A 57,671-nucleotide genomic window follows, 5' to 3' on the forward strand; every position below is an offset into this window, starting at 1 on the left:
AGGTAACAATACCTACAAGCCAGAGGCTCTTTTCTGTTCTTGACACACCTGAGAAGATGGCAACTGCCGACGTGGATGAAATTCAGGAACTCATAAAGGACGTCGGGTTCTATAAGGTCAAGTCACAGCGCCTGATCAACATCTCCCGCATGCTTCTGGATGAATACGACGGGATCGTTCCGGATGACATCAACGAGCTTGTAAAGCTTCCGGGAGTTGGCAGGAAAACAGCCAATTGTGTCCTGAACTATGCTTTTGACAGAGATGTCATTGCCGTGGACACTCATGTACATCGCATATCCAACAGGATGGGACTTGTAGAGACTGAGACTCCTGAGGAAACGGAGATCGAACTTGAAAAAGTGGTCCCAAAGGATATGTGGAAAGAGATCAACGGCCTGATGGTACTATTTGGGAAGACCATCTGTAAGCCGGTATCACCGAAGTGTGATAAGTGTGTTATGAATGATATCTGTCCGAAGCTGATCTGAAGATCAGATATTGAAAAGAGATGTTTCTGCAATGCGATTGCAAAACGAAGAAAAAAGAAAGTAAAGGAACACGGCCGTTAAAGCCGCTTTCCGGAATTAATCGTTGCTAAGCTCGCCGCTGAAGTACTTGTCGTATGAGTACATATCGAAGTGACCGTGTCCGCTGAGACAGAACAGGATGGTCTTTTCTTTGCCGGTCTGCTTGCACTTGAGTGCCTCATCGATAGCGCATTTGATAGCGTGGGTGGACTCCGGTGCAGGTGGGATACCTTCACTGCGGGCGAACATGACACCTGCTTCGAATACTTCTACCTGGTGATATGTTGTTGCATCCATAAGCCCGTCAGCAACAAGCTGGCTGATGATAGGAGAACATCCATGATATCTCAGGCCGCCTGCATGAATGGCAGGTGGAATGAAATCATAACCAAGTGAGTACATCTTAATGAGTGGTGTGAGCTTTGCCATGTCACCGTAGTCGTACTCGAACTTACCGTCATTGAGTGTTGGACATGCGGATGGTTCCACAGCGATGATACGTGGATCATGGGTGCCTTCGATCTTGTCCTTCATGTATGGAAGGGCAATACCTCCAAGGTTACTTCCGCCACCACAGCATCCGATGACAACGTCAGGATAATCCTCTACCTTGTCAAGCTGCTTCTGTGCCTCAATACCGATCACGGTCTGGTGAAGCAGGACGTGGTTAAGCACACTGCCAAGTGCATATTTGGTGTTATCGTTCATCACGGCATCCTCTACAGCTTCACCAATAGCAATACCAAGGCTGCCTGATGTGTCCGGATATTTCTCAAGGATCTGCCTTCCAAACGCTGTGTCAGGGCTTGGGGAAGGAACTACATTTGCTCCCCAGAGATTGATCAGGGACTTCCTGTATGGTTTCTGCTCGAAGCTGGAGCGGACCATGTAGACTTTACATTCAACGTCAAAATAATTACAGCTAAGTGAAAGTGCACTTCCCCACTGACCAGCTCCGGTCTCGGTGGAAATTCTCTCAGTGCCTTCCTTAACATTATAATAGACCTGCGCAACTGAAGTGTTCGGCTTATGGCTGCCTGCAGGGCTTACACCTTCATATTTATAGTAGATCTTTGCAGGAGTGTCGAGAAGCTTCTCAAGCCTGTGTGCACGGTATAAAGGAGCAGGTCTCCAGAGCTTGTAGATCTCAAGGACTTCCTCAGGAATATCAATATACCTATCACTGCTCATTTCCTGTTTGATAAGCTCCATAGGGAAAAGAGGTGCAAGGTCCTCTGGGTTCAATGGTTCTTTTGTTTCAGGGTTTAGTGGAGGAGCCAGTGGAGTGGGCATATCCGGGAGGATATTATACCATTTTTTTGGCATCTCGTTTTCATCAAGTAAGATCTTAGTCTGTTCCATAAATATTCCTCACATATAAAATGAACAAATCAGTACTATGATGTAGACAAAACTATATTATAAATTTGTTGTGTCCTACATTGTTCATATATTTTCGAGAAATAGAACTTTATCCGGACAAAAATTTGATGAAAATTTACAGATGTATCTAAATTGGATCAAAAAACCTGATCTCCAAAAGTATAGTTCGATTATGGTTTGCAACCCAGTGAGATACGCTCTTCCGGAGAAAGCGACAGATAGAAATCAATTATCTGAAAATCGTTGAATTCCCTTTCATGTAATGAGTCAAAGAACCTGTCGAGTGTGGAAATTGTCCTCTTTTCCATCGGTTTCGCTGAAGCGAGCTCTTCCGCCTCTTTTGCAAGCCCGATCTTGCTCAGGCTATTTGTAATGCGCTCGATGGCCTCTTTGTCATGCTTGATGAATTCCTGCCTGATCCTGTCAAGGTCACTACTTCCTGGAGAAATAGCAAAGTCTGAACTGGATTTACTAAATTCCATCTCCCTGCAGTCCCTTGCAGTTATATCAGAATAAAGATTGTTATATCTGCGCGTCAGATCATTATGCTTTTCAAGATACCAGGCCCAGAACCCATTGTTAGTACTACAATCGGTCATCTCTTTATAGGTCTCTAACTGCCTGGATTTCGCATTTTCAACAAGCCATTCTTTGCGCCATTTGTTGAACTCCTCTTTCGAACTGGAATTCAATCTGGCAACATGATGTCCTGTAAGACTGTTCGAATCAATCATTCAATACCACCTATGTAACCACCTGCCTGAAACCTGTTACAAAGTCCTTGGTAGGCAAGTGCAATCAAACTTGAATGATACCAACCTAACCGTCGTACAACGGTTTGTTTCATCCCTCTCTTGCAGCCATATCTGTGATATGGCCCACCATTAAAATATTGCCAGTCTGATATTTAACTTTATCTCCAGTAAAGACTATAGTTATGATAATGATGATGCCGACTGAAACCCTTTTCCCGGAAAGGCCTACATAAAAAGGATAATGAGTTGCATGATAGCGTTTTAATACATATCAAAATATAAATAACATCAAAACCTATGACCAATAATCCAGCATTATATGACAGGGGAATATCATGGCATCAAATACCGAACCTACATTTAGCGAAGAGGAATTGCTTGAGAAGCTTGTTTCAGGAGAGATCCCTCTAAGGAAGATCGATGCATACACGGACAAAGACACCGCCATCAGGTTGAGGAAATCTGCAATTGAGAAGCTGGAAGGTGTCGAGTTCGAACACATCCACAATTACACTATTGATGCCGAGTCAGCTACAAAACGCAACATAGAGAACATGATCGGTGCCATACAGATACCCCTCGGTATCGCAGGCGGCATCAAAATAAATGGGGAATATGCCAACGATGAGTTCATTCTCCCCCTTGCAACCACAGAAGGTGCCCTTGTTGCCAGCACGAACCGCGGATGTTCTGCAATCACAGCATCCGGAGGAGCAAACGTAAGGATATTCCAGGACCAGATGACCCGTGCACCTGTTTTTAAGATGGATAACGTTGCTCACGCAAGAAAGTTCGTTGACTGGATAAGGAAGCCTGAAACCTTCGAAGAGATGAAGGAAAAAGCAGGTGAGACCACACGCTTCGGCGAGCTCATCAGCGTTGAACCATACGTCACTGGAAACACCGTTTTCTTAAGGTTCGCCTACGACACAAAGGACGCAATGGGAATGAACATGGTCACCATTGCAACCGATGCGATACTCAATCTGATCTCCGATGAGTTCGGAGCTTATCCTATATCCCTTTCCGGGAACATGTGCACAGACAAGAAACCTGCAGCCATCAATAACATCCTCGGCAGGGGAAAGACCGTTGCAGCTGACGTGACCATTCCAAAGGAAATTGTCGAAAAGAAGCTGAAGACAACCCCTGAGATGATGGAGGAGGTTAACTACAGGAAGAACCTGCTCGGCTCAGCAAGAGCAGGAGCCCTTGGATTCAATGCACATGCAGCCAACATCGTTGCAGCATTGTACCTTGCATGCGGACAGGATGCAGCCCATGTGGTGGAAGGCAGTACCGCCATCACCACAATGGAAGTGACCGAGTACGGCGACCTCTATTGTGCAGTTACAATGCCATCAGTACAGGTAGGTACTGTGGGCGGAGGAACAAGTATCGGCACCCAGAGAGATTGCCTTAACCTGCTGGGAGTTGCAGGGGCCGGCGAGGTTCCGGGCGAGAACTCAAAGAAACTGGCAGAAATAGTTGCAGCAGCAGTCCTCGCAGGTGAGATCTCACTGATAGGTGCACAGGCTGCCGGTCATCTGGCAAGAGCTCATGCCGAGCTCGGCAGATAATCGTTTTTAAATATTAAAAAGAGTTTTGATCTTAACTTAAGATCAAACTTTATTTTAATTTAATCTGAATTCAACTTCTCTGCGAGAGATAAATGCTCTCAATACGCTCAAGGGTCTCGGCTTCTTCAGGGGACTTGTCGTCCCTGACATTCACAAGCCTTGGGAACCTTAGTGCATATCCGGATTCGTAATTGGTACTTTTCTGGATCTCCTCGAAAGCAACCTCGAAAACAACCTCGGGTTTTAGTTCGATCTCTCTTCCTGATTCCACAACGATCAGGTCGGACAGAAGGTCAGTAAGTTCTGCAAGCTGCTCATCTGAAAAACCGGTGGCTACCTTTCCAATAGGAAGGAAATCGCCGGCATCCGGGTCAAAGCATGCCAGAGCATAAGAGCCGATAAGGTTTGCACGCCTGCCATAACCCCATTCCGCACCGACTACAACAAGGTCGAGGGTCTCCATGATAGGCTTCTTCTTCAACCAGTTCTTGCCCCTTTTTCCAGGAGAATATGGTGCATCGGGATTCTTGATCATTACACCTTCATGCCCTGCAGCCAGTGCTGCGGAGTAGATCTCATTCACTTTTTCCGGATCTTTGGTAAGCACCTGTTCATCGACCCTGATACCATTGGTATTTTCCACACAATCTACCAAGGCATCTCTCCTGTCGGTAAGTGGCATGTCTATCAGGATCTCATCGTTAAGATAGAGAAGATCAAAAAGATTCAGTGTCAGCGGGATCTCACGGACCGTGGTCTCCACATCATACTTTCTCCTGAAACGCTTAAGGATGTCCTGGAAAGCCCTCGGGTTACCGTGCTCGTCCACAGCAACTGCCTCACCTTCGAGAATTGCAGTATCTGCTTTTACATGATCTTTCACGGCCTGGACTATATCAGGCAGTGAGCCTGTCACGTTCTCAAGGCGTCTTGAGAAGATGTTGATGTTGTCCCCGTCCTTATGTATCTGGACCCTGGCACCATCGAACTTCCATTCAACCGCCACAACACCAAGATCACTGATAGCAGTTTCAATTGTCGGAGTGACCTGAGCCAGCATCATCTTGATAGGACGGTTCAGTTCCATGCCAAGTTGTGAAACAGCTTCCACACCTCCCTCTTTTGCAGCAACTGCCACAAGGCCGAGATCGTTGGTAAGCATGAAACCGCGTTCTACATCCCCGGCAGGGACACCGAAAGCTTTGGCGATAGCATCCCTTACGATACCTTCACCAACACCGATACGAAGGTCCTCTATTGCCAGCCTTGCAAGATAACGGGCCTCCTCAGGAGTTGCTGAATTGAAAAGATACTGCAGGTTCTTGATCTTGGTCGTCTGTGAACCTTTACCGGTCGTCCCTGAGATGTTGTTGAACCTCTCAAATACTTCCATGATGGAAAGAGACGGAGTCTCATCCATAAAAGCAGAGAATGTAGCCTGGTTACGAGTTTCCTTTTTCAGTGCTGCAATAGCAGTTTCACCGATGTCACCGGTGTTCCTTACAAGGGTCTCGATCTCCTTGAGCGGAAGACCTGATGACCTGGAAAGAGCTGTGTAGAGAAGACTTGGACCGACTCCCAGTTGTTCAGTGCTCCATGCAGGGAAAACATCACCCATGACGAAATGTGCAACAATCGGAAGTTCTTCAGTAGATACTGAGTGGAACATCTTTGAGACGATGTCCGTCATATCCAGTGAACCTGAAGTATGTTCTATTCTCTTGCACACATCAGCGAATTCTTTGAAATCGGTCATGCAGATAACTTCCTTTAGATCTTCTCTAATAGCACCACTGAGAGAGGCTTATTCCCTGTAGATGGATACTACATCACTCAATATCGCACTTGCAGTCTCAATTGAACCGGCACCTCTTCCGGTAACGGTTACCGTGCCTGCAAGATCGGTGTGCACTGATGCAACGTTAAGTGTCCCGCCAACTGCCAGAGGATGGGAAGCAGGCACAAGACGTGGGGATACCCGGAGACGGTCCTTCTTTACCTCTCCTATCAGTTTGATAACATAACCATCGTCGTATGCAAGAGCAAGTGATTCCGGTGTGATCTTGGTAATACCGGTCACCTCAACATCCTGGAAAGTGGCATTCTGCCCGAAGATAGAATTTGCAAGGATCACAAGCTTGCATGCAGCATCGATACCTTCCACATCGTAGGTAGGATCTGTCTCCGCAATACCCAGCTCCTTGGATTCAGCAAGCATTTGCTCGTATGAAGCTTTCTCCTCCATCATACGCGTAAGGATGTAATTGCAGGTTCCGTTCAGGATACCCTCTATGCTCTTGATCTCGTTACCTGCAAGTGTGCTTTTAATAAGATTGATGATAGGCATTGCACCGCCAACGGTAGCTTCGAACCTGAACTTGCAATCGGATCCTTCGGCAGCCTGCATGAGTTCCTGGTATTTTAGTGTAAGAGGACCCTTGTTCGAGGTTACGACATCCCTGCCGTTCTCAAAAGCAGCAAGCATATTGACAAGCCCTGTTCCGCCGGTCTCGATGTCGGTAGGTGTTGTCTCGATAACAACGTCGTGTTCAACGTTCCTGATGACGTATTCGCCTGTGAGATCTTCAACGGCCACTGTGCCGGACTCACGTTTTCTTTCAATAGCAGCTTTCAGGTCAATTCCTTCGGTGTTGACCTCAGATCCCCTTGAATCTGATATTGCCACTACATCAATGTCAATTCCAAGAGACTTGAGCTCATCGTCCTTTTTCAGCAAGACCTCTGCAACGCCCTGACCTACTGAACCAAATCCAATAATGGATGCGCGTACTTTTCTCATTGAAACATCACCTTTATGCAAAATCGGCCTCTATGGGCTCTACTACCAGCAGGTCCTTCTTCTGTGCCACTTCCCTTAACACGGACATTGCCTCATGAAGTTCTTTCCTTCCAACAGCATCTATCTTCAGTGAAGCAGATGATTGCGTGTCAATGTGAGGCATGGAAAGACAGATGTCCACTACTTCTGCAAAGCCGGTCTTGTCAATAGTATCGATCGTATCCTGTATGTCAGTATGAACAATATGACCTATCAGGATGACCGCACCATGTTCCATAAAGCGTTTTTCATCTACCCTGGCAACACCGATACCATTCTCTTCAAGACGTGAAATAATAAGATCGAGGTTCTCAGGTTCCACCTCGAACACTACCTGTACCGGAATGGTACTTCTTGGAGTTCGTTCTTCATGGTGGTGTACGATGGACTTAAGGTTCCCTTTCAGCTCTGAGATCGGATTCAGAGCCAGAAGCAACTGTCCGGGAGCATCTTTCAGTTCGATATCCATTGAAACTCTCATGCCTTTCCTCTTAGTTATTCTTCATATAAATGTATTGATAGAAAGGCCCATAGATTAAGAAAAATAAAGAGAACTGTTCAAGGGAACAGGCTAAGATACAACATCACAATTATCGATGCTCATCGGGAATTAGAATGACATTTCCCCTACCCTTCTTGAACTTCTCCACAAGTCCCCGGTTCTCAAGATCTGAAACTATCAGGCTGACCTTTGCTTCGGAATAGCTGAGTTTCGAACGGAGGTCCTTCTGAGTGATCCTTCCACCACCGGACCTGATAATATCAAGTACTTCCTGCAGGTCTGAAGGCAAAGGGGCCTGCTCCTCCACTTCAACATCTTCAGTAGCTACTGACTCTTTACTGACCTCAGGATCTTCAGGTGATGCCGCCTCCGACCTATCTTCTACAACAGAAGCTATTTGCATCCCTTCATCGACATCTTTCTTCCTTTTCTTCCCAGAGAACAGATAGAAACCGGACCCTGCTACTATAAGGATAACAAGACCCGCGATATAGATCAAAGTACGATCATCGGATTCACCTTCAATTGCTTCTGCGTCTTCTTCCAGTGAAGCGCTGATATTCAAAAGATCAAGGTCCTCTGAAAGATCGCTGTCATATGAGGGAAGAAGGATCAGGTCTATAATATAGTCACCATCATCGGCGATGGTTATGGTTTCCTGAGTGGAAGCCGTAAGCGTGTTGTTCTCGTAATAAGTTGCGGTGATCAGGTATTCTCCCGGAGCAAGGTTCATGGAATACACACCATATTTCGCCACGATAGACTGTGGCGGTGTGGAGTTCACTTCGATGATCACATTCTCCATCAACTGGAAGGTATCCCACTCATAGATAGCACCGTGGATGGTAGCTGTTTCTTCAGCACTTACCGGAACTGCTGAAAAGAGGCATGTTAAGACGCATATACTGAGAACAAATAGACTCCTGATCTTCACAGTGCAATATTATGAGAGATAACTATAATAGTTTATTGTTACTCCCAAAGCCATTTTTCAGATCTTTTTGACCAGTGATACCAGATTACCTGATGCAAGTCACATATTTTCGGCAAGCATGACAGAGGAAAATACAGCTAATTACAGAAAAATCGGATATTAAAGTTTTAATTTAAAATAAAAAGATTTTCAAAACTTCTTTTTTACAAATATGCGACCATCAAGTTTTAATGAAATTATAATGCCTGTAAACACCCTCATTATTCACGAATGTGAGAGGATGAGTGATCAAGTTCTAAAGTAAGTATATATTCAAATATCCCGAATATTGCTTTGTAAGTTTATTCCATGACTAATGGAGGAATCTGAAATGAAAAGAGGAACGATGAAATGTTTTGCAATTATCGCTGCTGTACTGATGGTGGTCAGTCTTCTGCCCATCAGTGCACTTGCAGCAAATGGGGATGGGTTTGAGACTGCTCCGGGACAATTGAAGAAAAATCTTACCGATGATGACTTCGATCCTGCACAGGACAGGGACAGGTTAAGAACAAATTTCCAGGAAGCTAAGAATGACTATAATAAAATGACATCTGAATTCCAGAATGTCAAGGCTAAGCAGGCAAGAGGTCAGCTTACTTCTGAGGAAATGATCAATGAATCCAAAGATTATCTCAATGGGACCATTGATTACATGATCATACGCCTTGACAATATCAAGGAAGAGCAGCAGAATGACGATGTGAATGCAACCATTAACGATTACATCGCAGAGCTCGAAGAGATTAGGGGAGATGTTGAAGACGCTGAAACAAGAAAAGACCTCTCAAATGCACTGAAAGATATCAGGAAGGTCTGGAAGGATGCAATAAAGGATATAAGGGGATTCACTGCACTGAGAGTAGGAGAACATCTCGATGATCACATTGCCAACGCCAATCGCATAGCTGAACGCCTGCAGAACGAAATAAATGAAATGGAGCAGAACGGACAGGATGTTGAAGAACTTCAGGAAATGCTTGATGAGTATAACGAACTGATCGCTGAAGCTGAATCACTCCGGGAAGAGGGAAAGATCGAGGATGCTATCGATAAGACCAGGGAAGCTAACGAAAAGATCAGAGAACTCCTTCAGGAAATGAAGCAAAACAGGAAAGGATTTGTCCACATGGAAGGCGAGGGACCTCTCAATGCAGAGGGTGACGGAACCATCGTCCTTTCCGGACAGCTTAATGTTACCATCAACGCAACAGATGCAATGCTTGTGATCAAGGATCTTGAAGGGGATGCATACATCAATGTCACCGGAGAATATGACCTGGTGAATGAAGAAAGAGCAGACGAAGGAGATCATGCACTTGTATACCATGACTTCACCGGCGATGCTATCATTAACGGAACCAGGCTCACCATCATGGTACGCGGAGAAGATATGACAGTCTTCGCAGAAGGCTCTGGAAGTGCTTCACTCTCAGGAGAGGGAAAATACAGGATTGGCGAAGGTAACGAAGCATTTGTAACCGAGTTTGCAGGAGATGCTACAGAAGCTGAAGAAGTTGATGATGAAGAAGACGTTGACGATGAAGAGGAAGATGAACAAGAGATCGAGATCGAAGTAAAGATCTTTGAAAATAACGCATCTGCCATAGTGGAAATCGATGATACAGTGGATGAATTTGATCTCAACATGACTGATGAAGAAGAGATCATTTCAGAGATTGAGAACAGAACCTCATTAACAAATGAGCAGATCACTGGTAACATCGAGTTTGATTATGAGGACGAAGAGGAGTCTGAAGCTTCTGGAACTGAAAGTGAGGGAACAGAAACAGAAACTTCAGGCCACAATGGAGATGAGAATGGAAATCAGGAGGACTAATAGTGGCCAGCTTTAAGCACATTGGAATTATCGCAATCCTCCTGATCGGACTCGCTTTCTCCGGTTGTGTGGGTGACCAGCCTGCAGATGATGAGGTTGATGCCGAAGCACCAACAGCAGATGAGATTCTTGCAGAAGAAGGAGTCGGGCTGACAGATTCAGAGATCGAGGACCTTGAAAGCGACCTTGACGAACTGGAAGCCACACTTTCAGAGCTTGATGAGGACGAAAATCTAACCATCGAAGAGGTCTGAACTGTTCGCAGTTCATTCTTCTTTTTCTTTTTCTACTTCTTACTTTTTTCTTGTTCCTTTTTTGTCTTGTGATATTTTGAAATGGCAGAATTAAGCTGGAATTATAATCCTTTCTTTAAATAAGATGGCACAATGTTTATATAGAACTACAATGCAATGGATTACAGGGTATGTGTGGATATATTGAAATGGTAGTTGATCCAATCAACTAAATGAAATCCACCCCAAAATGAGGTAGAAAATGAAGAATATGTTTAAGACCACATTATTGCTGGCATCCCTGACCGGACTTCTGGTCATCGTGGGCCGTCTTGTTGGAGGCCCTACCGGAATGCTCATAGCATTTGCTTTTGCTATTGTCCTGAACTTCGGGAGCTACTGGTACAGTGACAAGATCGTCCTGAGGATGTACCATGCAAAAGAGGTCACAGAATCTGAAAGTCCGAAACTGTACGAGATCGTACGCAAACTTGCAATGCGTGCAGACCTCCCAATGCCTAAGGTCTACATTGTTGAAACGTCCATGCCAAACGCATTTGCAACAGGAAGAGACCCTAAACATGCAGCAGTTGCAGCCACGACCGGCATCCTTAACCTTCTGACACCGGAAGAGATCGAGGGTGTTCTGGCACACGAGCTTGCACACGTAAAGAACCGTGACACGCTTATCAGTGCAGTTGCAGCGACCATTGCAGGTGTTATCACAATGATAGCAACCTGGGCAAGATGGGCTGCGATCTTTGGAGGTATCGGTGGCAGGGACGATAACGGAGGAAGCAATATCGTAGGATTCATTGCACTTGCAATTGTAGCACCTCTCGCTGCGACCATAATCCAGCTTGCAATTTCCCGTTCACGTGAATTCGCAGCCGATGCGGAAGGAGCACGTATCTCACAGAAACCATGGGCACTTGCCAGCGCACTTTCCAAACTGGAATCCGGCGCACAGCACTATCAGCCACGCAGGAACGATGTACAGCCAAATGAGAACACGGCACATATGTTCATCGTCAACCCTCTGAGAGGCAGTTCACTGATGAAACTTTTCAGGACACACCCGTCCACAGAAGAAAGGATACGCAGATTGAACTCAATGTGAGCAAGATCATAATAGATAAATTAGAAACTGAAAAGATCTGCCTGGCCCGGATCGGTCAGGTGGATTACTCTTATTCCACTGCCCTCAAGTTCATTTGAAAGCTTGTAGCGGTGGCATCCTTTAGGATTTTTCTCAGCACACATCAACACGATGCCGGAGTTGTTGCTATTTACTTCTTTTATCTTGTCGATCAGTTTTGTGAAATACCCACGAAACTTATCTGTACGCATATAATCAGTATAGCTCTCTTCCCTCAAACCGCCAAGACCGGGACAATGGGAATAGATAATATTGTACTTAGGCAGCATTAACTCAAGGTTCTCTTTATTGAACTCCTCACGTACCGAATGCGGATAGCTGCGAACATCAATAAGGCAGGAAAGGTTATACTGCTGCAAAATCCCGATAAATTCATCCAGGGACCTGTTACCATAGCCAATGGTGTAGCACCGGTTATCTTCATCCATCGGGATGACTGAATGGATGTGAAGTTTATTATCTTTTCTGTGATATATACCAGCAAAGAATCGCTGGTAAAAAGATAGGGGAACTATGTTTGCCCTACTTTTGATCTCCCGATTATTTTTAAATAGATAGCTATATTACATGATAATGCTTATTTCAGTACATTATAGTCATAATAGGGAGAATTTGTCATGACGCAGGATGCGGCAATTGGAAGGATCATAAAAGCTCAGACCATCAGTGATGCATGGTACCGCGGACTCAATGTAATATGGAATCACGGTAAGGTCATTACGGATGAAAGAGGAAGCCAGATACGAGAGTTCATGAACCTGATGGTCGTGATAGATGACCCGTACAGGAATGAGATCCCTGCTGATATCGCCTGGAACCAGGAAAGGCTGGAAGAATATGCAAAACAGCTTATCACAGGTGAAAATGCACAGGATTTCGAATACACATACGGACAAAGGCTTCGAAACTGGGATGATAAGACAGACCAGATCGCCTATGTCATTGAAAAGCTGAAAAACAACACAACGACCAGAAGGGCTACGGCCGTCACATGGATCCCTGACGTGGATACCAAAGTTGATGAAGTACCCTGTATGATAATCGATGATTTCAAGATCAGGGATGGAAAGGTCCACCTTACAACTGTTTTCCGCAGCCATGATTTTGCAGGAGCATATCCTGCCAATCTCTATGGCCTTTCAAAACTTCTGGAATACGTTGCAGACAATGTGGGACTCTCAGCCGGAACCATCACCACTGTCAGCATCTCCGCACACATATATGACCATGACTGGGACAAGATCGAGAAAATTGTAAAAGGGGTGCAGTAAATGAAAGTAACAGTCGGAAAATCAGGTGTACACGGGGAAGTGTTCGCACCACCCTCAAAGAGCTATACACACAGGGCCATCACCATAGCCGGCCTTTCAAAAGATTCAACTATCCACAGGCCACTCCTGTCTGCAGATACACAGTCCACCATCCGCGCCTGTGAGATGTTCGGCGCATACATCGAAAAGGAAGGAGAAGATCTTTTGATCAGCGGTGTGGAAGGTGCTCCGGAAGTTCCGGAAGATGTCATCGACGTCGCTAATTCAGGAACAACTCTCAGGTTCATGACCGCCATCTCTGCACTTACAGAAGGAACCACCGTGCTTACCGGCGATAATTCAATAAGGTCAAGGCCAAACGACCCGCTCCTCAGGGTCCTTAACGACCTTGGTGTTGAAGCCTATTCCACACGTAACAACGGCTGTGCACCGATCGTTGTCAACGGAGGGCTTAAAGGTGCCATCGTCAAGATCGACGGGTCCATCAGTTCACAGTTCATATCCGCATTGCTTCTTGCATGCCCGCTCACAAAGAACAGCACTACCCTTTCCATTAAAGGTGAGCTGAAATCCAAACCATATATCGATGTCACACTGGATGTCATTGAAAAAGCAGGTGTTGAGATCCTCGTTGAGGACAATAACAACCCCAAGTTCATTATTCCCGGAAACCAGAGTTACAAACTTGAAGAATACACAGTCCCCGGGGACTTTTCATCAGCATCCTACCTTCTTGCAGCCGCTGCAATGACAAATTCAAGCGTGACCGTCAAGAATCTCTTCCCTTCAATGCAGGGCGATATTGCGATCATAAACATACTTAAGGAGATGGGAGCAAACATTTTCTGGGATATGGAAGCAGGAACTGCAACTGTAAATGGAGGAGAGCTTCACGGAATCACCATGGATGCAGGAGCCACACCCGACCTTGTTCCGACAGTTGCAGTCCTTGGGGCCATGGCAAAAGGTGAGACCACCATAAACAATGCTGAGCATGTACGCTATAAAGAAACAGACAGGCTTCATGCAATGGCAGTGGAACTTGAGAAGATGGGAATCTTCTGCAAAGAAGAAAAGGACAGCCTAACCATAAGGGGAGGAGAATTCAAGGGTGCGGAAGTACACGGCTGGCACGATCACAGGATCGTAATGGCCCTGACACTTGCCGGAATGGTTGCAGGAGATACAATCATCGATACCGCAGAATCCATTTTCATCTCATATCCTAACTTCTTCGACGCAATGCGTTCAATAGGCGCTGACGTTGTCCTTAGTGAACAATGAAAAAACCATTGTTCATTTTATTTTTCTTCCTTTTTGAGCTGTTCTCATGATCTATGATGTCGTTGTTGTCGGAGCCGGACCCACGGGATCCACAGCTGCACGCTATGCTGCCAGTTATGGTGCGAAAGTTCTCATGATAGAGGAACACGCCTCCATAGGGACACCTGTAGAATGCACCGGCCTCTTAAGCACACGTGCTGTGGCAGAATGTGACATTGCCCCTGATGATGAGTTCGTGCTAAACAGCGTACGTGGTGCTTTTGTGCACTCGCCGAACGGAACATGTCTTCCCATAGATGGCAGGAAGACAAAGGCGTATGTCGTTTCCAGGAAGATCTTTGACCGCAGGCTGGTTTCAATGGCAGTGAACGAAGGTGCGGAACTGCTGCTTAAGGGACAAGTTACAGGACTGGAAGAGAAGGAAGGATTACAGGTCCTTTCAGTGATGCATATGGGAAAGCCGGTCACGATCAGGGCAAGGGTCGTCATCGGAGCTGATGGTGTTAAGAGCACAGTCGCCAGATTCGCAGGCCTCGGAAAGGTCAAAAGGGTCCTTTCAGGAATTCAGATAGAAGCTCCTTACAGGTCTGAGAACGATGATTTTGTAGAACTGTTCGTAGGTTCGAGAGCACCGGGATTCTTTGCATGGACCGTACCTGTGAATGAAAATATATCAAGGATCGGCCTTGCTGTTGAACAGGGTAATGAGCAGAATGCGATTAATTACCTCAGAGATATCATCTCTTCAACTCCTCACGTTTGCGACAGGCACTCCGGGAGTATGCTGGACCTTGTTGTTGGAGGGATCCCCATCGGTCCCCTTGAACGCACTTACACAAAAGGAGTACTCATTGCAGGAGATGCTGCAGGTCAGGTGAAGCCGACTTCAGGTGGTGGCATCTATACCGGGGCCGCCTGTGCGAAGATCGCAGGAGAGGTTGCAGCAAAGGCTGCACTTGACGAGGATGTTTCAGCACAGAGGCTCAGTTTTTATGAAAAACGCTGGAAAGGCGAGCTTGGCCGGGAACTTGGTATCGGTATGAAGATCCATGATTTCGTAGGTGGCCTGAGCGATGATGAACTGGACGAAATGATAACAGCAATGAACAATCCTGCAATACTTGATATGATCACAAAATACGGGGATATGGACCACCCCTCGATATTGATCAAAAAATTGCTGAACCCGATGAACTCAAGGCACCTGATCGGGGTCTTCAGGGCTTTTGCAAAAGCAGTCCTGTGACAACGACTATTTCAATTCCCATCGGTAACCGGAATGGATGACAGAAAAAAGTAGGTATGATATCAGTAGATACTGACACCTTTTACACTTGGGAGCTTCAGGATATCACTGACAAGCTCACCGGGGATCTTTGAGTCAGTAATAATAGTCAGCTTTGCCTTGTTGCTGAAATGCGGATCATCAGAAACGGCCTGTCTGATGCTTATTCCATGGTCTGAGATCACCTGTGAGACGTTGGAAAGAATACCAACATCTGCGGCATCCTCAGGAGTGATTATAATAACGCCAAGACCCAGTGACGGAGCAACATCACGAAGGAATGGTATTGACCTTACGTTCTGGAAGATGTTCTTCAGAAGATCATCTGCAAGAATTGTATCGGTGGTAGCATCGACCACTCTGCGGTCCACACCTGCTTCTTTTGCAAGTTGTGTATGAGGGATCTCAATTGAACCGGATGTTACCTTTCCTTCATCGTTCACCTGAAAGCCACGTTCAAAAAGGATCTTTATGACCTTTTGCTGTGCAGGGTGCTTCTCGAACTTTTTGAGTACTGTGCTCCACATGATAATCAACTTGTTTCCCAAATTATAAAGAATTAAGTTCTAACTCATAGAAAAAAGGACTTAATAAATGTTCCGTTGATGAAGTCAAACAACTTACCTTCAGGTACTATGTTTTTAAAAATAAAAATAGATATGGAGAAAATTCCCCATGATCCAGTAATCGGTTATCTTAAGCCGATATCAGTGTTTGTAGCTTGAAATTACTTCATCCACCATATCATGAGTGTTCTCATGTACCTGAAGGCTCATTTTTCCTTCAAGAGCCTCAATGGCCTTTGTCAGCTCCTCAACAGATTCATCTATTGACATAGGGGTTTGTGAATGAGCCCCTCCGAAACAATTCATGATCTTGAAGAACTTAAAAATGTCAGGAGCATCCAGATTGTTCTCTTTTACAAGTATGGGATCCGAAAAGATATCTCTGGTTGTACCTTCTGCCACAATGGACCTGTTCAGGACGTAAACCCTGTCTGCAAGCTCAGAGAGAGCATTGATATCATGCATTGCAATAATAGTGGTGATTCCATGGTTCCTGTTCAGGTCATTGATCACCCTGATCAGGTCTGCCCTGCTCTTAGGATCGAGGTTTGCTGTAGGCTCATCCAGGACGAGGACCCTTGGTTCCATGGAAAGAACTGCTGCAAGAGCAGCTTTTTTCTTCTGTCCAAAGCTCATGTGATGAGGTACCTTTTCCTCGAATCCCTCAAGACCGACAGTTGCAAGTGCTTTTTTGACCCTTCTGTCAACCTCTTCTTCATCAAGGCCCATGTTCAGGGGACCGAATGCAACGTCGTCGTAAACTGTGGACATGAACAACTGGTCATCAGGTTCGGCAAAGACAACTCCGACTTCCCTGATCCTGTCCTCGGTTTTCATTTTTCCGATATTTTGCCCGAATATCTTCACGCAGTCCTGGTCGGAGCGAATGACACCATTAAGATGAAGGAAAAGAGTGGTCTTACCGGCACCATTCGGACCCATTATGACGATCTTCTCGCCCTGTTCGATCTCAATATTCACATTATCAAGTGCTTTCGTGCCATCCGGATAGGAATAATTGAGATCTGTGATACATATAGCTTTTTTCATGATAACGACATCCCATATAGCTTAAATATGATAATTACACCCACAAAAACAAATACGATACCGTAATCTGCTGTCTGCATTTTAAACTTAACAATTGTCCGGGATTCTCCGGTATAACCTTTTGAGGACATGGAATGATAGACCCGTTCAGCCCTTTCATAGCTCCTCACAAGGATCATTCCAACAATATTACCTATTATGGAAAGAGAATGCCTGTTTGCTTTTAGTTTAAACCCTTTGGCTGCCATCGATGTCCACATGTTGCGGAATTCATCAATGAACACAAAAATGAACCTGTAAGAGAACATCAATGTCTGGACAAAATGGGAAGGAACCTTTAGTGAATGGAGGGATTTCATCGTAGTGTCCATTTTTGTTGTTCCGAGCATGGTAAGTGCAAGCATAATAGAAGTTGATGCCCTGACAAATACCAGACCTCCATAGTATAGCCCTTCATAGGTCATGCTTATGCCGTGATATGAGTACATAACATCGCCGGCTACTGTAAAAGGCATTACTACCAGGAATGGCAGCACAAAGAAAAGACCTGGCTTCATTCGATGAAACATGAACCTCAGGGGTATCTTTGACATGAGCAAAATGCAGAACGAAAACAGCAGGCTTGCAAATGCGATCCTGATGTCTTCTACAAAAACAAAAGAAAAAATAAGAAGAGTGAAAGTGATTATCTTTGCCCTTGGATCGAATCGATGAATAATGGAATCAAGTTCCGCATATTTATCGATCTCAGGGTATTTCATCTTCGATACTCCGCTTATTAGTTATTTTCTTTCTTTGCAGTGTAGACCATTGCTATACCTGCAATTCCCAGGAGATATCCAAAACCGGTGAAGATCCTCATGAAAAGCGGAAGCTCAGCTGTTTCGTTGCTACCACCAATTGCATTTATCGTAGTTTCTCCCATATGACCGAACTGATCTACTGTCACATGATATTGTTCAACACCTTCGACAGGTGCAAAACTTAAGAAACCATCTTCATCGGTCTCACCTTCATAAAGGACTTCATCGGTCTCTGCATTGAGTACCTGGTACTCTGCCAGGCCCATTGGTGCATCCCCGTCATAGAAAGCTTTGACAACGATCTCGTCTGCGTTAAACTGCTCTACATAACACCTGTGTGCGGATGCAGCAGGTGTGAGTGACATACATAGGACCAATAATATTCCTATAGTGATTATTTTGCTGGATCTCATTTTTTGTCCTCCCTCTTAAGTGGAAGAAGTTCCGGTTTTACCTTTGCAAGGTATGATACTACTGATGCTGTTACTAGTGCTTCGATCACCATGATGACCATGTGTGGGATAACCACAAGCTTTGCCATCATTTCAAATTGCTGTCCTGTTGTGATAAGAGTAAGAGCCAGGAAGACCGTGGTAAGGAGAATTGCAAGACCTCCGCAGATCCCACCGATGGCAGGTTTTGAGATCCCCATTCCAGACCCTTTCCGGAATACTGCATAACAGATCAAAGCAGGTGCACCCACGTTGAAGCTGTTTACTCCTATTGTGGTTATACCCCCATGCTGGAACAACAATGCCTGAAGTACCAGGCCGATGAACATTGCAGGATATGCAAGTGCACCAAGTACAACGCCCAGCAGGCCGTTCAGGATAAGATGAACACTTGTAGGAGGTACATTAATGTGAATCAGTGAAGCAACAAAAAAGGCTGCTGTAAACACAGATAGTTTTGGGATCTGTTCTGCAATGCTACCCTCTTTTTGAGCCCACCTGAAAGCAAGAGCGATGAAAATTATAGAAGATATCCAGCCAAAAGCAATGACAGCTGGAGAAAGCACACCGTCTGAAATATGCATTATATATCTCTCCTTAAAAATAAGTAAAAGGGATGTTAATCCCTTTTAGGTTCGTTATTTATTTCCTTCTGAAAAGGCAGATTGCACCAAGGATGCCTGCAATTGCAATTGGGAATCCAAATCCTGGTACGCTGTTGCCTTCAGCTTCTGTAGAAACTGCGGAAGGTTCTGCTGCTACTGGTTCAGGTGCTGCTTCCGGATAAAGGGCAGCTTCAAGTTTCTCTCCCTTCTTCTGGAGCTGTTTTGCTTCATACTCTACCTTGTGAACAGCGTCGTGTGTTGCAGTTGCATGTGTAAGGTATGGCTCCTCAAGATCAAGGATTGCGTGAACAGCTTCATCGTGGCTCATAAGCTCATCTATGATACCCTGTGCGTGGTCATTGATCTCAGTGATCTTTGCCTTGACGGCAGCTTCATTTGCAGCTGGTTCTGCAGCGAGTGGCTTGAGCTCATCAATGTCCTCAAGGATTGCGGTTGCAGCCTGTTCTACATCATGGGATGAAAGGTGTACTTCCTCACCATAGTCTCTCCACTGCTGGTCAAGTGCTTCATCGTCAGCAATGTACTCGGTCTCATCGTGGATGGAGTGGGAAAGTTCAAGCATCTCGTTTGCAAGCTCTTCCATAGCGGTTACGTATACTCCTGCATCACCTTCAAGTACTACAGCTTCTGCAAGACCAAGGTCTTCTTCTACTTCTGCAGCGTGGGTCTTGATGTGATCTGCAATTGCACCTACTTCGGTTACAGACTCTTTGATATCTGCTGCATACTGCTGGTGTGACTCCGGTGCATCGGAAAGCATCTTCTGAAGGTCTGCCTCCTTGCTGTCAACGAGTTCAAGTGCTTCATCTGCGTGCTCGTTGATCTCTTCAAGAGCGATCTTTATCTCTGCTTCATTTGCTTCAGGGTCAGCTGAGAGTGCTTCAAGTTCCTCTGCATGTTCCTTGATAGCAGCCCCGATATGTTCGATATCATGGGAAGAAAGATGGATAGATTCTCCTGCAGCCCTGATGTCATCATCCAGACTCTCATCATCTGCAATTAACATGGTCTGGTCGTGAATTGTTGCGGACATCTCCACAAGTTCTTCTGCGTGTTCAATAACCTCATCGATAGCCATATGCTCATCCCCGTGTGCAGATGCAGGGAATACGCTTGCTACCATAAGGACAAGTGCTATTATTGCAATTCCAAATATTTTATTAAAACTCATAGATCTCACTTCTTTTGTAACCTAAACATTCTGATTTTTCAAACACCATAACAAAAGGTTATGTTTTTTAGTACAGGCTGTAAAAATAAACATGCATATATAGTTTATCTTTTGATGATAATTATATATATATTAGGTAACAATTGTAAATCAAAGCCCCCTCATATCTAATTTAATAAATGAAATCACAACAAATAATCGATAACGTCGTAAACTTCAAAAAATAAATTTAAATAAAAAATAACATCAGTATATAAACAAGCAATCATTAACAGTGTAAACTTTTAAAAAATAAACGAAGTGATGCGGCACAACCAAACGGCTTGAAAAAGAAAGACATTTTAAGGATAAAGTCATACAAGGCTTAAATCAATCAGAAAGACAGATCAGATAATGATGTTTTTTACAGACAGGCTCCTACCCTAAAAACGGACTGTTCTTAAACCGTTTTGTCAATGAAATATAAAGGACCTGCAAATGGCTTTTACCATAAAGTCTCACGATCAATTACATTCAAGGAGGTATTTTATGAATATATACAGAACTTATGATGATCTCCCAAAGATCAAGCTTCCAAAGGGACAGGAAGTAAGCATAAGTGACAGTACCATTCGCGATGGGGCACAGATGCCCGGTATTGTCTTAAAGGCCGAGCACAAGCTCAGGATCTATGAATTTTTACATAAGATAGGAATTGAAAAACTGGAGACATTCGCCTACAATGAGCGTGATAGGAACGCCATAAAGATGATGTTCGACAGGGGCTATGAATCACCGGAGATCACCGGCTGGGCAAGAGCTGTCCCCAGTGATATCGATCTTATCCTTGATATTGAGGATATCAAAGAGACAGGTGTTTTGATGTCGGTCTCCGACGCACACATGCTGGACAAGATGGGATTGCCCAACAGGGAAGCTGCAGAAGAGAAGTACCTGAACGCACTACAGTATGCAGTTGACCATGGTCTTCGCACCCGTGCACATATTGAAGATATGACAAGGGCTGACAATACCTATTTCGTTTATCCGCTTATAGAGAAAATCCTGGAGATCGATCCGAACTGTACCATCCGTCTTTGTGACACCATCGGTTACGGAGTCCCGTTCACAGGTGTTGAGGAGCCATTCGGAATACCCGAGATGGTAAGGCACCTGAAAGAAGACCTTAAGGCAAAGAATATTGAAACACATTGCCACGATGACTTCGGACTGGCTGTAGCCAACTCCATTGCAGGCTACTGGCACGGTGCTAACTGGTCAAATGTAACTTTCCTGGGAATCGGTGAAAGGGCTGGAAATGCTGAAATGGAGAAATTGCTTCTGTTCCTTGGACGACGTATCGAAGGTTTTGATAAATACAACCTCGAATGCCTCGCAGAGTTTGCACAGTTCATGCAGAAGGAGATCGGAATCAGGATCCCGAGGAACAAGTCCGTTGTAGGAAGCAACGTCTTTGCTCACGAATCAGGTATCCACACCGCTGGCGTGATCAAGAACCCATTCACATACGAGCCATATCCACCTGAGGTCGTAGGTGGGAACAGGGTATTCCTCATAGGCGATTCATCAGGTATCGAAGTACTGCGTTTCAAGGTACAGGATACCCTCAAGGAACTCATGGGAGTCCAGCTTACCGTAGAAAAGGATGACAAGCGCCTGAGGTCCATCCAGAAGGATATACACAAACTTTACGACAAGGAAAAGCGTGTATCCTGCATATCCGATGAAGAGATACAGGCTTATGTCGAGAAATACTTCCTTTTCGAGCCTATTGTTGAGAAGAACATGGCAAGAAAAGTAAACGGCATCGAGTAAAACTTGTCCGCCACTAGCGGATAAGTTCACTTCTTTTTTTGATTCAATAACTTTAAAGTAGAAACTCAGGATTCGTCCGGGTTATCCGAGTTAACAATAACATCTTCGCCCAGGATCTGCCTTTTCGTTTCAAGCTTTGAGTCCTCGAACTTTTCCAGCATTGCTGGCTTCTTGCCACCGACCCATTTGTCCATGACCGCACAGGTCACAAGATCCCCTGTGACATTCACAGATGTACGGCTCATATCAAGTATCCTGTCCACACCTATAATCAGTGCGATACCTGCGGTCGGTATACCCACACTGCCCAGTATCATGGCAAGTATGACAATACCAACTCCCGGCGTCGAAGGAGTACCGATCGATGCTCCCACAACAGTGACCATGACCAGCAGTAGAGCGCCAAATCCAAGTTCCACCCCAAACACCTGCGCGAGGAAAACTGCTGCTATGCTCTGGTAAAGGGCTGTACCGTTCATGTTTATTGTGGCACCCAGAGGGATGACGAACTGGGAGATTGAAGGTCTGACACCCAGCTTTTCCTCTGCGGTCTTGATGGACAACGGCATGACAACTGCAGAACTGGATGTAGAGAATGCAAGTAAAAGGACGTCCCTTACAGATCTCAGGAAATCAATGGGGCCTTTCCTTGAAATTATGAAGATTATCAGCAGATAAACGCCAAGCAATAACAGAAGCCCCAGAAGTACGGTCCCCACATAGACCAGCATCCCCACCAGCGCATCGAGACCGAGGTTCAGCGTGAACTTGCTGATGAGACCAAAGACCGCGAGCGGTGCAAGCAGCATGCTCCACCTGACAACCGTCATGGTCACTTCCTGGAGCGAACCCAGCAGGTCAAGCAGGGGTTTGGATTGTGCAGGAGCCATCGAAACCAGGGCAAGGCCGATGATGATAGAGAAGACCACCACCTGAAGCATCTGTCCGGTAACAAGTGATCCCAGCGGATTGGTTGGCAGTATATTTGTGACCAGCCCCGGAACATCTGCAATACCGGGAGTCGTGACGGTACCCTCGGTCACCTCCGGAATATCCGAGCCCATGGTCCCCTGGACCAGTTCGCTACTGATGTAATTGCCCGGACTGATGAGCAGAGCGAGGCTCAGGCCGATCAGTATGGCAAGTGCAGTGGTTGCAAGGAAGTATCCCACCGTACGCAACCCGACCATTTTCAGCTGCTCCATGTCCTCTCCCGAGGCAATACCCCTGATAATAGATGCAAAGACAAGGGGAACAACTATCATCTGCAATAGTGCCAGGAAAATGTATCCCGGCAATGCCAGCCATTCGCCTATAGTATAGGATATATCCGGACTTACGAAACCTGTCGAAGGTCCAAGTATAAGACCGACAATGATACCAAGGAACATTCCGATGAGTATCTTGAGCCACAGCCTGCCTTTGATCAGTGACTGAAGCTGGGAGCTAAGGTACTTCAATGAGCGAGGATGAATCAGGGAAAGTGGTTCAGGAATACGGTATCTGTTTGGCATGGTCAGGAATTGAATTACGTGGTCGGTGGTTTGAAATGCTGATTAAATTTACAAGCGGCAACCTGTCTTTTCACAGGTCCCTATGATAATAGTCGTCCTGTACGATTTAAAGTCTTTGAACGAAACTTGTATTGGATTTTCTTCAAAGGAATTCGAGGGTTCGTATAAGCTTAAACTTTTAAGTTGAAAATCCAAAGATTTAGTTACATCTCCTTTTTGTAGATATATTAAAGAGAGATTGTTAAGTAAAGATGAAACACCATTATCATAGTCTAACTTATAAGACAAATCTAACAGTTCAGTAAATTTACTTTCAGCACTATCAAGATCATGTTTTATGACATATATTTTACCAAGTATGGTTCCAATAAAAATCCACACTTCGGGAGGCAATGTTTCTCGCTTGTACATTTGCAAGAGATCAAACAAAGGAGTTACATACCCTTGTCTAAGCAGCAACTCACTTGTGTGTATTGTGATTAAAGCGGAATTTAAATCGTCTTCAGCGTTAAGCAAATGATATTGTAATTCGATTAACTCATTTGTTTGAACTACCTTTTTGGATAGATAATATTCAGCTGCTGAGTCGTGATATGACGCTTTATTTTCAATTAAAGAGTATGAAAGATTCTTGATAATAGGATGAGATGAATAGAGTTCGCCATTTTTTTCAATTAAGTGCTTACTGGATAATTTAAAGGAAGTTTCAGTTGTATTTGAAAATCCATGTGCGTTTATAGCGTCAATGTTGACGGCTGTTCTATAGACTGATAGTGCTTTTAAGAACTGTTTTTCTTCAGTTGACAAACCTAAAAATATTTCATTAAAGAGATAAGAAACAAGATTATCAGGTAGGATTAGAGCATGATTAAATAAGGAATCCAAATCCGGAACATTTTTTTCATATAAAGAAATCAGTTCAAGTGCAATAGGGTGTCCGGCAGTCAAATCATAAATCTTTGAAAAAGTATTTTCGTTAATATTACAACCCAAATTAGCTAATTTTTTCTTGCTACATGTATAATTTAGGCCTTTCAAATTGATTTGAAATATCATTCCAGAAGAAAGATCATGTTCTGTATAAAACTTACAAGATGGAAAAGGTCGAGAGATAACTACCAATATACTTTTTTTGAAGCGCCTCTTAAACTTTTCAAAAATAACTTTAATTTGATTATCTTTTATAGTATGGTAATCATCAAAAAACAGAATAAAATTCCCTTTTTCTAGGTCCTCAATTATACAGTCACTCAGAAAATTTAAATCACTATTTCCTTTACAGAGTAAATCGTGTGCTTTAGAGAAGTTATTTTGATGTAAAAATGAAGACAATTGACATAAAATAGTTTTAGCGGAATCTATTTCGTTGATTGTATACCAAAATATTTTTTCTCTAAATAATGTTGCTTAGCAATTTCAGTACCGAAATACGTTTTTCCAATTCCTGGTATTCCTTCTATGACAATGATTTTTGAGTCATGGTCTTTAATATTTTTAAAATATTCATCTCGTCCTAAAAAATGATGATTAGTAGGAATAGATTCTTTGTACTCACAACATTCAACATTATTGTTATTGAGCTTATCTAAAAACTCAGATAATCTTTTATCTTGTCTTTTTTTAATTGCTAAATTTGCAGAAGCAGATATGAAACCACCAATAAAAGGTACTGAACTTAGTGTTGTTGCAATAAATTGAACCTTATCTTCCATATCAGTGGAAATGGTATTATTAGTTGTTTTTTCCATTTGCTTGTATTTAATTTATTCAATACTAATAAATTTTATGACATAATGGCTATCATATTAGTAAAAGTAACAATCAGTTATTTTATCTTTTTTAAATCCAAACTTAGATTAGTGTGTCTTTTTACATTTGTCTTCCATGTCTCTTGGACTTGTCTCCTAAATATAGCATATGGGGATGAAGGAGACGCAGGTCTCCATCAAAATTAGCTATTTGCAACAAGCTTTTCCCACTTATCCAAACGTTCTTTATTATGAGAATTAAGCGTAAAAGGCTTGTCTGCTTTGGCATTCTGTTTCATGTAATGCAAAGTACCCTTAGAAAATCCCATCTTCTTCCATTCAGTATAAGGCATTTCAATGATCTTCTTCCTCAACAGATCAGTATCATCCCTTTTTCCAACATAAGAAGGTTTCATGAACTTATGCTTAATCAGAAAAAACAGCATGACCTAAAAATAGAGTCTTTTTCGTCCAATTCGAAACTCAAATACCAGTTGCAATCCGCTAAAGAAGTGCAACAGAAGAAAAGAATAGTGTACAGGATCCGCAGATCCCGTACACTCAAAGTCCCATTCTCGCCAGAGTCGGACTTACTACGTATAATATTCAACATCTTTTGCTAGTTGGCTGTCAGTTATACGGAAACGTCCTTTGACGGAATCCACATCACGAAAACTGACGATTTCATGATAGAAGACGCATATGTCTTCCCAACCCAAGCAGAAGCAGAAGCTTTAGCTCCCTGATCACATTGCTTATTCAGATACTAAAAAGCTCCGGCCGAAACCGGGGCTTCCCTTTTGTTTCCACAATAAAATTAAATGGAATCGATGATCCCATTCAAAGTCGCACTAGGTCTCATGGCCTGGGATTTCAACTCCTCATCTGGAGCGTAGTATCCTTTGATATCCATAGGTTTGCCCTGAGCTTCTAACAACTCATTGGCGATTCTTTCTTCATTTTCCATCAGAGCTTTAGCTACAGGTTCAAAGATCGCTTTTAATTCGCTATCTTTCTCCTGATCAGCCAGAGCCTGAGCCCAATACATTGCCAGATAAAAATGAGATCCTCTGTTATCGATCTCATTCGCTTTTCGGGAAGGTGATTTTCCGTTTTCCAGAACCAGCTCTGTCGCTTTATCCAATGTTTCTGCTAAAACCAGAGCTTTAGGATTATCAAAACTGTTGCCCAGATGCTCCAGAGAAACAGCTAAGGCCAGGAATTCTCCCAGAGAGTCCCAACGCAGGTGACCTTCCGATACAAATTGCTGTACGTGTTTGGGTGCTGAACCGCCGGCACCTGTCTCGAAAAGTCCACCGCCATTCATCAGGGGAACGATTGACAGCATTTTCGCACTGGTTCCCACTTCCAAAATTGGAAAGAGGTCTGTCAGATAATCTCTCAAAACATTTCCAGTCACAGAGATCGTATCTTTGCCCTCTTTAATTCTCTCCAATGAGAACCTGGTCGCTTCAACGGGACCTTTGATCAATATTTCCAGGCCATCGGTATCATGATCTTTCAAGTATTTGTTCACTTTATTAATGAGCTGTGAATCGTGAGCTCTTTTCTCATCGAGCCAGAAGACTGCAGGATCGCCTGTCGCTCTGGCTCGTTTAACGGCCAGCTTGATCCAGTCCTGAACGGGTGCGTCTTTCACCTGACACATGCGGAAGATATCTCCTTCCTCTACCAGCTGTTCAAGGAGTACATTGTTGTTGTCATCGACAACTTGAACTTTTCCTGTACCAGTCATCTCAAAGGTCTTGTCATGTGAGCCATATTCTTCAGCTTTTTGCGCCATAAGCCCCACATTGGAAACGCTTCCCATTTTTGATGGATCAAAGGCACCGTGTTTTTGACAGAACTCAATAGTTTCCTGATACACTCCCGAATAAGAGCGGTCTGGAATTATGGCTTTCATATCTTTCAGATTTCCGTCTGGTCCCCACATGCCGCCTGATGAGCGGATTGCTGCAGGCATGGAAGCGTCGACGATAACATCGCTGGGAACATGGAGATTGGTAATTCCCTTATCGGAGTTAACCATAGCCAATGCCGGTCTCCTGGCATACACAGCTTCTATATCCGCTTTGATTGCGGCCTGTTTATCTTCAGGCAGATCCTGGATCTTTGTATAGAGATCTCCCAGTCCCTGGTTGGGATCTACACCCAATTCTGAAAGGAGATCACCATATTTATCAAATATCTCTTTAAAGAAGACCTTGACCACATGACCGAAGATAATAGGATCGGAAACTTTCATCATTGTCGCTTTCAAATGAACGGAGAATAAGACATCTTTAGCTTTGGCATCTTCTATCTGTTCAGCCAGAAATGCCTGAAGCGCTTTTTTGTTCATAACAGCTGCATCAATGATCTCTCCGGTCTGAAGAGGAGCTTTGTCTTTTAATAGTGTTTTATTGCCAGCGTCATCTGTAAAGAAAATTCTGTAATTGGTAGCCTCTTCAATTTCAACAGATCTCTCACTGCCGTAAAAATCTCCGCTGGTCATGCTGGATACATGGGATCTGGAATCGGACTTCCATTCTCCCATAGAATGGGGATGGTTTTTCGCATAATTTTTTACAGCTTTAGGAGCTCTGCGGTCAGAATTCCCTTCTCTCAATACAGGGTTAACAGCACTGCCCTTGGCAACATCGAACTTCGCTTTGATCGCCTTTTCTTCATCATTAGAAGGATCTTCCGGATAATCGGGCAGGTCATACCCTTTAGCCTGGAGTTCTGCGACTGCCGCTTTGATCTGGGGAACTGAAGCGCTGATATTAGGTAGTTTGATAATGTTGGCTTCCGGAGTTAAGACCATCTCTCCCAATTCGGAAAGGGCATCTGAAATCTTCTGGTCCTCTGTCAGTCTTTCGGGAAACTGGGCAATGATCCTTGCCGCCAGGGAGATGTCCCTCGTTTCCATAGTGATCCCGGCGTTTTTCACATAAGCCTGTACAATAGGCAGGAGCGAACTGGTTGCCAAAGCCGGAGCTTCATCGGTTTTCGTATAGATGATTGTCGATTTCTGTCCCATGTTAATCCTTTTCCCTGTAAATTAATAAAATTTTGTCGTTTAGAATAGTATCAAAGTTAGGTTAATTGTGTTAGAATCTAATACATCGTCTGGATGCCTCTTAATCTCACACAGTATATATAAGGTATGGGAAATCGAACTCCGGTATATCTCCAGATAATATATGAGGTTGGTCAGAAATTTTAAAATAAAAAAGAATAAAGTCAGAAAATAAAGAATAAAGCTTCTTTTTTAGCGAGCATAAAAATGGATTCCTGCCTCCTTTTAGAAGAAAAATCAAAGAATCTCATGCATAATTGTCTTTGATGAAATCACCAAAAAATAATCAGATATAATCTCAGATAGGAGCGTGGAAATGAGAAATCATTCCCACTGGCTATATCCAAATGTATCCTGATAACGTTTTACAACAGAACCCAGATAATTGGACATTGTCCTCGATGACATACCGGACATGAAATTGTTCAACGGGAACTCAGTATCACAATGTACACAACGTGCATGCTCACATCCATTTACTGATTCAGGACAACCGGTGCAAAGTTTTGCTCTGGAGTAGAACAGGTTAAAGGTTGTTCCACATTGGGGACAGGTTACGTTCCTGTTAGCATCGTACAGGTTCTTACTCACACCTTTTCGTTTTAGTTCCTCGGAATACCTTTCATCCCGGGTAAGGTTTGCCATTAATTTCTTCTCTTCCATATCCATCGTTAACACCTCACGGAAATAGCTCACTAAAAAAAAGATGATCATTTCGCTATATATAACGACTCATATTCGGGAATCAACGCCTTTGATATTATCAAAACCATTAATATAATAGGGATTAAAGCAAAGTTTAGATTACTTTCAGCATGTTTCCTCGAAGTTCATCCCACGATGGAATACTGATGACATGTGTATGAAATATGTAGAGTGAAAAAGATGGTCTACAAGAAATTATTTGAACCCTGCAATATCGGTACATGTAATTTGATTAACAGGGTCATTATGGCCCCAATGGGAAATATCAATATGGCAGACCCCATTGGCCGTCCAACAGAAAAGATGATCGCATACTTCAGGGAGCGGGCAAAAGGTGGTACAGGTCTCCTGATTACAGGCCTTGTCCCGGTTTCATACGGGATCGACCCTACTGTTTCCGAAGAAAATGACACCACATATTTTCCACGTATAGATGGAACTTCAAGGACCCGCCTTTCAGGATGGAGAGACCTGACAGCTGCGGTGAGACCCTATGGTTCAAAGATATTCATCCAGCTATCTGCCGGACTTGGAAGGGTTGGGTCCCCTGAGCCTTTTTTGAAAGGCAAGATCTTAAGATCTGCCTCATTTAGCAGGAACTTCTACGTTCCACAGGTCCCGCATTTTCCACTTTCGGACAGAAAGATACGCAAGATAGTGAAAAGCTTCGGACAATGTGCAGTCAATGCAAAGGTTTCCGGTTTTGACGGTGTACAGATACATGGTCATGAAGGTTACCTGATGGATCAGCTAACCTCTGACCCTTGGAACAGGAGGAAAATCGGCAGTTATAGGAACAAGTTCCAGTTCGGCATAGACGTAGTGAAGGAAATCAAAAGAAGATGTGGTGATGATTTCCCGATAATCTACAGGATAGACCTTACCCAGGCACTGGAAGAAAGCTACGGTAAGGAGATATTCAGGAAACGTTTCCGTGGAAAGGAACGTAGCATCGAGGAAGGGCTGGAGTTCTGTAAAGTCCTCTATGAAGCCGGTGTTGATGCTTTCGATGTTGACAAAGGATGTTATGACAACTGGTTCTTGCCACATCCACCTGCTTATTTCGATGATGCCATCTATGCTGAAGAACTCGCAGGCAGACTGAAAGCCAATTTCCGCAAAGAGAACATCGACGCAAAGGTAATTGCTGTGGGGAAACTTGGAAAGCCTGAAGTTGCTGAAAATGTCCTGGAACAGGGATGGGCAGACTATGTGATGCTCGGAAGACCACTTCTGGCAGATCCTTACTGGACCAGGAAAGTGAAGGAAGGCAGGACAAAGGAGATAGTCCACTGTATCGGTGATCAGGAAGCCTGTCTCGAATCGCTCAAACTGGGTGGTCATTCCTGCTGTACTGTCAATCCTTACATGGGTTTTGAAGATTCCAAGCAACTGACCAGAACAGATGCCAAGAAAAGGATTGCTGTCATAGGTGCAGGTCCTGCCGGTTGTGAGGCTGCAATGACCGCTCATAAAAGAGGGCATGATGTAACTCTTTTCGAAAGGACGAACCATATCGGAGGACAGCTTCATCTGGCGGGGAAACTGAAGATCAAGCATGATATCAGGCGATATCTTGAGAATCTCCGGTACCAGCTAGACCTGTTAGTTGATAATGGCCTGAAAGTTGAATTTAATAAAGAAGTAACTCCTGATGATATCAAAGAAGAGTTCGATGTGATCTTTTGTTGTACCGGGCTGGAAACAGCCATCCCGAATATTGAGGGACTGGAAAACATCCCACATATGGATATTCGCGAGTTCCTTAGCAATAATATGCAGCTCCCGGATAACATAAAAGACATTATGGTAGTAGGTGGAGGGATCCTTGGATGTGAGGTAGGCTATTCACTTGCCTATGAAAAGGGACTCAATGTAACTGTTGTCGGAAAGAACAGAGACCTGATACCTAAGACAGTAATGGCAAACCGGTCGCATATGTTATGGATGATGATGGGAAAAGGATCGCCTTCCGGTAAAAAGGACGATGTCCTGAAAGAACCTGTCACTGCTTACAATGCATCGGAAGTTGTACGTTTTTCAGGAAACAAGGCGACCCTTGCAGTGAACAAAGACAGGGAACCTCCATACACACCATGGAAACCACTTATTCCTGAAAATGTGAATAATCCGTTCGAAAAGAAACTCAAAACTGGAAATGTTGAGGACGTGGAAATAGATGTGGACTTTGTCCTCTTCGCAACATCCGGTAAGCCAAACAATTCCTTATATTATCATTTACTGAAAAAATGTCCATCCAAAGAGATATACTCGATAGGGGATTCGAGCGAACCGGGGAACTTGTGGAAGGCTATTAATGATGCAAACGAGGTCTCAAGGAATATCTGAATGAGAAGATATTGACTGGGACTTATTTGTGTATTGAAACCTTTTAGGATAAACATAATTTCAAAAATTCTAGAAAATATCTTTTTTTGGCCACCAGATTCTGTTACGGTTGATATTCACGGGGTTGATTTTATCAACGCCGTTATTTTTCCATAATGGCTCTTTTTCTGACATGGCTTGATTCATGAACATCATCTCTTTCAGAACCACGACCCAATTGGAAGACATACCATTGATAATACTGCTGATAGCGATTTTCAGTATGAAATTGTTATAAGTATCTTAACTCGAATACTGATTATTAGTCAATAGGAAGTGGTATGACCTCATTCTATTGACATGGATCGAAGAAAGATACTGCATCAATGATCATGAGTGGTAACTATGGAAAAATTTGCACCTCTGACTATTGATGCAAAACATAAACAGATTGGGTGATGAAATCATGCCAGCAGAAGATTATGCACCAATAGACACAAATTGGCTAGAAAATGCAGGGAACTTATGGACAACTCCGTTCGTAGATACTCCCTCGGAAAGAGTGATTGTGGATCCGATCATCCTGTCACATGCAGCAAGCGTTTTCAAGAAAAACGTTGGCTACTTTTGGCAGAATCCGGCAGAAGCAATGAGAATGGTCTGTCATACATGTGAGATGTATGATGTGACTCCGGTAGGTCATTACCTATATGCAGATTATTGGGGTGAGGACTACGGAGCTAAAGTAAAGGTCCAGGCAAACTCCCCACCAGGAATTACAAAGCGTCCAATAAAAGATGCTGCAGATGTTGATAATTTTGAAGTATTGAGTCCCGAAGATCTTGCAAAAGGTCCTACACTAACAAAACACTTTGAGGCACTGGACACCTGTCACAATGAATTCCCACAGATGTTCGCACCGATCACCCAGCTAGGTGGTACAATGGAGGTAGCAACAAACTGGGCTTCTATTGATGATGTTTTCATGTGGATGATCACTGAACCGGAAGTTGTCGATAAGCTCACAACCAAGGCATCCGACCACATGGCAAATGCCTGTAAAGCCACAGCAAACCGCTATGGTGCAAACGTAATGATCACCGGTTCAGTAATTGCAAGCGGTGACCTGATGGACAGGGAACAGATCAAGAGGTTCAGTTACAACCCGGTCTCTAAAGCTGTCAGGAAAATGATGAACGCAGGTGCAGGTCCTGGAGTTTACTACCACCTTTGTGGAAACCACAGTGATGACTTCGACCTCTGGAAAGATGCTCCAATGAGTCCTTTCACTGTTGTCCAGATCGGATACGACGGCAAGGATATCTTCCCATCAGAAAAGCTTGTCGAGAACTTTGGTAACAGGTGTACCTGTTTCGGAACAGTTGATACCAAGCTTGTGGACCGTGGTACACAAAAGCAGGTCTATGAACAGGCAAAAGAACAGATCCTTGCAGGAAAGGATAGTCCAAGAGGATTCATCATTGGAACTTCCTGTGAATGTCCAACAAATGCTCCACCAGCAAATGTCCATGCACTGGTAAAGGCTGCAAGAGATTTCGGAAAATATGAGAAGTTCTGAAGTTCGGAATACAAGGTGTACAAAAAATAAGGAGTGTTATCTATGGATCTAAATGTATCTGATGAAGTAAACGACCTGTTAAAAGACAACGGGTTCAGGATCGAAGAAATCCAGGAAATAATCGAGAACGCAGAATCCAGTGGCAACAAACTGAAAGATGCGGATGGAGCAGTCTTCCTTGCAAAAGGTGTTTCAGACAACCTGACAACCTACGCAGTCTATTCTCCTCTCGATAATGGTGCATTTGAACTGAAAAGTGCATATGCACATAAGATGGACATTGCCGGATTGACCGGTGGTTCCTTCGTCGAAGTCGAATATGACGATGAGAACGGATGGATCTGCAACAACTGTAACGAAGCATCCGTGGACAGGAATGTAGACATGTCCTACCTGGATGTTTCAAGACCAGGTCCCGGCATGGTCTGTCCGAAATGTGGTGAGATCTACATTTCCGAAGGTGTCAACAAGACACTGAAGACAGCCGAATCCATCCTGGAAGAAAAGAGAGCCTGATAAACCTGTGTAACTAAAACTCCGGGAGGGATAAGATGGAACAGATCGGAAAAGTTGGTACCATTTGCCCTGAATGTCTCAAGAGCATTGAAGGTATCAAATTTGTAGAGGATGGAAAAGTATACATCAAAAAAGAATGCGATGAGCATGGCACCTTTACTACACTCATTTCCAATGACATAAACCACTACCTGAAGATGGAAGAGTGTTTCGATGTTGATCGTGCCAGGGTCAAAGCACCTTTGACTAATGTTAACAAAGGCTGTCCTTATGATTGTGGCATCTGCCCCTCCCACAAACAGGATACATGTCTTGCAGTTGTGGAAGTTACCGACAGGTGTGATCTGGGTTGTAAATATTGTTTCGCTGATTCCACAGCTGATGCCAGTAACGACCCGGATATGGATACAATAAGAGGAATGTTCGAAGCAGTAAAAGCCTGCTCCAACGACCCAACCTGTGTCCAGATATCAGGAGGAGAACCGACATTGAGGAATGATCTGCCTGAGATCATCAGACTTGCAAAAGAAGTCGGCATCTCCCACGTTGAACTAAACACTAACGGACGACGCATTGCAAGAGAACAGGATTATCTTGATCTCATAAAAGAAGCAGGCGTTGATGCGATATACCTCGGTTTTGATGGTGTATCTGATGATGTATACATGCAGAGGACCGGGAAAAAGCTGTTCGACATAAAAGCTAAAGTCATCGATAGATGTGAGAAGACCGGAATTGGGGTCGTACTTGTACCACTTGTGGCAAAGAATTACAACCTCCATGAAGTTGGCGAAATAATCAAGTTTGCCAGCCAACATGTTCCAACTGTCAGAGGGGTACATTTCCAGCCGGTCTTCTATTCCGGAAGGTCTCCTGATGAAATGGAAAACAGGACAACAATTCTGGAATTGCTCGAAGCAGTAGAAGCTCAAACCAACGGGCAGTTGAAAGTTGATAATTTTACACCCTCTCTGATGCCAACTGCCCACTGTGGAGCAACCTGCCTGACACTTGTTGATGATAGTGGTTTCATTCCCCTGACCAATGTCTCAATGGGTGCTATAAAGTCAAAATCCGATGTTGCTAACAAGACAAAGAATTCGATAATGGGACGCTGGAAAGGTTCAACACCTGCACTGCAACCGGTCACAAAACCATCATGTTGTGACCTGCTTACCAAGACTGCACTTAGCAATGCCAGCAAGAATGATGAAACATCTTCCTGCTGTGAAAAGCCCGGGAACACCATCCCACTTGAAACGATACCGATGGAAAGCTCCTGCTGTCGTTCCGGCGGAGGATGGACAGACTTCATTGAGATGAGCATGAATAAATACCTGACCATTTCAACAATGGCCTTCCAGGATGTCTGGTCATACGAAAAGGAACGTGTTGAGAACTGTTGCATACACGTCGTGACCAAGGATGGAAAACTTATCCCGTTCTGCAACTACAACCTTAGCAATTGTAACGGCGACTTCCTGTACCGTAGCAAGAACGACAAGAAGAACAAGGCTATTGGAATTGAAAAATAACTTTTTCTTTTTTAAATTTAGATCATGAGGTTTGAACTGTGAGTCAATAATAGAAGCGGAGGCAATAATATGAATCTTCCTGAAAAGATCAGCACATCCATAAGGATGAATGTAGCAAAAAGAAAACTGGATTCCAGAAAGATAAAAAGCACACATGGAAATCCATTGGAACAGTGGGGCGTAGCTAAGATCAAAAAAGAGATAGCCAAAGATAAGGAACTGAAGAAGCTCTTTGGAGATAAGGATCTTAACAGGGATGATATAAAGGCATACAAGCTTCTGAAACTAAAGGAACTGGTAGATTATGTTTCTAAAAACAGTCCGTACTATAAGGAACTGTATGCAGAACATGGTCTAAACTCATCACAGATAAACTCATACGAGGACCTTGCAAAGATACCCCTTACAGAGCAGGACACGTTGGCAGCACACCCCTACCATTTTCTCTGTGTTTCTAGGAAAGATATTGCGCGTGAGTTTACAAGTTCCGGAACCACGAATATGCTGAAAAGGGTGGCATATACTCAAGGAGAATTACTTGAGATCGTTGATTCCGTGATCTCCGGCTTGAAGATGGCAGGAATGGATTCCAATGAGGACACCCTGCAGATAATGTACCCTACCATAACCGCAACATGGGATCCCGGGCTTGTTCTGAGCAAAGCCTGTGACCTTGGAGGCTTCCGTTCTGTGATCAATGATTCGGTTGATGCCCAGAGCCAGATCGACACAATTAAAGAAAAGGAAACTACCGTAATGATCGGTACTTCGTCGTTCATCTATAATTTTACAATTGAAGCAAATAAGATCGAAAACGTAAGGAATCTTGGCATCAAAAAGATCATTTGTTCATCTGAACCTCTAACTGACACCATGAGAATGGTAATAGAAAGCGTTTGGGGCTGCAAAGCTGTCAGACAGTGGGGTATGACAGAACTGGGGCTGGCGAATGCTATCGAATGTGAGGGGGAGGATGGTTTACATGTAAATAACCCGGATTTCCTGATTGAGGTTATTGACCCCAAAACCGGTGAGATCCTGCCCCCTGGAAAAGAAGGAGAGCTTGTAGTTACAACATTAAGACGCAGGTGTATGCCCCTCATTCGCTACCGTACACGTGATATTTCTGCAATCTTCGATAAGAAATGCAATTGTGGTGCTCATCTGGACCAGAGGATCATGAATGTGAAAAGGATGGATGACTACAGCAGTAAAAATTGACCTGATCAGCTCATACATTTCAAAAGCGATCGCCTTTTTGTGTCTCCTTCGGGAGACATGATATTTTTCTATTGATACGGGATCGTTTGCCTTTCTTCTATGAAACAAGGGGGAAGCTCGTTGATAAATTCAATCGAAAAAAGCGTTGCAGAGTTCATAGGAACATTCGCTTTGGTCCTTGTTGCTGCCGGATCGGTTAATGTGAACTGGAGTTTTCTGGGATCACACGACATTCTTGGTGTGGCAGCTGCATGCGGTCTCATAGTTACCATTGCAATGTACTCCATAGGGAATATATCAGGGGCACACATAAATCCTGCAGTTACCACATCCCTGTTCATTACAGGACAAATGGAGATGAAAAACACGATATCCTATATTTTAGCTCAACTGATGGGAGCAACGGGTGCATGTTTGTTCCTTTCTTACTTGTTGCCGACAGATATGGGAAAAATGCATATTGGAACAACGGTTCTTGCATCAGAAGTTACCTTCACGGCAGGAATTCTGATCGAAGCTGTCCTCACTTTCATACTGGTGTTCACAATATTTGTGGTTGCCGTAGACAACAGGACATCGACCAAGTACGCCGGTGTCATCATAGGAGCTATTGTATTCCTGGACATCGTTGTAGGCGGGAGCCTGACAGGGGCATCAATGAATCCGGCAAGGACATTTGGTCCCGCATTTGTCCTTGGCCATTGGGCAGATCATCTTGTGTACTGGATAGGACCTATCACAGGTGGGATGTTCGCTGCTATCTTTTATGCAAAGGTGTTTTCCCAGAGGACAGGGAACAGGACGGAAAAAGCCTGAAACTCAATTACTTCTTTTATCCTTCGTTTTTGTTCGCATTTACCGGATAGCGAATACCAACACAAATTAACAAAATAAAAATCAGAAAAGTAAAAAGATCCCCAACCCGAAAAGGGTCAAAGATCAGTTGTTCATATCCATGGGAATCAGAAATGAACTTGCCTGCTCGTCCAGGCCAATGCGTTCAGCTATCCTGTAAACACAATCTCTGTCACATTGTGCATTGTATGGGGTATACTGACACTGGACATTCGTATTACATTCATTTATCCAGTTGATCCCGAACATTTCGGACAGGTACTTCATGCCTTCCCTCAGAGAGATACGGGTAGCCTTTTTACAGCATCTTGCTCCGCCTGCATCCGCAATTGCTTCCAGTGACCTCGAAGTTCCCCTGTTTGCATGTGAACGCTCTTCCGGAGTCAATGGTGTAGCATCCAGCAGGACACTTATTGCAATTCCTGCACCGATTCCTCCACCACATGCTCCCTGGTAACCACAGAAACCGCCTGCAACCTTTTGTCCTCTGCTGATACCTTTGACGATCTTGGTATAATCCTTCTGTCCTACGTAGTTCATGTAAGCAGTTATGAGGGCAGCAGGTACGAGTGAATGATGTTCAGGGCCATGCATTGGCATTTTCGGATGTGCCATGATCTTTTCCGCAATAAGGATCGGGTTTTTCAGATTCGTGCTCATGCAAACACTTTCAATGATCTCCAGTGCGTCTGCACTATGACATTTGTCACACACGTAATGTGCGCTTTCACAGCACATGTAGGTATCTTCTTCGGCTCCGCAGTAGTAGCATTTTGCTTTGCATGTATGGTCATGGTAGCTAATGTCATTACCGCAGACCATACAATTCGTTGTTCCTTTTGGTATTGCATCCATTTTAATCACCTTCTTTCTTAAATTTGCGAATTTTTTTCTCTTAGTTGAGAACGTGAAAATATTACCAGCCATTTCGTAGGCAGTCTCTTTACGAGCTTATGCGTCAGATCAAGAACACGACCAGGAATGACCATATCCTTCTTTTTCTGCATCGCACGATAGGTCTCAAGTGCGACCTTTTCAGGTGTTGTGGCCATCCACGAACTGAATGTGTTCGTATTCTCCATCCGGGCAGCTTTCTGGAATCCGGTGCCTTTGACCGCAGTAGGACAGACTGCCATTACATGTACATTGGAACCCAGCTCCCGAAGTTCGTAGTTCAGGCTCCTGCTGAATTGAAGAATGAAACTCTTGCTGGCCCCATATGTAGTAAAATAAGGATTGGGCTGGAAGGCTGAGATCGAAGCCATATTTATGATCTGGCCCTCATCACGCTCCAGCATGTCCTTAAGGTAAAGACGCGTGAGGTCATAGAGCGTAAGTACATGAAGATGAAGCATGTCGTGTTCATGCTGGCTGTCTATATCGTTTATGAATCCGTAGGTTCCAAATCCGGCACAGTTAACCAGTACATCGACATGGGAGCAATGCTCCTTTGAAAATGAATATACCTCCCGCGCACATCCTGACCTGGAAAGGTCAACGGATCTCACCATAATTCGCGTTCCAGGATAAATCTCCTGCAGAAGCTTACGGGCATTGAGCAGTTCATCTTCCGGTTTAGCTACAAGGAGCAACTGATAACCATTTTCTGCGAACAATTTTGCCAGCTCGAAACCTATGCCACTTGATCCGCCTGTTATGAGAGCCGTTCTTTCATGGTGATCAGCTTCCAGTTCATTGTTGTCATTGTACAGGCTTTCCATGTTGATCACATCCACCTGTAGATCATTCTGAAAATCTTCCGGATGTTTTCCGTATAAGGCGGATACAACATACCCATTGAACCCCACGTACGTTGCATCACAGCCCGCTCATTGGAAAAACCCACAAACCCGTGGAAGCCCAGTGACTTTCCGATACCACTGCTGTTTATACCTCCAAAAGGTAAGTGAGGGTTGCTATAACTGAGCATATAATCATTGGTAAGAGTGCTTCCTGAGGGAATGCTGTCAATGAAATAATCGATATTGCCCTGATTCTCACTGGCAATGTACAGGATCAGTGGTGATGGGTTCTGCTCGATGACAGGGATAACATCTTCCCTGTTCCTGTATGTGATCATTGGAAGCAGGGGACCAAATATCTCCTCCTGCATTATCTTCATATCAGCGGAAACGTTTTCCAGCAAGGTAGGAGCTATGTAAAGATCGGAATCATCGAAATCGCCACCATACAACACCCGAGCATCCTTTTCACATGCATCATTATAGAGATTCAGAAGCCTGTTGTAGTGATGATCGTTGATGATGCGACAGTAATCCGGGGAATTCCGTATGCCTTCTCCCGACGGATCATAAAGCTGCTCCATTGCTTTTCCAAACTCAGTTACAAAACAATTCCTTGAAGACTCATGTACAATGAGATAATCAGGTGCAATGCACGCCTGGCCGTTGTTGATGAACTTTGCCCATGCAAGATTTTTTGCTATTTTCCTTACATTTGCTGTTTCATCTATGATTGCAGGTGATTTGCCACCCAATTCCAGAGTAACACTGGATAAATGTTGAGCAGCCCTTGACATTATCTCTTTTCCGACACGTGGACTGCCTGTAAAGAATATATGATTGAAAGGAAAGTCAAGCAGTTTTTTTGCGACTGATTCATCCCCTTCGAAAACTGCAACCTAGCTCTCGTCAAACAGTTCATACACCATCAACGAGATGTAAGCTGAAGTCTTAGCAGCCATTTCGCTGGGCTTCAGTATAACTGCATTCCCGGCTGCAATGGCATAGACAAGAGGAACAAGAGTCAGGTTGAACGGGAAGTTCCAGGGTGCTATGATAAGGACAACGCCTTTTGGTTCATACCTAATGTGAGATCTTGTTCCCATAAGTGGAAGTGGTGTTGGTACTTTCCTGTCCTTCATCCATTTGTGAAGGTTTCGTTTTACATGATTGATATGTGCCTGTACTATGCCTACCTCTGTAGCTATGACCTCGGCCTCAGGTTTGCGAAGATCATGGTACATTGCTTCATAAAGATCGTTCAGGCGCTCCTCATCCTGAAGATAGCTCTCAATGCGCCTGATACGTTCCAGTCGTTCCTCTGCATTTGCCTGTGCAAGATTAGGCACATTCTTCTTCTGGATCTCAAAGACCTGCTGGATCTCCAAACACATATTCATTCCTCACATAAGGAAAATAAAGTGCTCAGACTGCACTGAGCCCAAGCAAAGATAGAGTATAGAAAGATGTCAGCAAAAATGCGGCAGTAGCCTCTCTTTTTGTCCACTCTTTCTGTCCGTTGACAAATCCTTTTAGTGCAGATATACAACCTATCAAGCGTTCACTTCCATTATGGAGCCCTTTCCTTGCTTCTCTAATCTCGGCAAGTGACAGGCATATCCAGAGAAGGAATACATAGCCTGCCATAAGGGAAAGCAATGAAAAGGTCGGGTGTGACCATGTTCCAAGTGTTTCTCCTGCAGTTTCTGTAAGAACCGTAAAGAATCCTGTAAAGTATGCAAGCCTTAACAGGTTGAAGTTCCTGAATAGCATGAACACGATTCCGAATTTGACCGCTGTGATCAGGGGTTCTTTTGCCAGGTCAAAGTACCTGTAGTCTGCCAGTATGAGCAAAACAAAGCTCAGAATGACAAAGTGGTTTACATAATGGAACCAGCCTGCTTTTGAATAGTGATCTTCGAATATCTTCCATAAATTGTGGGCTGACCAGAATATTGTTCCATATCCGGGCAATATCCAGATCGGGACATTTCCAATTGCACCTCCCAGGTATGTGAAATATCCGTATTGAACACCCAGAAGCTCATGGATATAACCAAAAACGGAAGCAATAATCAGGAATATTTTCCCTTCCGTCTGGCTGTTCTTCCAGAAAAGGATCCATAATGCAGATAGTATGATCGCAGGAGCAATCTCATCTTTTGTCTGTATGTAATATGTAAGAACTCCAAATATTGTAAAGAGCATGAACAGACAAAAGTACAATGGAGTGTTGACAAGTATTCTGCTTTTGTTCTCAATATCTTTTAAGGGGATCAATCCGCTCATAAACAGAACTCCTTGGTTTTACACCGATGATTTTTATTTCGTTTTTAGTTCCAAAACTGTGAGAACTTCAAAAAGACCATCTTTTAGGTTTTTAAATCGTGCTGTGACCTTAAAGGGGGAAGGGAGGAGTTGTCAGGCAGTGGCATAAGACTGCCTGATGGTCCCTCTTCAGGTGTTACTTTTTGACAAAAGACCTTAATTCCATCTGTTGTCTGAAAGGTCAACGAGCAATTCTTTTGCTAACCTTGCAGCTTCCATGGCATCAGTTGCAGTTCCGTCTGCTCCGACCTCATCTGCAAAGGCCTTGGTTACTGGTGCACCACCGATCAAGATCTTCACTTTGTCCCTGATACCCTGGTCATGGATGTGTTTGATAGTTGCTTCCATGTTGTCCATTGTTGAGGTCATCAGTGTGCTCAAAGAGATGATATCTGCCTGGTGCTCGACAGCTGCATCTGCAAAATCGTTGATCTCTACATCCTTTCCAAGGTCGATAGCCTCAAATCCGTTTGCAGTAAGCATGGTCTTTACAAGGTTCTTCCCGATGTCGTGGACGTCTCCTTCTACTGATCCGATAATAGCTACTGCGGATTTTTCTCCATCTTCCTTCTTGAGATGTGGTGTAAGGATGTTCATCCCACCATACATTGCGTTTGAAGCCATCATGAGCTGTGGCATGTATGCTTCTTTGTTGTCGTATTTCACACCCATGATCTCCATACCCTTTGCCAGTCCGTCAATGACTGCAACGTATGGGTCGATGCCAAGTTCGAGTGCCTTTTCTGCATAAGCGGTAGCATCATCCTTGTTACCGGTTACAACTGCTTCTGTAAGATTACTGATTACATCATTTTGTTCCATAGTATGCCTCCTTCGTTCTGGTGGCCAGTGAGTGGTGTGTATGTCCATAAATAACATCCATGACCACCAGGATCCATAGTATCAATGAACTGATCATTGGAGATCCGTTATTGACTAATAATCAGTATCCGAGTTAAGATACTTATAACGATTTCATACAAAAAATCGCTATCAGAAGTAATATCGAAGGCATATTTCCCAGTTGGGTCGTAGTTCTGAAAGAGTCCTTGTTCAGGAACAAAACCATGTCCGAAAAAAAGGCAGGGTAAAAAAATAATGGCATTGATAATATCAAAACCATTGTTTTTAGCACGGCTGAAAATAATGGGAGTTTGCTGAAATGAGGTCAGCCATGCCTTTTTATATGCTTTTATAAGAATGTAATAACAAATACTAAAATGAAATGCTGGTTGTCATCAGTCTGATTTTTTGACTTCTTCTGCGATTCCCTTGTAATACTCAAAAAGTTCTTTACCCCATGAAAGCGCACTTTCTTCGAAACTAAGCAACTTCTTATGGTCAAATACACCTTCACTGTTGAAAAATGCGATCAATAAAAGGTTATCTGTTATCGAAAGTGCACCCAGTTTTGCTGCATCATCCTCAACAACATACAAGCTTGAGTTCTTTGATGCTATCATTTCATTGTACTGGTCCTCATACTCTTCTACAAGTCTTGTGTATACAGATCTTGTCAGGATGAGTGTAAAGTTCGTCTCTTTTCTACCCAGTTCCGCATAGTTGTAGGGACATGAAGGACAGAAATATGAATAGAACGTTGAAACGTTCTCTGCATTCTTAAGACTCTGAAGCAACTGTTTTGGTGGTTCGAACAAATGACTAAGATCTGGTTCATGAATTATCACTTCTCCAAGATCTCCGATATTATCAAGAGCTGACTCAGGAAGGCCACTTAGATCCCTACTTTGCCAATATTCTTTGTTACTTTCCAGTACATCGAGCGTTTTTATTAAAGGAGCTATTTTTTTAAGGACGATCTGTCCGATGTAGGTTAACTCGTAATCATCCCCTTTCTGTTCGATAAGCCCCTGTTCGAGAAGGATCTTTACCTGAGCCATTATTGCACTGGTACTGCCTTCAAGTGATTCTTTTATCCGGTCTATTGTGGTCGGACCATCCATTAACATAAGGACGATCTTTTTTCTTTTTTCGGATAAAAAAACTGTACTTACTAATTCAGATGTCATACAAACTCCCTCACTTTTTTATAGATAAGATTGCTGGATTATATAGTTTTGTTCTTTGGCAGACTTATGATAACTGTCGTTCCCTTCCCTTCCTCACTATCGACACGTATATCCCCACCATGAGTATCGATTATGTTCTTGCAAAGATAGAACGTTGACTTCAGCTCTTCATAATCCTTGCTCAAAACAGAAGTATCCTCATCCTGAACCTGATAGAACCTAACGAACAGGTTCGTTACAAGTGATTCCGGTATTCCAAGGCCGTTATCCTTCAGTTCAAAATAGACAATATTATCTTCTTCAGAGACTTCAACATCAATGTTTCCGTTCTCAGGTATGAACTGTATAAGGCTTTCAATCACCCTTGTAAGTACATCTGAGATCTTATCCTTGTCAACATTTATTGTGGTTATCTCGTCCGGTATTTTCTTGGTAAAAGATATGTTCTTCTCATCGATCCTCAATATCACATTCAGGGTAACATTATCAATGATCGAACGTACATTCACCAAAGATGGATTATAGTTCTTCTTCTCGAACTCTTCCATGTCAATGTATAACAATGAATCAACAATGCTCTTTAGTTTTTCAGAACTTCTTATTACAGTCTCCACAGCTTTGTTCTGTTGTCTGTTCAGGGAACGGAGAGTTTCCTTCTCGATAAAGCTGCCTTCACAGATCATGGTCGGCAGGTCTTCCTTGCTGTGTACAAACTCTCTTTTTATGCTGTTCACAGACTTCAGGTCATTGTTTGCCTTTTCAAAGTCCTCAGAGAACACCTTCAAGGCATCCTCCACCTCTTTACGGAAAATTACCTTCCACATATCTTCGAAAAGAAGCTTTAACTGCTTAACATCAAAATCAGTATAATCGGTCTTTTTGTTGGCCACGCCGACGAGTGCCACGATCTTCTGCCCATCATATATTGGAACGCTCATGTGGCGGACGATCTCCATATGCCCTTCAGGATATCCGTTTTTTACCGAACCTGAAAGATGGTTATTGAAGATCACAGGTTGGCGCTGCCTGATAGCTTCCAGGAACGAACAACTCTCTTCAACGGAATAGAGTTGTTTCTTTGTTTTTACATTGCAGGTCGTTCCTGCTGTTTCAGACTACGAATGAACAGTGATGGTATCTTCAGACTGGTTCACCAGGGCAAAGTAACCAGCTTCGCTTCCCATCAGTTTGATACCTTCTTCAAGTATGAATTCAATGATCTCTTTGACCGAATGGGAACTCATCTGATTGAGCCTGAGAAGCGTTTCCAGTCGTGCTTCATTGATCTGAAGGGCTTCTTCGACTTTTTTGTTCTCTGTGATATCAAAAATAATTCCCTGGATGCTTTCAATATCCCCGCGATCATTTCGTTTCATAAGTGATCTTTCATCGACCCAGCGAATCTCCCCAAATTTGGTAATAATCCGGTACTGCCGTGTGAAACCAACAAGTTTGTCCTTTTTAGAATAATCTAAAAAGTCCTCTTTTAAATGATCAATGTCATCAGGATGCACTATATCTGCATACGTTAACTTTCCATCTATGAACTCTTCCGGATCATAACCAAACTGGAGTATATTCTCTGATACAAAATCAACATTCCAGTCCTCATCGGTATCCCAAAGGAAAATTACTGCCTGACTACTGTTTATTATTATTTCAATGTCTTCACTGCTGATCATCCAAGAATCATTTCCTTTTTTGTTGAGGATATATAGGCCTTAAATTGTGAGTTTATATCGTATATTATCTTAACGATTGTGAAGAAACATTCGTGGCGTGGCGAACTTTCTACAAATAGTATATCCACTTACTACTATAATAAAAAAGAATAAATTCAATTTCCCAAAGAATTGGCTACTAAATATATGTCTTTTCTTAATCTCAAATAAAAGTTCAAAAATCAAACCTGCAAATTTTAAATGCAGATAAATATTAATCAATCAGACTAAGAACATCTATTATTAAGTGAAACGTTCAGTATGGAATCCCCACAACTGAAGGGATCATCGTTGGTATTGAGCAGATTGGCTTTTTCCGATACAATCGGAATCGTAAATGTAAACTTACTACCAACACCCAATTCGCTTTCAACCCAGATCTTACCACTATGAAGATTCACATATTCCTTTGCAAGCATGAGCCCCAGACCGATGCCACCATATTTACGGGTAGTTGAGCCATCCACCTGCATGAACGGATTGAATATCCTGACACGATCTTCCTTCGAAATACCAATTCCCGTATCAACAACTGATATACGGGCATGGTCGTCCTCCCTGGTAGCATAGATCTCTACAACTCCTCCTTCAGGAGTGAATTTGATCGCATTATCTACAAGACCATGAAGAATGTCTTTGATCTTCACAGGATCAGCAAAGATCTCTGCCAATTGTGGATCAACATGTGATTCTAACAGAACGTTCTTTTTTGATGCAATTACAATGCGTGATTCCTTTACCTCAACAATGCTTTTTTGCAGGTTGAACAGATCACATTCCAGATCAGTATTTCCAGCATGGATATTGCTTATATCAAGTATGTGATTAATAAGATTCAGCAGTTCTTCCCCATGATTTTTAATTGTAAAAGCATATTTCTTCTGTTTCTCATTAAGTTCACCAGCCATCTCATTGGCCAGTATGTCTGAAAAGCCAATGATAGGGTTGAGCGGAGTCCTGAGCTCATGACTTACATTTGCAAGGAATTCGGATTTAGTCCTGTTTGCCTCTTCGGCTGCAAGTTTGGAAGCTATCAAGGCCTGTCTGGCTTGCTTCCAGCTGCTTATATCCCTGAGAATTGCCATGGTCGCCGGATGACCCTTATATTGGACTACAGATGCACTTACATTCACAGGAAGCAGGGCTCCAGACTTAGAGATGATCTCTATCTCATAATGGTTAGAGACTTTTTCCCCGTTCAGTCTCCTCCTGTACTTTTCCTTTATAGTATCAACATGCTTCGGAGAAACAAATTCAATAAAGGACCTTTCAACGATTTGTTCATACGAATAGCCGGCCATTTCCTGCATCGTTCTGTTGGCAAATTTGATAGAATCACCCTGAAGGATAATTATACCATCGTTACCATTTTCAACGATCGTTGAATACTTTTTCTCACTTTCATATAGCTTGAGCTCGGCTTTTTTGTGTTCAGTGATATCATTGATTAGACATATTGTCCTCTCATATTTACCATTGGACTTGTTGATACCGGACGAATTGATGACCACATCAATGAGAGTTCCATCTTTCTTTACCACCTTGTACTCTTCATTATAGGAAACTCCGGTTTCAAGTATTTCCTGAAGGGATTCTAAAGCTTTATCCATATAATCCGGATGGATGATCTTTGACATTGGATTCCCAACGATCTCTTTTTTATCATAACCCAGGACATTTTTGATCCGACTGTTGCAATCTACAATGATACCATTTTCATCAACTGATGTGATAAGATTGGCTGCAGATTCGAATATTGAGCGATAAAGTTCTTCACTCTTATTAATTAGATCTAAATTTATTTTGTTGTTCAGCGATATTGCAAGATAATCACCGAATGTCTTGGCAAGGAGTGCATCATTTTCATTGAAATCACCATCTTTGTAGGAAAAACCCATTAAACCCAGAGTTTTGCCTTCTATACGCAAAGGAGTGAACAGCACATTCGGAAGGTCCATATGACCTTCGGGCATATACTTTGTCCATTCACTGTTCATGAAATCATTGTGATAGACAACATTCCCCTTCTTGTATACTTCATCCCGTAATCCCCTTACGGGCATTGGCAACTCAGGATCAACGAAGCACGACATACCACCATCTTCCAGGAAAAGGACCTTATTCTCATCCCCTGTTTCCGATAGCAATGCAACATATCCGGCTTTTGCACCAATGGTCCTTGCACAGGCATCAAAGACAATCCTTGCTACTGCTTCAAAATCCTTGTTCTTCAAAATTGAATGGGCTGAATTCAGAAGTTCTGTTATCTCATTTTCTTTCTGGGTAGAATATTTCAGTGTTTCTATAAGCTCAAATTCAGCGCTTTTGTTTTTTGTAATATCTTTCTTAAAAGTAATTATACGCTCATCAGAAAGTACCGAAGAACTCACATTCCACCATCTTTTACATCCATTCTTTGTCAAGAACTGAACATCAAGATCAATAATACCATTCTTCTTCAATTCATTGAATTTTTTCAGCAAAAATTCATGATGTTCTACAGGAGTTATATCCAGGAAGTTCATTCCGACCAATTCATCTTCAGAGTAGCCTGTTATTCTACATGCAGACTTATTGACCTCAATATAGTTTCCATCCAGATCGGATACAAATACAGCATCAGGTGCATTATCTATGTAATTTCTGAACTTAGCTTCACTTTCTATCAATGATTGCTTTGCCTTTTTGCGATCAGTTATGTCCCTTGTTGTTCCCTGGAATCCTATTGGAGAGCCATCTTCATCACAAAGTACCTTCCCAACAATCTCAACGGGAAACTCTGTACCATCCTTTCTACGAAGTACAGCCTCAAATTTCACTCCTGAAGCATCCGGCAGCCTGTCAATACCTTCCTGAATGAAATTCAAGATCGTCTGGTAATTCAGATCATCGCAGTGATCATAAACTTTAGTCCCGATGAACTCATCGGGAGTATATCCTGAAATAATATAACAAGATGGACTTACATAAGTAAACTCCAGATCTTTATTCATGACCCATATAGCATCAAGACTGTTATGTGCAAGAAGACGATAGTTTTCCTCACTTTCTATTAAGGTATTCTCAGCTTTCTTGCGTTCAGTTATGTCAAGTGCACTGAAAGTAACTCCTTTCAATTGATCATCGGGATCTATAGGTGATGAACTAAGAATTATGTCAATGATGTTGCCATCTTTTCTCTTCCATTGAGTTTCTACAACTCCGGTGCCCTTTTTTTGGATCAGGGAATATTTTTCCCTTCCAACATACTCAAATTCATCATTTGTAGGATAAAGTATCCTTGCACTCTGACCAAGCAGTTCATCTCTTGAGTATCCTGTCATTTTACAAATACGGTCATTAACTTCTCTTAGGATTCGCTCCTGAACAACACCTATTCCAGCAGGTACAGCCCTGAATATGCTATCAAGACGATTTCCCCTATCACGTATTTGTTCTTCTGCAAGTTTGCGATCAGTGATATCAATGTGCTGTAAAAGGACATTTGTAGGATAAGTTTTTGAAAGTGGTGTCACCTTCAGCAAAAACCAGCGCTTTTCATCAGGACTGTGACAGGGGTACTCTATTTTTAATAGGCCTTTATTTCCATTTATGACATCAATTATCCCTTTTGCTATACATGAAGCTTCAATTGAGTTTTCACCTGTTGATTCATTACAAATATTCAAGTAATTTGTTCCTTCGCTGAATTTTGCAGGATAAGATCCACTATCCCCAGCAAACTGTTTCCAGCTCTGGTTTGTATAAATAATAATACCCTCAGAAGACACTATTGCAATGTTGTCTTCCCACAGATCGAAAATGCCTGAAAAGCTTAGATCGCTTTTCTAATTGTCAGAAAGGAAATCTGACATCGACAAATTATTACCACGTTTTTCCAAAAATCCACCTATTGTGAAATAGTAAATTATAATATATAAAATTTGAAGTATATCTATAATAGAATATTAGTTGATTGATATAATCATATAGGAATGAGATTCAAATTTTAGGATTTATTACAAAAGTATAAATGTCTAACATATACTGAATCCAGGATCATTTGTTTTATTTATCCAGTTAGAAACTAAATTTAATATATCACCACATAGAAAAAGAAAAAGTATAAGTGATTTTAGAAAATGGTGTAAAGATCATGTCAGACATCCTCTTCTGGGTATACCTGGTAAATGCAGTCCTGCTGATAAACCATGAGATCGATTCTGCTTACTGGAAAGAATGGGATCTCTTCAGGCTGCCAGGTGGAATAACAGGATTCCTTCTAATACACATTCCGGTACTATTTTTTGTACTATACGGACTGGTCCTGGTCTTCCAGCAGTCTTTCACCGGCCTGATATTTTCATTGATCCTGAGCCTTAGCGGCATCTTTGCATTTACAGCCCACATGTATTTCATAAGGAAAGGCAGAGATGAGTTCAAGACAACTATCTCACTATTCATTCTGATCTCAACGCTGATAGTATCACTGGTACAAGCCTACCTCACCATCAGCCTAATTCTAAAATGATGCAGCAAGAAAAGACAGTAACAAGTAACATTATCTGCCTTCACCACATCTATTAATTCATGAACACATCACCAAAGATCCCCATCACCGATGAGCATATGCACATAGATCCCCGTGCAAAGGGACTGAAAGCTGTCAAAGAGTTCCAGAATGTAGGAGGAACTCACATAATCCTTGTTACCAAACCCACCTGGACCATCGGAGTGGAGGTCACAAAACCGGAGGACTACAGGATCGTCTTCGATGAGACCGTAGACCTTGCCAGACAGATCAACGAGACCGGTGTCAAAGCTTTCCCGGTGCTCGGTGTCCACCCGGCCGAGATCACCAAACTCACCGAACGCATGGAACTTGACAGGGCTGTTGAACTTATGAAGAGCGGCCTTGAGATCGCTGCAACGTACGTCGATGAAGGAGTTGCCGTAGGACTCAAGAGCGGACGCCCACACTACCCGGTCTCAGAAGAGATATGGGATGCTTCCAATGAAATCATGGAACATGGATTCATGCTCGCAAAGGATCATGACTGTGCGATCCAGCTGCATACCGAGAGCGTTGAGGAGCCGGAACTTATCGATATAACTGAAAGAGCAAAAAGAACAGGCATCCGACTGAATAAGGTGGTCAAGCATTACGCCCCCCCTCTTGTGAATGTTTGTGAGAAGCTTGGGATATTCCCAGGAGTGCTGGCTGGCAAAGGTGCCATCGAGCAGGCCCTTGAAGAAGGAACACGGTTCATGATGGAAACCGATTATATTGATGATCCTGATAGGCCGGGGGCCGTACTGGGACCAAAGACCATTCCCAGAAGGACATTGAAGCTTGTGGAAGAGTACGGTGAGGAGCCGTTCTGGAAAGTGCACAAGGAGAATGTGGAAGAGGTCTATGAGGTTGAGATCGAAATTTAAAACTTCAAATTAAAATTTAAAACCTCAAACTTTTATTTTTAATATTAAACCCCGAACCCTTCCTGCAGGCACTTTTCCCTCCTGCAACCGGCTGTCAGCCTTAGTTCCTCTCGTATCTCTATACAGTTCTCCCATGGACCATGGACATTGCAATATGCAATTGCACAAAATTCCCGGTACTTGCCAAAATATACCAACCCGAAAACAGCATCCGGTTTTACTCCCGGACCGAAGGTTGCCCTGCCGATGGTGACCGTGTCCATCATCTTGGTGCGGCCATAGAGCTCAATATATTCGATATGATGCTCAGGGGTGTTCGGATGTATCGCTTTTTCTCCCACAACAACGCGGATATATTCCTTCCCTGTACCTTCGTAGTTTCTGAGAACTTCGATTGTTGGGATGTGTCTTTCTTTTGAACGGTCATCGACATTATTTGTGTCTTCGGACCCTATGATCTCAGAAAATTCCATGATATTACATTCTGGTTGTTGTGTGATATTCTTAACGGGAACCTTGAGATGGCAACACTAAAGATTTAAATCGAGGAGCTCTGGAAATCCAAAACTTTATTGCCACATAGACATTGAAAGTTCTTTTAATATTAAATGAATTTTTAATTGGGGTATAGGATAATGAGAATTATTGTAAAGACTGGAGTGAGCATATTGATAATAGGCATTCTGCTCGTGGGATTTGCATGGGGAGGGTCGTCGGATCCTGTAAATAACGATGATAGCGAATTAGATGATCCCGAACATACTGATGGGATCTTTGATCCAAATAACTCCAATTCCCTTTTTGAAGAGTACAAGAGTGATCCATTGTTCATAGCCAGCAGAGGAAACTTTCCCGAAACAATCGATAGGGAGTGGAAAAATTCAGTTAATGACTGCTGGCTATCTCTTTCCATAAATCAACCGGCATACACAATTGATAGTTCTATAAGAAGCATCGCTGCCAATAGTGAATTTTTGATCGTAGATATAAGCTATGATCAGCATGGAAAAATGAATGAGTCAAGAATTGATGAGATCTATCGGAAGATCGATGATCACTGTGAGCGTGAAGAGGGTATCAGTGGTATATCCGTGGTATTTATGTGGCCAATGGAAGATGAGAGCATACCACTTCCTGATTATGGACCGGAGATCTTTGAGGAAGCTAAAAGCAGTCCATCGTTCATAGCTGCCTACGGAACAATGCCTGTGATTACGCAGGAAAGTGAAAAAAGAAGATGGATAGATTAGCTTGGACATACAAAAGATAGGGAACTCGACCCGTTCTTTGCTTCATCTAACGGACCTCTGATAAGTTATGGAGTGTACATCAACGGATACCTGAGTGTGGGCATGAACTCAGAAACACCTGAAAAAGTAAACGAATCCGTAATTGACGAAATATATCAGACGATAGACAAGCACTTCGAACAGGAAGCAGGTATAGACGAAGTCCCGGTAGTATTTGAATGGGAGAGTCCTATAATCCTATGTGAAGAGGTAGTCAGTCCGCCATCATCGGATGAAGAAGATATTTGTGTGATAGATGATGATGGAAATGTTGTAACCTATACAAGGGATGAAGCTTATTTAGATGAAGAAGGGAATCTTGTGGTCATCGATAATGGAACACCGGAGGAGATCGGGACAGAAACCCAAACACCGGGATTCACCTCAATACTGCTCACTATCGGACTGTTATTTTCGGCAAGGCTGAGAAAGTAATTGGATAATCAGATCAGCGGATCAGGGAGATCATCCCTGATCCAGACATCTTTTCCAATAAAAGAGGAAGGAAAATCTTTGCCATATTGACTGAAAAATACAATGACAATGTTTTTGGCAGACCCTCTTGAAGAGTATATTTAAGTTTGTAATGAAAAACTAAGAAACTAATAATAAAGCAATATTTCACCTCAACAGCAAACCTTTAATGCTCTCACTCAAATATCTCAAACCCCAACTTATCCTTCAAAGCATTACATATCTGAAAACACTACCTTCCAGAAACCATGTCCCTGAAAAATATAATCGTCAAAGGTGCCAAGGAGCACAACCTGAAGAATATCGATCTCGTATTCCCCCGTGACAAACTGATAGTCATAACAGGGCTCAGCGGATCAGGAAAATCATCCCTTGCTTTTGATACCATATATGCAGAGGGACAGAGGCGATACGTGGAATCACTTTCAGCTTATGCGAGGCAGTTCCTGGGACTTATGGAAAAACCGGACGTCGAGTACATAGAGGGACTTTCCCCTGCGATCTCCATCGAGCAGAAGACAACCAGCAAGAACCCGCGTTCCACAGTGGGAACGGTTACTGAGATCTATGACTATCTCAGGCTGCTCTATGCAAGAATAGGCATCAGGCACTGCCCAAAATGTGGCAAGACCATAGAGCCTCAGAGTGTTGACCAGATCGTTGACAGCATCATGAAAATAGATGAAGGGTCAAAGGTCCATATCCTTGCACCCCTTGTGAGGGAACGTAAAGGAGAGTACAAAAAATTGCTCACGGACCTCAGGGGAGAAGGGTTTGCACGCGCAAGGGTGGATGGAGATATCGTATCACTGGATGATGCCGAGACCATCGAACTTGGACGCTACTACAAGCACAACATCGAAGTGGTTGTGGACAGGCTTGCCATCAAGAAAGGCATCGAAGAAAGATTGTCGGATTCCGTGGAGACTGCGCTTGAGAAGAGTGGCGGTACCCTGATGGTACATGTTCTTGACGGCGATGAGATGGTGTTCAGCGAAAACCTCGCATGTACGGACTGTGGGATCGGATTTGAGGAAATGGAACCTTCTGCGTTCTCTTTCAACAGTCCTCAGGGTGCATGTGAAGAATGCCACGGTCTTGGAACTTCAATGGAGTTCGACCCTGAACTGATCGTACCTGACCCCACCCTGACATTGAGAGAAGGTGCCATCGAGCACTGGAGCAAGAAAGACGGCTACTACATGCAGGCACTGGAATCCGTGGGACAGCATTTCGGATTCTCACTGGATGTGCCCTTCGAGGAGCTTGAACAAAAGCACAAGGACATAATCTTCAACGGTACCAATGAAATGATAAACTACGTGCACATCGGTAAGAACGGTGGTATGTGGAAGCATAAAGGTCGTTTCCGGGGAGTCATCTCCAATATTTCAAAAACTTATGATAATACCGAATCTGAGAACACGAAGGACAGGTTGAGGAAGTATATCACAACCAAGCCATGTACTACCTGTAGTGGCAACAGGCTGAAACCCGCCAGCCTTGCTGTGACCATCAACGACAGCAACATCATCCAGGTCACGCAGATGTCCGTGGAGACATCATTGCAGTTCTTCGAGGAACTGGAACCGACCCTCACACCACGCGAGTATTCCATTGCACGACTGATTCTCAAAGAGATCAAGGCAAGGCTTGGTTTCCTCATGGACGTCGGCCTTGATTACCTTACACTTAGCCGTTCAGCAGCGACCCTTTCAGGAGGAGAGGCACAGCGTATCAGGCTGGCCACCCAGATCGGATCCAGCCTCATGGGAGTGCTGTACATCCTGGATGAGCCAAGCATAGGGCTGCACCAGAGAGACAACCTCAGGCTGATCAATACACTGAAACATCTTCGTGATATCGGCAACACGGTAGTTGTCGTGGAGCATGACGAAGAGACCATACTCAATTCAGATCACGTGGTAGATATGGGACCTGGTGCAGGTATCCACGGTGGAGAGGTCGTGGCAGAGGGCACGCCTGAAGAAATTATGGCACACCCTGATTCTCTTACCGGTCAGTACATGAGCGGAAAACTTGAGATCGCTGTGCCGGAGAAGAGGCGCAAACCAGCCGGTAAGCTGATCTTAAAAGGTGCATCACAGAACAATCTCAAGGGTATCGATGTGAAATTCCCACTTGGTGTCATGGCATGCGTCACCGGCGTATCCGGTTCCGGAAAGAGCACACTGATCAATGAGACCCTCAACAAAGTGCTTGCACAGAAGCTCCACCGCGCAAGGGACAGGCCTGGCAAGTACAAGGAAATCAAGGGTCTTGACCTGATAGACAAGGTCATCACCATCGACCAGTCACCGATCGGAAGAACACCACGTTCCAATCCTGCTACCTACACCAACCTATTCACACCTATCAGGGAGCTATTTGCACAAACAAAGATGGCAAAGGCAAGAGGATACAAACCCGGAAGGTTCAGCTTCAATGTTCGCGGAGGACGGTGTGAGACCTGCTCAGGTGACGGTATCATTACAATTGAGATGCACTTTTTGCCTGACGTCTATGTGCCCTGTGAGGTCTGTCACGGGAAGCGCTACAACCGTGAGACACTTGAGGTGACCTATAAGGACAAGACCATCGCAGATGTGCTGGACATGACCGTTGAGGAAGCACTGGAATTCTTTGAGAATGTACCCAAGATCAAGAGAAAGCTCCAGACTCTCTACGATGTTGGTCTTGGATATATCAAGCTGGGACAGTCCTCAACAACCCTCTCAGGAGGAGAGGCACAGCGTGTGAAGCTGGCAACCGAGCTTAGCAGGCGTTCTACCGGTAAGACGGTCTACATTCTTGACGAGCCTACAACAGGACTTCACTTTGATGATGTAAACAAGTTGCTTGATGTGCTCCAGAGACTTGTGGATGCAGGTAACACGGTTATCGTGATCGAACACAACCTCGATGTCATTAAGACAGCGGACTGGGTCATCGACCTTGGACCAGAGGGTGGAGAGCGTGGAGGAACCATCGTTGCCGAAGGCACACCTGAGAAACTGGCAAAGAGCAAGGACTCCTATACAGGGGAATTCCTGAAGCGGGTACTCAAGGGATAAATTGAGAATAATAAAAGAAGCTAAAAAAGATTAAAATGGATATCTGACCAACGTCAGATATCATGACCTTCAAAACATGAAAGACAGACCATCTGTCCGTTCTTTACACGAAGACGTGTTTCCATTGCTTCTTCGCCGCATTCTGCACATGCTATGGAACGGTAGACCATGGCCTTTTCAGGCGGTTCGATCTCTACATTTGTTGCAGTGAAAAGTTCCTCATCCGGAATATCAAGGATTGCGAGACCCCTTTCTGCATGCCTTTGTTTGAACTCTTCCTTTTCCTCGTCAGTGGCAGTACCATTTCTTACTTTGGGGAAAAGTTCGTTGTAGCGAGGATCTTCCCTGCGCTGGCGGGGATTTATTGAGATCCTGAGCGCTTCAGGGTTTCCTCTCTTGAAGAAAGTATAGACATGCTTTCCAAGGTCCCTGAACACAAGGTTGCCTTTTCCAAAGGTGCATCCATTGACCACTTGGATAGCATCCACACTGCAGGACTTGTTCTCAACAATGACAACAAGTTCCTCGTCCTCAGCCCGATCCTTGAACTTATTGGCTGCATAGGTTGCAACCCTGTAACCAATAACAAGTCCAGGGCAGAGATGCCCGTGGAATTTTATAACATCATCCAGTTCCATGAGGTCACCTTAGAACTGACTTCTGATCTTTGCAACGACGTTCTCGACCTGGGTCACTGCAGTACCGATGTACCTGTCAGGGTTCACAAGGTCTGTGATGTCATCCTCACTAAGGTATTGTGTGACCTCTGGCTTGGCCAGAAGTACTTCCTTGAGGTGCTTGCCTGACTCGTGTGCCTCCATTGCAGAGCTTCTCACGATCTCGTGGGCTTCCTGCCTTCCTACACCGCGCTTTGCAAGCTCGATCATGATAGCTTCACCCATGTTAAGACCACGGAGAAGGTCAAGGTTCTTGCGAATGTTCTCAGGATAGAACCTGAGGTTTTCGATAACACCGATGGCCAGCTTGAGAAGGTGGTCGGTCAGCACACAGCTTTCAGGGAAAACTACCCTTTCACATGAAGAGTTGGTGAGGTCACGCTCATCCCAGAGAGTGTTGTTCAGAAGTTCCGGCTCGACCATTGAGCGGACGATACGTGCCAGACCGCTGATCTGTTCTGACTTGATAGGGTTCCTCTTGTGAGGCATGGTGGAAGAACCTACCTGTTTCTTGCGGAAGCTTTCCTCGACCTCTGCGATCTCGCTTCTCTGGAGGGAGCGGATCTCCACTGCGATCTTGTCAAGGGTTGTTACTGTATTTGCCATCCACATGACGAACTCTGCGTGGCGGTCACGCTGGATGATCTGGTTAGATACATCGACACTACCAAGACCAAGATATTCCATTGCATGTTTCTGGATCTCGATACCATCCTGTCCGAATGCTGCCTGTGTACCCACAGCTCCGGTCATCTGTCCTACCAGAAGACGTGGTGTGAGCTGGCCCAGACGCTCGAGGTGTCTTGACATCTCACTTGCCCAGATAGCAAACCTGAGACCGTATGTTGTTGGGACACCGATCTGACCGTGTGTTCTTCCTGCACAGACAGTATTCTTGTGCTCTTCTGCCTTTATCAACAAGACATCCAGAAGCGTGCGTACCTTGTCTTCAAGGATAGCAACTGCATCCATCATCTGAAGAGCGGTGGCTGTGTCCAGGATATCGTTGGATGTTGCACCAAAGTGCACCCATTTTGCAGCATCTTCGCTGCACTGCTCGGAGATTGCGAGAACGATGGCCATCATGTCATGATGGATCTCATCTTCTATCTCTGTGACCCTTTCCAGTTTGACAGAGCCAATGCTGTGCTCGATTGCATTCGCAGCTTCAACAGGTACGATGCCTACCTTTGCTTCAGCCTGTGAAAGAGCTGCCTCGGTCTTTAAGAGCTTTTCAAGGCGGTTTGCCTCACTCCAGACATATTTCATTTCGTCGGTACCGTAACGATATTCAATAGGATGGATTGCCATATCTTTTGGTCTCCTTGGATTGTGAAATTAAATTTACCAATGAACTATATGGGGTACATAAACAACAAACCCATAAATAAGCTTTGAGCATGAGATCCATTCAGAGTGAGACCATTTTCAAAAGTGACTAAAAAGACAATGTTTATCTATTGATAAATGCCATAAATTATATTGAGAACAGGGGGAAGCTATTGTGGAAAAATTACATGTGTTCCTTGAAAAGCTTGACAACAATGAGTTTACAACTAAGGATATTGACCTGCTTTTAAAGCAGATGGCAGAGGATGCAAAACAGGGTGCCATTAGAATGTCAAAGGATGACAGGCAATGGTTACAGACATATGCATTCGGACTCCAGCAATTTGAGGTCATGTGCAGCAAAGACCCGTCAAAGATGAGAGCAGGGG

Annotated in this window: 51 protein-coding genes and 2 pseudogenes (2 of these 53 running past the window's edge); 21 read left to right on the forward strand and 32 right to left on the reverse strand. The window is 43.6% G+C overall.

Features of this window, described 5'->3' with window-relative positions; genetic code table 11:
* On the forward strand, nucleotides 1–491 hold the 3' portion of the coding sequence (nth, locus tag WOA13_RS06015) for an endonuclease III (RefSeq protein WP_342127046.1). 121 nt of this gene lie to the left of the window's left edge; 491 of the gene's 612 nt are visible here — the last part of the coding sequence; its start codon lies off the left edge, out of view; its stop codon occupies nucleotides 489–491.
* Between the two features lie 96 nt (nucleotides 492–587).
* On the opposite strand, the gene WOA13_RS06020 is transcribed toward nth, so the two are convergent.
* Both WOA13_RS06020 and WOA13_RS06025 read right to left on the reverse strand, forming a co-directional pair.
* Nucleotides 588–1,892 (reverse strand): TrpB-like pyridoxal phosphate-dependent enzyme, encoded by a 1,305-nt coding sequence (locus WOA13_RS06020; protein WP_342127047.1) that lies wholly within the window; start codon nucleotides 1,890–1,892, stop codon nucleotides 588–590.
* Between the two features lie 191 nt (nucleotides 1,893–2,083).
* Entirely contained in the window at nucleotides 2,084–2,647 is a 564-nt protein-coding gene (locus tag WOA13_RS06025) for a hypothetical protein (RefSeq protein WP_342127048.1), read from the reverse strand.
* 356 nt (nucleotides 2,648–3,003) lie between these two features.
* Between WOA13_RS06025 and hmgA the strand changes: the two genes are divergently transcribed.
* Nucleotides 3,004–4,248: a hydroxymethylglutaryl-CoA reductase (NADPH) gene (hmgA, locus tag WOA13_RS06030; protein WP_342127049.1), complete on the forward strand. Its 1,245-nt coding sequence runs from the start codon at nucleotides 3,004–3,006 to the stop codon at nucleotides 4,246–4,248.
* A gap of 70 nt (nucleotides 4,249–4,318) precedes the next feature.
* Here the strand turns inward: hmgA and WOA13_RS06035 are convergent, their stop codons facing one another.
* From WOA13_RS06035 to WOA13_RS06050, 4 genes are all read right to left on the reverse strand, one after another.
* Nucleotides 4,319–6,004, reverse strand: a complete 1,686-nt coding sequence (locus WOA13_RS06035) for an ATP-dependent DNA ligase (RefSeq protein ID WP_342127050.1) — start codon at nucleotides 6,002–6,004, stop codon at nucleotides 4,319–4,321.
* Between the two features lie 48 nt (nucleotides 6,005–6,052).
* Complete coding sequence (locus tag WOA13_RS06040) at nucleotides 6,053–7,048, reverse strand: homoserine dehydrogenase (RefSeq protein WP_342127051.1); 996 nt, start codon at nucleotides 7,046–7,048, stop codon at nucleotides 6,053–6,055.
* Between the two features lie 13 nt (nucleotides 7,049–7,061).
* Nucleotides 7,062–7,568, reverse strand: coding sequence for an amino acid-binding protein (locus WOA13_RS06045; RefSeq protein WP_342127052.1), 507 nt, complete (start codon nucleotides 7,566–7,568; stop codon nucleotides 7,062–7,064).
* A gap of 109 nt (nucleotides 7,569–7,677) precedes the next feature.
* The gene (locus tag WOA13_RS06050; RefSeq protein ID WP_342127053.1) at nucleotides 7,678–8,523 is read right to left on the reverse strand and encodes a helix-turn-helix transcriptional regulator; all 846 of its coding nucleotides are present in this window, start codon (nucleotides 8,521–8,523) and stop codon (nucleotides 7,678–7,680) included.
* Between the two features lie 370 nt (nucleotides 8,524–8,893).
* Between WOA13_RS06050 and WOA13_RS06055 the strand changes: the two genes are divergently transcribed.
* From WOA13_RS06055 to htpX, 3 genes are all read left to right on the forward strand, one after another.
* Nucleotides 8,894–10,402 carry an AAA family ATPase gene (locus WOA13_RS06055; protein ID WP_342127054.1) on the forward strand — a complete coding sequence of 503 codons (1,509 nt, stop codon included), beginning with the start codon at nucleotides 8,894–8,896 and terminating at the stop codon, nucleotides 10,400–10,402.
* A 2-nt stretch (nucleotides 10,403–10,404) separates the two neighbouring features.
* A complete protein-coding gene (locus WOA13_RS06060; protein ID WP_342127055.1) occupies nucleotides 10,405–10,656 on the forward strand; it encodes a hypothetical protein in 252 nt (83 codons plus the stop codon).
* Nucleotides 10,657–10,897: 241 nt separating this feature from the next.
* Nucleotides 10,898–11,755: a zinc metalloprotease HtpX gene (gene htpX / locus WOA13_RS06065; RefSeq protein WP_342127056.1), complete on the forward strand. Its 858-nt coding sequence runs from the start codon at nucleotides 10,898–10,900 to the stop codon at nucleotides 11,753–11,755.
* A 20-nt stretch (nucleotides 11,756–11,775) separates the two neighbouring features.
* Here htpX and WOA13_RS06070 read toward each other — a convergent pair whose 3' ends face one another.
* Nucleotides 11,776–12,222, reverse strand: coding sequence for a DUF488 domain-containing protein (locus WOA13_RS06070; protein ID WP_342127057.1), 447 nt, complete (start codon nucleotides 12,220–12,222; stop codon nucleotides 11,776–11,778).
* A 189-nt stretch (nucleotides 12,223–12,411) separates the two neighbouring features.
* On the opposite strand from WOA13_RS06070, the gene WOA13_RS06075 reads away from it, so the two are divergent.
* Genes WOA13_RS06075 through WOA13_RS06085 form a run of 3 tightly spaced genes read left to right on the forward strand, consistent with a single transcriptional unit; the run spans nucleotide 12,412 to nucleotide 15,595 of the window.
* Nucleotides 12,412–13,065 (forward strand): thymidylate synthase, encoded by a 654-nt coding sequence (locus WOA13_RS06075; protein WP_048205716.1) that lies wholly within the window; start codon nucleotides 12,412–12,414, stop codon nucleotides 13,063–13,065.
* Nucleotides 13,066–14,349: a 3-phosphoshikimate 1-carboxyvinyltransferase gene (aroA, locus tag WOA13_RS06080; protein ID WP_342127058.1), complete on the forward strand. Its 1,284-nt coding sequence runs from the start codon at nucleotides 13,066–13,068 to the stop codon at nucleotides 14,347–14,349. It abuts the gene before it with no gap.
* A 46-nt stretch (nucleotides 14,350–14,395) separates the two neighbouring features.
* Entirely contained in the window at nucleotides 14,396–15,595 is a 1,200-nt protein-coding gene (locus tag WOA13_RS06085) for an NAD(P)/FAD-dependent oxidoreductase (RefSeq protein ID WP_342127059.1), read from the forward strand.
* Nucleotides 15,596–15,657: 62 nt separating this feature from the next.
* On the opposite strand, the gene WOA13_RS06090 is transcribed toward WOA13_RS06085, so the two are convergent.
* The 6 genes from WOA13_RS06090 to WOA13_RS06115 all read right to left on the reverse strand — a co-directional run bounded on the left by WOA13_RS06090 (nucleotide 15,658) and on the right by WOA13_RS06115 (nucleotide 20,302).
* Entirely contained in the window at nucleotides 15,658–16,161 is a 504-nt protein-coding gene (locus tag WOA13_RS06090) for a TrpY family transcription regulator (protein ID WP_342127060.1), read from the reverse strand.
* A gap of 180 nt (nucleotides 16,162–16,341) precedes the next feature.
* Nucleotides 16,342–17,250: an energy-coupling factor ABC transporter ATP-binding protein gene (locus tag WOA13_RS06095; protein ID WP_342127061.1), complete on the reverse strand. Its 909-nt coding sequence runs from the start codon at nucleotides 17,248–17,250 to the stop codon at nucleotides 16,342–16,344.
* Nucleotides 17,247–18,011, reverse strand: a complete 765-nt coding sequence (cbiQ, locus tag WOA13_RS06100) for a cobalt ECF transporter T component CbiQ (RefSeq protein WP_342127062.1) — start codon at nucleotides 18,009–18,011, stop codon at nucleotides 17,247–17,249. The genes WOA13_RS06095 and cbiQ overlap by 4 nt, the downstream gene beginning before the upstream one ends.
* A gap of 17 nt (nucleotides 18,012–18,028) precedes the next feature.
* Entirely contained in the window at nucleotides 18,029–18,466 is a 438-nt protein-coding gene (locus tag WOA13_RS06105) for a hypothetical protein (RefSeq protein ID WP_342127063.1), read from the reverse strand.
* Nucleotides 18,463–19,089, reverse strand: coding sequence for a cobalt transporter CbiM (cbiM, locus tag WOA13_RS06110; protein WP_342127064.1), 627 nt, complete (start codon nucleotides 19,087–19,089; stop codon nucleotides 18,463–18,465). The genes WOA13_RS06105 and cbiM overlap by 4 nt, the downstream gene beginning before the upstream one ends.
* A gap of 58 nt (nucleotides 19,090–19,147) precedes the next feature.
* Nucleotides 19,148–20,302 carry a PGF-CTERM sorting domain-containing protein gene (locus WOA13_RS06115; RefSeq protein WP_342127065.1) on the reverse strand — a complete coding sequence of 385 codons (1,155 nt, stop codon included), beginning with the start codon at nucleotides 20,300–20,302 and terminating at the stop codon, nucleotides 19,148–19,150.
* A 528-nt stretch (nucleotides 20,303–20,830) separates the two neighbouring features.
* Here WOA13_RS06115 and WOA13_RS06120 point away from each other — a divergent pair.
* The gene (locus WOA13_RS06120; RefSeq protein ID WP_342127066.1) at nucleotides 20,831–22,117 is read left to right on the forward strand and encodes a homocitrate synthase/isopropylmalate synthase family protein; all 1,287 of its coding nucleotides are present in this window, start codon (nucleotides 20,831–20,833) and stop codon (nucleotides 22,115–22,117) included.
* Between the two features lie 65 nt (nucleotides 22,118–22,182).
* Here WOA13_RS06120 and WOA13_RS06125 read toward each other — a convergent pair whose 3' ends face one another.
* The 6 genes from WOA13_RS06125 to WOA13_RS06150 all read right to left on the reverse strand — a co-directional run bounded on the left by WOA13_RS06125 (nucleotide 22,183) and on the right by WOA13_RS06150 (nucleotide 29,130).
* Nucleotides 22,183–23,631, reverse strand: a complete 1,449-nt coding sequence (locus WOA13_RS06125; RefSeq protein WP_342127067.1) for a dicarboxylate/amino acid:cation symporter — start codon at nucleotides 23,629–23,631, stop codon at nucleotides 22,183–22,185.
* 48 nt (nucleotides 23,632–23,679) lie between these two features.
* Nucleotides 23,680–24,963, reverse strand: a complete 1,284-nt coding sequence (locus WOA13_RS06130; RefSeq protein WP_342127068.1) for a tetratricopeptide repeat protein — start codon at nucleotides 24,961–24,963, stop codon at nucleotides 23,680–23,682.
* 26 nt (nucleotides 24,964–24,989) lie between these two features.
* Nucleotides 24,990–25,379, reverse strand: a complete 390-nt coding sequence (locus tag WOA13_RS06135; protein WP_342127069.1) for a hypothetical protein — start codon at nucleotides 25,377–25,379, stop codon at nucleotides 24,990–24,992.
* 203 nt (nucleotides 25,380–25,582) lie between these two features.
* Complete coding sequence (locus tag WOA13_RS06140; protein WP_342127070.1) at nucleotides 25,583–25,795, reverse strand: hypothetical protein; 213 nt, start codon at nucleotides 25,793–25,795, stop codon at nucleotides 25,583–25,585.
* A gap of 401 nt (nucleotides 25,796–26,196) precedes the next feature.
* A complete protein-coding gene (locus tag WOA13_RS06145; protein ID WP_342127071.1) occupies nucleotides 26,197–28,422 on the reverse strand; it encodes an NADP-dependent isocitrate dehydrogenase in 2,226 nt (741 codons plus the stop codon).
* Between the two features lie 363 nt (nucleotides 28,423–28,785).
* Entirely contained in the window at nucleotides 28,786–29,130 is a 345-nt protein-coding gene (locus WOA13_RS06150) for a hypothetical protein (RefSeq protein WP_342127072.1), read from the reverse strand.
* Nucleotides 29,131–29,346: 216 nt separating this feature from the next.
* Between WOA13_RS06150 and WOA13_RS06155 the strand changes: the two genes are divergently transcribed.
* The 6 genes from WOA13_RS06155 (at nucleotide 29,347) to WOA13_RS06180 (ending at nucleotide 37,161) form a co-directional block, all read left to right on the forward strand.
* Nucleotides 29,347–31,515: an oxidoreductase gene (locus tag WOA13_RS06155; RefSeq protein WP_342127073.1), complete on the forward strand. Its 2,169-nt coding sequence runs from the start codon at nucleotides 29,347–29,349 to the stop codon at nucleotides 31,513–31,515.
* Between the two features lie 445 nt (nucleotides 31,516–31,960).
* Nucleotides 31,961–33,073 (forward strand): uroporphyrinogen decarboxylase family protein, encoded by a 1,113-nt coding sequence (locus tag WOA13_RS06160; protein ID WP_342127074.1) that lies wholly within the window; start codon nucleotides 31,961–31,963, stop codon nucleotides 33,071–33,073.
* A 42-nt stretch (nucleotides 33,074–33,115) separates the two neighbouring features.
* The gene (locus WOA13_RS06165) at nucleotides 33,116–33,589 is read left to right on the forward strand and encodes a DUF7479 domain-containing protein (protein ID WP_342127075.1); all 474 of its coding nucleotides are present in this window, start codon (nucleotides 33,116–33,118) and stop codon (nucleotides 33,587–33,589) included.
* Between the two features lie 35 nt (nucleotides 33,590–33,624).
* A complete protein-coding gene (locus WOA13_RS06170) occupies nucleotides 33,625–35,124 on the forward strand; it encodes a radical SAM protein (RefSeq protein ID WP_342127076.1) in 1,500 nt (499 codons plus the stop codon).
* A gap of 69 nt (nucleotides 35,125–35,193) precedes the next feature.
* Nucleotides 35,194–36,345, forward strand: coding sequence for a phenylacetate--CoA ligase family protein (locus WOA13_RS06175; RefSeq protein ID WP_342127077.1), 1,152 nt, complete (start codon nucleotides 35,194–35,196; stop codon nucleotides 36,343–36,345).
* Nucleotides 36,346–36,465: 120 nt separating this feature from the next.
* Nucleotides 36,466–37,161 carry an MIP/aquaporin family protein gene (locus tag WOA13_RS06180; protein WP_342127078.1) on the forward strand — a complete coding sequence of 232 codons (696 nt, stop codon included), beginning with the start codon at nucleotides 36,466–36,468 and terminating at the stop codon, nucleotides 37,159–37,161.
* Between the two features lie 123 nt (nucleotides 37,162–37,284).
* Here the strand turns inward: WOA13_RS06180 and WOA13_RS06185 are convergent, their stop codons facing one another.
* From WOA13_RS06185 to WOA13_RS06230, 10 genes and pseudogenes are all read right to left on the reverse strand, one after another.
* Nucleotides 37,285–38,055 (reverse strand): DUF5714 domain-containing protein, encoded by a 771-nt coding sequence (locus WOA13_RS06185; protein WP_342127079.1) that lies wholly within the window; start codon nucleotides 38,053–38,055, stop codon nucleotides 37,285–37,287.
* A gap of 17 nt (nucleotides 38,056–38,072) precedes the next feature.
* Nucleotides 38,073–38,921 carry an SDR family NAD(P)-dependent oxidoreductase gene (locus tag WOA13_RS06190; RefSeq protein ID WP_342127080.1) on the reverse strand — a complete coding sequence of 283 codons (849 nt, stop codon included), beginning with the start codon at nucleotides 38,919–38,921 and terminating at the stop codon, nucleotides 38,073–38,075.
* A 5-nt stretch (nucleotides 38,922–38,926) separates the two neighbouring features.
* Nucleotides 38,927–40,342: pseudogene (locus tag WOA13_RS06195) on the reverse strand (aldehyde dehydrogenase family protein).
* Between the two features lie 25 nt (nucleotides 40,343–40,367).
* Nucleotides 40,368–41,231, reverse strand: coding sequence for a hypothetical protein (locus tag WOA13_RS06200; protein WP_342127081.1), 864 nt, complete (start codon nucleotides 41,229–41,231; stop codon nucleotides 40,368–40,370).
* Nucleotides 41,232–41,426: 195 nt separating this feature from the next.
* Nucleotides 41,427–42,092 (reverse strand): corrinoid protein, encoded by a 666-nt coding sequence (locus tag WOA13_RS06205; protein WP_342127082.1) that lies wholly within the window; start codon nucleotides 42,090–42,092, stop codon nucleotides 41,427–41,429.
* Between the two features lie 416 nt (nucleotides 42,093–42,508).
* A complete protein-coding gene (locus tag WOA13_RS06210; RefSeq protein ID WP_342127083.1) occupies nucleotides 42,509–43,300 on the reverse strand; it encodes a helix-turn-helix transcriptional regulator in 792 nt (263 codons plus the stop codon).
* Nucleotides 43,301–43,338: 38 nt separating this feature from the next.
* Nucleotides 43,339–44,124, reverse strand: a complete 786-nt coding sequence (locus WOA13_RS06215; protein ID WP_342127176.1) for a sensor histidine kinase — start codon at nucleotides 44,122–44,124, stop codon at nucleotides 43,339–43,341.
* Nucleotides 44,122–44,352, reverse strand: a pseudogene (locus tag WOA13_RS06220) (GAF domain-containing protein); the annotation flags it as partial. The pseudogene WOA13_RS06220 and the gene WOA13_RS06215, both read right to left, overlap by 3 nt.
* 63 nt (nucleotides 44,353–44,415) lie before the next feature.
* A complete protein-coding gene (locus WOA13_RS06225) occupies nucleotides 44,416–44,982 on the reverse strand; it encodes a PAS domain-containing protein (protein ID WP_342127084.1) in 567 nt (188 codons plus the stop codon).
* A gap of 266 nt (nucleotides 44,983–45,248) precedes the next feature.
* Nucleotides 45,249–48,689: a PAS domain S-box protein gene (locus WOA13_RS06230; RefSeq protein ID WP_342127085.1), complete on the reverse strand. Its 3,441-nt coding sequence runs from the start codon at nucleotides 48,687–48,689 to the stop codon at nucleotides 45,249–45,251.
* 467 nt (nucleotides 48,690–49,156) lie between these two features.
* On the opposite strand from WOA13_RS06230, the gene WOA13_RS06235 reads away from it, so the two are divergent.
* Together WOA13_RS06235 and WOA13_RS06240 are read left to right on the forward strand one after the other, a co-directional pair.
* Nucleotides 49,157–49,531 (forward strand): DUF6713 family protein, encoded by a 375-nt coding sequence (locus tag WOA13_RS06235; RefSeq protein WP_342127086.1) that lies wholly within the window; start codon nucleotides 49,157–49,159, stop codon nucleotides 49,529–49,531.
* Nucleotides 49,532–49,590: 59 nt separating this feature from the next.
* Complete coding sequence (locus WOA13_RS06240; RefSeq protein ID WP_342127087.1) at nucleotides 49,591–50,439, forward strand: TatD family hydrolase; 849 nt, start codon at nucleotides 49,591–49,593, stop codon at nucleotides 50,437–50,439.
* A gap of 44 nt (nucleotides 50,440–50,483) precedes the next feature.
* Here WOA13_RS06240 and WOA13_RS06245 read toward each other — a convergent pair whose 3' ends face one another.
* Nucleotides 50,484–50,912 (reverse strand): desulfoferrodoxin family protein, encoded by a 429-nt coding sequence (locus WOA13_RS06245; protein ID WP_342127088.1) that lies wholly within the window; start codon nucleotides 50,910–50,912, stop codon nucleotides 50,484–50,486.
* A gap of 162 nt (nucleotides 50,913–51,074) precedes the next feature.
* On the opposite strand from WOA13_RS06245, the gene WOA13_RS06250 reads away from it, so the two are divergent.
* From WOA13_RS06250 to uvrA, 3 genes are all read left to right on the forward strand, one after another.
* Complete coding sequence (locus WOA13_RS06250; RefSeq protein WP_342127089.1) at nucleotides 51,075–51,689, forward strand: hypothetical protein; 615 nt, start codon at nucleotides 51,075–51,077, stop codon at nucleotides 51,687–51,689.
* A 102-nt stretch (nucleotides 51,690–51,791) separates the two neighbouring features.
* Nucleotides 51,792–52,163 (forward strand): hypothetical protein, encoded by a 372-nt coding sequence (locus WOA13_RS06255; RefSeq protein ID WP_342127090.1) that lies wholly within the window; start codon nucleotides 51,792–51,794, stop codon nucleotides 52,161–52,163.
* Nucleotides 52,164–52,450: 287 nt separating this feature from the next.
* Nucleotides 52,451–55,276, forward strand: coding sequence for an excinuclease ABC subunit UvrA (gene uvrA, locus WOA13_RS06260; protein ID WP_342127091.1), 2,826 nt, complete (start codon nucleotides 52,451–52,453; stop codon nucleotides 55,274–55,276).
* A 53-nt stretch (nucleotides 55,277–55,329) separates the two neighbouring features.
* Here uvrA and WOA13_RS06265 read toward each other — a convergent pair whose 3' ends face one another.
* Complete coding sequence (locus WOA13_RS06265) at nucleotides 55,330–55,914, reverse strand: FmdE family protein (RefSeq protein ID WP_342127092.1); 585 nt, start codon at nucleotides 55,912–55,914, stop codon at nucleotides 55,330–55,332.
* A 9-nt stretch (nucleotides 55,915–55,923) separates the two neighbouring features.
* On the reverse strand, nucleotides 55,924–57,264 hold the full coding sequence (gene purB / locus WOA13_RS06270) for an adenylosuccinate lyase (RefSeq protein ID WP_342127094.1): 1,341 nt from the start codon (nucleotides 57,262–57,264) through the stop codon (nucleotides 55,924–55,926).
* Nucleotides 57,265–57,457: 193 nt separating this feature from the next.
* Between purB and WOA13_RS06275 the strand changes: the two genes are divergently transcribed.
* Nucleotides 57,458–57,671, forward strand: the 5' portion of a protein-coding gene (locus tag WOA13_RS06275) for a hypothetical protein (protein WP_342127095.1). It continues 200 nt past the right edge of the window; only the first 214 of its 414 coding nucleotides appear in the window; it begins with the start codon at nucleotides 57,458–57,460; its stop codon lies beyond the right edge, outside the window.

Origin of the sequence: Methanococcoides sp. LMO-2 (assembly GCF_038432375.1) — an archaeon.
Taxonomy (GTDB): Archaea; Halobacteriota; Methanosarcinia; order Methanosarcinales; family Methanosarcinaceae; genus Methanococcoides; species Methanococcoides cohabitans.

Bases quoted from the DNA above. Each gene is read 5' to 3' on its own strand.
- WOA13_RS06020 (WP_342127047.1), bottom strand. From the start codon at position 1,892: ATGGAACAGACTAAGATCTTACTTGATGAAAACGAGATGCCAAAAAAA.
- WOA13_RS06025 (WP_342127048.1), bottom strand. From the start codon at position 2,647: ATGATTGATTCGAACAGTCTTACAGGACATCATGTTGCCAGATTGAAT.
- hmgA (WP_342127049.1), top strand. From the start codon at position 3,004: ATGGCATCAAATACCGAACCTACATTTAGCGAAGAGGAATTGCTTGAG.
- WOA13_RS06035 (WP_342127050.1), bottom strand. From the start codon at position 6,004: ATGACCGATTTCAAAGAATTCGCTGATGTGTGCAAGAGAATAGAACAT.
- WOA13_RS06040 (WP_342127051.1), bottom strand. From the start codon at position 7,048: ATGAGAAAAGTACGCGCATCCATTATTGGATTTGGTTCAGTAGGTCAG.
- WOA13_RS06045 (WP_342127052.1), bottom strand. From the start codon at position 7,568: ATGAGAGTTTCAATGGATATCGAACTGAAAGATGCTCCCGGACAGTTG.
- WOA13_RS06055 (WP_342127054.1), top strand. From the start codon at position 8,894: ATGAAAAGAGGAACGATGAAATGTTTTGCAATTATCGCTGCTGTACTG.
- htpX (WP_342127056.1), top strand. From the start codon at position 10,898: ATGAAGAATATGTTTAAGACCACATTATTGCTGGCATCCCTGACCGGA.
- WOA13_RS06070 (WP_342127057.1), bottom strand. From the start codon at position 12,222: ATGGATGAAGATAACCGGTGCTACACCATTGGCTATGGTAACAGGTCC.
- WOA13_RS06075 (WP_048205716.1), top strand. From the start codon at position 12,412: ATGACGCAGGATGCGGCAATTGGAAGGATCATAAAAGCTCAGACCATC.
- aroA (WP_342127058.1), top strand. From the start codon at position 13,066: ATGAAAGTAACAGTCGGAAAATCAGGTGTACACGGGGAAGTGTTCGCA.
- WOA13_RS06085 (WP_342127059.1), top strand. From the start codon at position 14,396: ATGATCTATGATGTCGTTGTTGTCGGAGCCGGACCCACGGGATCCACA.
- WOA13_RS06090 (WP_342127060.1), bottom strand. From the start codon at position 16,161: ATGTGGAGCACAGTACTCAAAAAGTTCGAGAAGCACCCTGCACAGCAA.
- WOA13_RS06095 (WP_342127061.1), bottom strand. From the start codon at position 17,250: ATGAAAAAAGCTATATGTATCACAGATCTCAATTATTCCTATCCGGAT.
- cbiQ (WP_342127062.1), bottom strand. From the start codon at position 18,011: ATGAAATACCCTGAGATCGATAAATATGCGGAACTTGATTCCATTATT.
- WOA13_RS06105 (WP_342127063.1), bottom strand. From the start codon at position 18,466: ATGAGATCCAGCAAAATAATCACTATAGGAATATTATTGGTCCTATGT.
- cbiM (WP_342127064.1), bottom strand. From the start codon at position 19,089: ATGCATATTTCAGACGGTGTGCTTTCTCCAGCTGTCATTGCTTTTGGC.
- WOA13_RS06115 (WP_342127065.1), bottom strand. From the start codon at position 20,302: ATGAGTTTTAATAAAATATTTGGAATTGCAATAATAGCACTTGTCCTT.
- WOA13_RS06120 (WP_342127066.1), top strand. From the start codon at position 20,831: ATGAATATATACAGAACTTATGATGATCTCCCAAAGATCAAGCTTCCA.
- WOA13_RS06125 (WP_342127067.1), bottom strand. From the start codon at position 23,631: ATGCCAAACAGATACCGTATTCCTGAACCACTTTCCCTGATTCATCCT.
- WOA13_RS06135 (WP_342127069.1), bottom strand. From the start codon at position 25,379: ATGGAAAAAACAACTAATAATACCATTTCCACTGATATGGAAGATAAG.
- WOA13_RS06140 (WP_342127070.1), bottom strand. From the start codon at position 25,795: ATGAAACCTTCTTATGTTGGAAAAAGGGATGATACTGATCTGTTGAGG.
- WOA13_RS06145 (WP_342127071.1), bottom strand. From the start codon at position 28,422: ATGGGACAGAAATCGACAATCATCTATACGAAAACCGATGAAGCTCCG.
- WOA13_RS06150 (WP_342127072.1), bottom strand. From the start codon at position 29,130: ATGGATATGGAAGAGAAGAAATTAATGGCAAACCTTACCCGGGATGAA.
- WOA13_RS06155 (WP_342127073.1), top strand. From the start codon at position 29,347: ATGGTCTACAAGAAATTATTTGAACCCTGCAATATCGGTACATGTAAT.
- WOA13_RS06160 (WP_342127074.1), top strand. From the start codon at position 31,961: ATGCCAGCAGAAGATTATGCACCAATAGACACAAATTGGCTAGAAAAT.
- WOA13_RS06165 (WP_342127075.1), top strand. From the start codon at position 33,116: ATGGATCTAAATGTATCTGATGAAGTAAACGACCTGTTAAAAGACAAC.
- WOA13_RS06170 (WP_342127076.1), top strand. From the start codon at position 33,625: ATGGAACAGATCGGAAAAGTTGGTACCATTTGCCCTGAATGTCTCAAG.
- WOA13_RS06175 (WP_342127077.1), top strand. From the start codon at position 35,194: ATGAATCTTCCTGAAAAGATCAGCACATCCATAAGGATGAATGTAGCA.
- WOA13_RS06185 (WP_342127079.1), bottom strand. From the start codon at position 38,055: ATGGATGCAATACCAAAAGGAACAACGAATTGTATGGTCTGCGGTAAT.
- WOA13_RS06190 (WP_342127080.1), bottom strand. From the start codon at position 38,921: ATGGAAAGCCTGTACAATGACAACAATGAACTGGAAGCTGATCACCAT.
- WOA13_RS06200 (WP_342127081.1), bottom strand. From the start codon at position 41,231: ATGAGCGGATTGATCCCCTTAAAAGATATTGAGAACAAAAGCAGAATA.
- WOA13_RS06205 (WP_342127082.1), bottom strand. From the start codon at position 42,092: ATGGAACAAAATGATGTAATCAGTAATCTTACAGAAGCAGTTGTAACC.
- WOA13_RS06210 (WP_342127083.1), bottom strand. From the start codon at position 43,300: ATGACATCTGAATTAGTAAGTACAGTTTTTTTATCCGAAAAAAGAAAA.
- WOA13_RS06215 (WP_342127176.1), bottom strand. From the start codon at position 44,124: ATGTGGAAGGTAATTTTCCGTAAAGAGGTGGAGGATGCCTTGAAGGTG.
- WOA13_RS06225 (WP_342127084.1), bottom strand. From the start codon at position 44,982: ATGATCAGCAGTGAAGACATTGAAATAATAATAAACAGTAGTCAGGCA.
- WOA13_RS06235 (WP_342127086.1), top strand. From the start codon at position 49,157: ATGTCAGACATCCTCTTCTGGGTATACCTGGTAAATGCAGTCCTGCTG.
- WOA13_RS06240 (WP_342127087.1), top strand. From the start codon at position 49,591: ATGAACACATCACCAAAGATCCCCATCACCGATGAGCATATGCACATA.
- WOA13_RS06245 (WP_342127088.1), bottom strand. From the start codon at position 50,912: ATGGAATTTTCTGAGATCATAGGGTCCGAAGACACAAATAATGTCGAT.
- WOA13_RS06250 (WP_342127089.1), top strand. From the start codon at position 51,075: ATGAGAATTATTGTAAAGACTGGAGTGAGCATATTGATAATAGGCATT.
- WOA13_RS06255 (WP_342127090.1), top strand. From the start codon at position 51,792: ATGAACTCAGAAACACCTGAAAAAGTAAACGAATCCGTAATTGACGAA.
- uvrA (WP_342127091.1), top strand. From the start codon at position 52,451: ATGTCCCTGAAAAATATAATCGTCAAAGGTGCCAAGGAGCACAACCTG.
- WOA13_RS06265 (WP_342127092.1), bottom strand. From the start codon at position 55,914: ATGGAACTGGATGATGTTATAAAATTCCACGGGCATCTCTGCCCTGGA.
- purB (WP_342127094.1), bottom strand. From the start codon at position 57,264: ATGGCAATCCATCCTATTGAATATCGTTACGGTACCGACGAAATGAAA.